This is a genomic window from Actinomadura verrucosospora (assembly GCF_039540335.1).
Classification (GTDB): Bacteria; Actinomycetota; Actinomycetes; order Streptosporangiales; family Streptosporangiaceae; genus Spirillospora; species Spirillospora verrucosospora.
The window spans coordinates 114,295-170,900 of sequence record NZ_BAABEV010000008.1 but is presented as its reverse complement, the minus strand read 5'-3'; the positions used below and the strand labels follow the sequence as shown (position 1 = coordinate 170,900).

Annotated in this window: 54 protein-coding genes (1 of these 54 running past the window's edge); 36 read left to right on the top strand and 18 right to left on the bottom strand. The window is 73.4% G+C overall.

Translation table 11 applies throughout. The annotated features are described in order from the left end of the window. Both ABD944_RS12340 and ileS read right to left on the bottom strand, forming a co-directional pair. Positions 1–792 (bottom strand): DUF1707 SHOCT-like domain-containing protein, encoded by a 792-nt coding sequence (locus tag ABD944_RS12340; protein WP_345175476.1) that lies wholly within the window; start codon positions 790–792, stop codon positions 1–3. 136 nt (positions 793–928) lie between these two features. Next, entirely contained in the window at positions 929–4,102 is a 3,174-nt protein-coding gene (gene ileS / locus ABD944_RS12335; protein WP_345175474.1) for an isoleucine--tRNA ligase, read from the bottom strand. An 851-nt stretch (positions 4,103–4,953) separates the two neighbouring features. Here ileS and ABD944_RS12330 point away from each other — a divergent pair. From ABD944_RS12330 to ABD944_RS12320, 3 genes are read left to right on the top strand one after another with little or no spacing between them, the layout of a single operon-like run. Further along, positions 4,954–5,367, top strand: coding sequence for a TraR/DksA family transcriptional regulator (locus tag ABD944_RS12330; protein ID WP_345175625.1), 414 nt, complete (start codon positions 4,954–4,956; stop codon positions 5,365–5,367). Next, positions 5,340–6,065, top strand: a complete 726-nt coding sequence (gene lspA, locus ABD944_RS12325; RefSeq protein WP_345175472.1) for a signal peptidase II — start codon at positions 5,340–5,342, stop codon at positions 6,063–6,065. The genes ABD944_RS12330 and lspA overlap by 28 nt, the downstream gene beginning before the upstream one ends. Further along, the gene (locus ABD944_RS12320; protein WP_345175469.1) at positions 6,065–6,997 is read left to right on the top strand and encodes an RluA family pseudouridine synthase; all 933 of its coding nucleotides are present in this window, start codon (positions 6,065–6,067) and stop codon (positions 6,995–6,997) included. The genes lspA and ABD944_RS12320 overlap by 1 nt, the downstream gene beginning before the upstream one ends. A 19-nt stretch (positions 6,998–7,016) precedes the next feature. Here ABD944_RS12320 and ABD944_RS12315 read toward each other — a convergent pair whose 3' ends face one another. The 3 genes from ABD944_RS12315 to ABD944_RS12305 all read right to left on the bottom strand — a co-directional run bounded on the left by ABD944_RS12315 (position 7,017) and on the right by ABD944_RS12305 (position 8,430). Beyond that, entirely contained in the window at positions 7,017–7,328 is a 312-nt protein-coding gene (locus ABD944_RS12315) for an AzlD domain-containing protein (RefSeq protein WP_345175467.1), read from the bottom strand. Next, positions 7,325–7,972, bottom strand: a complete 648-nt coding sequence (locus ABD944_RS12310) for an AzlC family ABC transporter permease (RefSeq protein WP_345175622.1) — start codon at positions 7,970–7,972, stop codon at positions 7,325–7,327. Before ABD944_RS12310 ends, ABD944_RS12315 begins: the two co-directional genes overlap by 4 nt. Positions 7,973–8,067: 95 nt before the next feature. Beyond that, positions 8,068–8,430 carry a chorismate mutase gene (locus tag ABD944_RS12305; protein ID WP_378189125.1) on the bottom strand — a complete coding sequence of 121 codons (363 nt, stop codon included), beginning with the start codon at positions 8,428–8,430 and terminating at the stop codon, positions 8,068–8,070. Positions 8,431–8,885: 455 nt separating this feature from the next. Between ABD944_RS12305 and dnaE the strand changes: the two genes are divergently transcribed. Beyond that, positions 8,886–12,416, top strand: a complete 3,531-nt coding sequence (dnaE, locus tag ABD944_RS12300; RefSeq protein ID WP_345175465.1) for a DNA polymerase III subunit alpha — start codon at positions 8,886–8,888, stop codon at positions 12,414–12,416. Positions 12,417–12,804: 388 nt separating this feature from the next. Here dnaE and ABD944_RS12295 read toward each other — a convergent pair whose 3' ends face one another. Next, entirely contained in the window at positions 12,805–13,500 is a 696-nt protein-coding gene (locus ABD944_RS12295) for a DUF6882 domain-containing protein (RefSeq protein WP_345175463.1), read from the bottom strand. 128 nt (positions 13,501–13,628) lie between these two features. Here ABD944_RS12295 and ABD944_RS12290 point away from each other — a divergent pair, with 128 nt between their 5' ends. Then, the gene (locus tag ABD944_RS12290) at positions 13,629–14,231 is read left to right on the top strand and encodes a hypothetical protein (RefSeq protein ID WP_345175462.1); all 603 of its coding nucleotides are present in this window, start codon (positions 13,629–13,631) and stop codon (positions 14,229–14,231) included. On the opposite strand, the gene ybaK is transcribed toward ABD944_RS12290, so the two are convergent. Further along, on the bottom strand, positions 14,115–14,612 hold the full coding sequence (gene ybaK / locus ABD944_RS12285) for a Cys-tRNA(Pro) deacylase (protein WP_345175460.1): 498 nt from the start codon (positions 14,610–14,612) through the stop codon (positions 14,115–14,117). The genes ABD944_RS12290 and ybaK overlap by 117 nt on opposite strands. Positions 14,613–14,634: 22 nt before the next feature. Beyond that, a complete protein-coding gene (locus tag ABD944_RS12280) occupies positions 14,635–15,297 on the bottom strand; it encodes an LON peptidase substrate-binding domain-containing protein (RefSeq protein ID WP_345175458.1) in 663 nt (220 codons plus the stop codon). A gap of 121 nt (positions 15,298–15,418) precedes the next feature. Here ABD944_RS12280 and ABD944_RS12275 point away from each other — a divergent pair, with 121 nt between their 5' ends. The 9 genes from ABD944_RS12275 (at position 15,419) to ABD944_RS12235 (ending at position 22,523) form a co-directional block, all read left to right on the top strand. Next, positions 15,419–16,231: a PhzF family phenazine biosynthesis protein gene (locus ABD944_RS12275; protein WP_345175456.1), complete on the top strand. Its 813-nt coding sequence runs from the start codon at positions 15,419–15,421 to the stop codon at positions 16,229–16,231. Between the two features lie 80 nt (positions 16,232–16,311). After that, positions 16,312–17,619 carry a histidinol dehydrogenase gene (hisD, locus tag ABD944_RS12270; RefSeq protein ID WP_345175455.1) on the top strand — a complete coding sequence of 436 codons (1,308 nt, stop codon included), beginning with the start codon at positions 16,312–16,314 and terminating at the stop codon, positions 17,617–17,619. After that, the gene (locus ABD944_RS12265; RefSeq protein ID WP_345175454.1) at positions 17,616–18,737 is read left to right on the top strand and encodes a histidinol-phosphate transaminase; all 1,122 of its coding nucleotides are present in this window, start codon (positions 17,616–17,618) and stop codon (positions 18,735–18,737) included. Before hisD ends, ABD944_RS12265 begins: the two co-directional genes overlap by 4 nt. Beyond that, a complete protein-coding gene (hisB, locus tag ABD944_RS12260; protein WP_345175452.1) occupies positions 18,734–19,327 on the top strand; it encodes an imidazoleglycerol-phosphate dehydratase HisB in 594 nt (197 codons plus the stop codon). Before ABD944_RS12265 ends, hisB begins: the two co-directional genes overlap by 4 nt. A 2-nt stretch (positions 19,328–19,329) precedes the next feature. Continuing rightward, complete coding sequence (locus ABD944_RS12255) at positions 19,330–19,500, top strand: hypothetical protein (protein ID WP_345175450.1); 171 nt, start codon at positions 19,330–19,332, stop codon at positions 19,498–19,500. Next, positions 19,497–20,132, top strand: a complete 636-nt coding sequence (gene hisH, locus ABD944_RS12250; protein ID WP_378189120.1) for an imidazole glycerol phosphate synthase subunit HisH — start codon at positions 19,497–19,499, stop codon at positions 20,130–20,132. Before ABD944_RS12255 ends, hisH begins: the two co-directional genes overlap by 4 nt. A gap of 34 nt (positions 20,133–20,166) precedes the next feature. After that, the gene (gene priA / locus ABD944_RS12245) at positions 20,167–20,886 is read left to right on the top strand and encodes a bifunctional 1-(5-phosphoribosyl)-5-((5-phosphoribosylamino)methylideneamino)imidazole-4-carboxamide isomerase/phosphoribosylanthranilate isomerase PriA (RefSeq protein WP_345175446.1); all 720 of its coding nucleotides are present in this window, start codon (positions 20,167–20,169) and stop codon (positions 20,884–20,886) included. Beyond that, complete coding sequence (gene hisF / locus ABD944_RS12240; RefSeq protein WP_345175444.1) at positions 20,883–21,644, top strand: imidazole glycerol phosphate synthase subunit HisF; 762 nt, start codon at positions 20,883–20,885, stop codon at positions 21,642–21,644. Before priA ends, hisF begins: the two co-directional genes overlap by 4 nt. Before the next feature lie 18 nt (positions 21,645–21,662). Further along, entirely contained in the window at positions 21,663–22,523 is an 861-nt protein-coding gene (locus ABD944_RS12235) for an ATP-grasp domain-containing protein (protein ID WP_345175442.1), read from the top strand. Positions 22,524–22,541: 18 nt separating this feature from the next. Here the strand turns inward: ABD944_RS12235 and ABD944_RS12230 are convergent, their stop codons facing one another. From ABD944_RS12230 to ABD944_RS12220, 3 genes are all read right to left on the bottom strand, one after another. Then, complete coding sequence (locus tag ABD944_RS12230; protein WP_345175440.1) at positions 22,542–24,287, bottom strand: CocE/NonD family hydrolase; 1,746 nt, start codon at positions 24,285–24,287, stop codon at positions 22,542–22,544. A gap of 64 nt (positions 24,288–24,351) precedes the next feature. Then, positions 24,352–25,305 carry an acyl-CoA dehydrogenase family protein gene (locus ABD944_RS12225; RefSeq protein ID WP_345175438.1) on the bottom strand — a complete coding sequence of 318 codons (954 nt, stop codon included), beginning with the start codon at positions 25,303–25,305 and terminating at the stop codon, positions 24,352–24,354. After that, complete coding sequence (locus tag ABD944_RS12220) at positions 25,305–26,438, bottom strand: acyl-CoA dehydrogenase family protein (RefSeq protein ID WP_345175436.1); 1,134 nt, start codon at positions 26,436–26,438, stop codon at positions 25,305–25,307. Before ABD944_RS12220 ends, ABD944_RS12225 begins: the two co-directional genes overlap by 1 nt. 181 nt (positions 26,439–26,619) lie before the next feature. Here ABD944_RS12220 and ABD944_RS12215 point away from each other — a divergent pair, with 181 nt between their 5' ends. Next, on the top strand, positions 26,620–27,213 hold the full coding sequence (locus ABD944_RS12215) for a hypothetical protein (RefSeq protein WP_345175433.1): 594 nt from the start codon (positions 26,620–26,622) through the stop codon (positions 27,211–27,213). A 53-nt stretch (positions 27,214–27,266) separates the two neighbouring features. Here the strand turns inward: ABD944_RS12215 and ABD944_RS12210 are convergent, their stop codons facing one another. Continuing rightward, a complete protein-coding gene (locus ABD944_RS12210; RefSeq protein WP_345175432.1) occupies positions 27,267–28,442 on the bottom strand; it encodes a winged helix DNA-binding domain-containing protein in 1,176 nt (391 codons plus the stop codon). A 19-nt stretch (positions 28,443–28,461) separates the two neighbouring features. Next, complete coding sequence (locus ABD944_RS12205; RefSeq protein ID WP_345175430.1) at positions 28,462–28,803, bottom strand: hypothetical protein; 342 nt, start codon at positions 28,801–28,803, stop codon at positions 28,462–28,464. Between the two features lie 172 nt (positions 28,804–28,975). On the opposite strand from ABD944_RS12205, the gene ABD944_RS12200 reads away from it, so the two are divergent. Beyond that, on the top strand, positions 28,976–29,653 hold the full coding sequence (locus ABD944_RS12200; RefSeq protein ID WP_345175428.1) for a phosphorylase family protein: 678 nt from the start codon (positions 28,976–28,978) through the stop codon (positions 29,651–29,653). A 7-nt stretch (positions 29,654–29,660) separates the two neighbouring features. Here ABD944_RS12200 and ABD944_RS12195 read toward each other — a convergent pair whose 3' ends face one another. From ABD944_RS12195 to ABD944_RS12180, 4 genes are all read right to left on the bottom strand, one after another. Then, positions 29,661–30,092, bottom strand: a complete 432-nt coding sequence (locus tag ABD944_RS12195; protein ID WP_345175426.1) for a hypothetical protein — start codon at positions 30,090–30,092, stop codon at positions 29,661–29,663. A 92-nt stretch (positions 30,093–30,184) separates the two neighbouring features. Further along, a complete protein-coding gene (locus tag ABD944_RS12190) occupies positions 30,185–31,441 on the bottom strand; it encodes a hypothetical protein (protein WP_345175424.1) in 1,257 nt (418 codons plus the stop codon). An 81-nt stretch (positions 31,442–31,522) separates the two neighbouring features. After that, a complete protein-coding gene (locus ABD944_RS12185; RefSeq protein ID WP_345175422.1) occupies positions 31,523–33,343 on the bottom strand; it encodes an ABC transporter ATP-binding protein in 1,821 nt (606 codons plus the stop codon). Next, the gene (locus ABD944_RS12180) at positions 33,340–35,136 is read right to left on the bottom strand and encodes an ABC transporter ATP-binding protein (RefSeq protein ID WP_345175619.1); all 1,797 of its coding nucleotides are present in this window, start codon (positions 35,134–35,136) and stop codon (positions 33,340–33,342) included. The genes ABD944_RS12185 and ABD944_RS12180 overlap by 4 nt, the downstream gene beginning before the upstream one ends. A 185-nt stretch (positions 35,137–35,321) precedes the next feature. Between ABD944_RS12180 and ABD944_RS12175 the strand changes: the two genes are divergently transcribed. The 20 genes from ABD944_RS12175 to ABD944_RS12080 all read left to right on the top strand — a co-directional run bounded on the left by ABD944_RS12175 (position 35,322) and on the right by ABD944_RS12080 (position 56,277). After that, complete coding sequence (locus ABD944_RS12175) at positions 35,322–36,020, top strand: TIGR03085 family metal-binding protein (RefSeq protein ID WP_345175421.1); 699 nt, start codon at positions 35,322–35,324, stop codon at positions 36,018–36,020. A gap of 249 nt (positions 36,021–36,269) precedes the next feature. Then, the gene (locus ABD944_RS12170) at positions 36,270–36,476 is read left to right on the top strand and encodes a cold-shock protein (protein ID WP_030144886.1); all 207 of its coding nucleotides are present in this window, start codon (positions 36,270–36,272) and stop codon (positions 36,474–36,476) included. A 777-nt stretch (positions 36,477–37,253) separates the two neighbouring features. Further along, the gene (locus ABD944_RS12165) at positions 37,254–37,793 is read left to right on the top strand and encodes a Trp biosynthesis-associated membrane protein (protein WP_345175419.1); all 540 of its coding nucleotides are present in this window, start codon (positions 37,254–37,256) and stop codon (positions 37,791–37,793) included. Further along, entirely contained in the window at positions 37,790–38,455 is a 666-nt protein-coding gene (locus tag ABD944_RS12160; protein WP_345175417.1) for a response regulator transcription factor, read from the top strand. The genes ABD944_RS12165 and ABD944_RS12160 overlap by 4 nt, the downstream gene beginning before the upstream one ends. A 10-nt stretch (positions 38,456–38,465) precedes the next feature. Beyond that, positions 38,466–38,876: a DUF2752 domain-containing protein gene (locus ABD944_RS12155; protein WP_345175415.1), complete on the top strand. Its 411-nt coding sequence runs from the start codon at positions 38,466–38,468 to the stop codon at positions 38,874–38,876. A 113-nt stretch (positions 38,877–38,989) separates the two neighbouring features. Further along, a complete protein-coding gene (gene trpC, locus ABD944_RS12150) occupies positions 38,990–39,796 on the top strand; it encodes an indole-3-glycerol phosphate synthase TrpC (protein ID WP_345175413.1) in 807 nt (268 codons plus the stop codon). Positions 39,797–39,925: 129 nt separating this feature from the next. Next, entirely contained in the window at positions 39,926–41,158 is a 1,233-nt protein-coding gene (gene trpB / locus ABD944_RS12145; RefSeq protein WP_345175409.1) for a tryptophan synthase subunit beta, read from the top strand. After that, positions 41,155–41,967 (top strand): tryptophan synthase subunit alpha, encoded by an 813-nt coding sequence (trpA, locus tag ABD944_RS12140; RefSeq protein WP_345175408.1) that lies wholly within the window; start codon positions 41,155–41,157, stop codon positions 41,965–41,967. Before trpB ends, trpA begins: the two co-directional genes overlap by 4 nt. Before the next feature lie 172 nt (positions 41,968–42,139). Continuing rightward, positions 42,140–42,631: a vitamin K epoxide reductase family protein gene (locus ABD944_RS12135; protein WP_345175406.1), complete on the top strand. Its 492-nt coding sequence runs from the start codon at positions 42,140–42,142 to the stop codon at positions 42,629–42,631. A 60-nt stretch (positions 42,632–42,691) separates the two neighbouring features. Further along, complete coding sequence (locus tag ABD944_RS12130; RefSeq protein WP_345175404.1) at positions 42,692–43,468, top strand: DsbA family protein; 777 nt, start codon at positions 42,692–42,694, stop codon at positions 43,466–43,468. A gap of 154 nt (positions 43,469–43,622) precedes the next feature. Beyond that, positions 43,623–44,471, top strand: a complete 849-nt coding sequence (locus ABD944_RS12125; RefSeq protein ID WP_345175402.1) for a DsbA family protein — start codon at positions 43,623–43,625, stop codon at positions 44,469–44,471. Positions 44,472–44,514: 43 nt separating this feature from the next. After that, complete coding sequence (gene lgt, locus ABD944_RS12120) at positions 44,515–45,897, top strand: prolipoprotein diacylglyceryl transferase (protein ID WP_345175400.1); 1,383 nt, start codon at positions 44,515–44,517, stop codon at positions 45,895–45,897. Positions 45,898–45,909: 12 nt separating this feature from the next. Further along, on the top strand, positions 45,910–46,635 hold the full coding sequence (locus ABD944_RS12115; RefSeq protein ID WP_345175399.1) for a VIT1/CCC1 transporter family protein: 726 nt from the start codon (positions 45,910–45,912) through the stop codon (positions 46,633–46,635). 70 nt (positions 46,636–46,705) lie between these two features. Then, on the top strand, positions 46,706–47,497 hold the full coding sequence (locus ABD944_RS12110; protein ID WP_345175398.1) for a hypothetical protein: 792 nt from the start codon (positions 46,706–46,708) through the stop codon (positions 47,495–47,497). Positions 47,498–47,549: 52 nt separating this feature from the next. Next, complete coding sequence (locus ABD944_RS12105; RefSeq protein ID WP_345175397.1) at positions 47,550–48,842, top strand: hypothetical protein; 1,293 nt, start codon at positions 47,550–47,552, stop codon at positions 48,840–48,842. A gap of 93 nt (positions 48,843–48,935) precedes the next feature. Next, complete coding sequence (locus tag ABD944_RS12100; RefSeq protein ID WP_345175395.1) at positions 48,936–49,079, top strand: hypothetical protein; 144 nt, start codon at positions 48,936–48,938, stop codon at positions 49,077–49,079. Positions 49,080–49,158: 79 nt separating this feature from the next. Next, positions 49,159–53,730 (top strand): glutamate synthase large subunit, encoded by a 4,572-nt coding sequence (gltB, locus tag ABD944_RS12095; RefSeq protein ID WP_345175393.1) that lies wholly within the window; start codon positions 49,159–49,161, stop codon positions 53,728–53,730. Positions 53,731–53,748: 18 nt separating this feature from the next. Further along, on the top strand, positions 53,749–55,212 hold the full coding sequence (locus ABD944_RS12090; protein ID WP_345175392.1) for a glutamate synthase subunit beta: 1,464 nt from the start codon (positions 53,749–53,751) through the stop codon (positions 55,210–55,212). A gap of 115 nt (positions 55,213–55,327) precedes the next feature. Further along, positions 55,328–55,762 carry a helix-turn-helix transcriptional regulator gene (locus ABD944_RS12085; protein WP_345175390.1) on the top strand — a complete coding sequence of 145 codons (435 nt, stop codon included), beginning with the start codon at positions 55,328–55,330 and terminating at the stop codon, positions 55,760–55,762. Between the two features lie 71 nt (positions 55,763–55,833). Next, positions 55,834–56,277, top strand: coding sequence for a VOC family protein (locus ABD944_RS12080; RefSeq protein ID WP_345175389.1), 444 nt, complete (start codon positions 55,834–55,836; stop codon positions 56,275–56,277). 18 nt (positions 56,278–56,295) lie between these two features. Here ABD944_RS12080 and ABD944_RS12075 read toward each other — a convergent pair whose 3' ends face one another. After that, positions 56,296–56,606, bottom strand: partial view of a pyridoxal phosphate-dependent decarboxylase family protein gene (locus ABD944_RS12075; protein ID WP_345175387.1) — the 3' end only. The gene runs 1,117 nt beyond the window's last position; the window shows 311 of its 1,428 coding nt (coding positions 1,118–1,428); its start codon lies beyond the right edge, outside the window — the gene reads right to left on this strand; the stop codon is at positions 56,296–56,298.

The following is a 56,606-nucleotide window of genomic DNA, read 5'->3' as shown; positions in this document are numbered from 1 at the left end:
TCAGCGGCCGTGGTGCCGTTCGTCGCGCAGTTCGCGGAGGCGGTCCCGGCGCGCGTCGCGCCGCTCGCGGTGCAGCCGCCGCATCTCCTCGTGGTGCTCGCGGCGGAGTTCCTGGTGCTCGCGGTGGAGCTGGTGCCGCTCCCGGTGGCGACCGCGCTTCTCGCCCACGGCCTTGCGCTCGACCGAGATGCCGCCGAACAGCAGCATCCCGGTCAGCCGGATGACGGGCGCGTCCGGGTCCACGGTGTCGTCCTCGGGGAGGTCGGTGCCGCCGAAGATCGTGAAGTGGGACCCGACGACCCGCACGCCCGGCGGCACCACGATGTTCACGCCGCCGAACACGCAGGTCACGGAGAGGGTGACCTCGCCCTTGCTGAGGACCGCCTGCCGGAAGTCCAGCTCCACGCCGCCGAAGACGCAGGTGACCGTGGTGGTCGGCTCGACCAGCCAGCGCCCCTTGCGCTCCGCCCCGCTGAACACCGCCACGAGGTGCGGCGACTGCGAGGGCGGCGGCGGGAGCCGGGGCGCCTGCTCCTTGCGCAGGTCGACCCGCGGCCGCGGCGCGTGCTGCGAGGGCAGGTCGCTGAGCACGGGCTCCAGCTCGGCGTAGGTCTTGGCGTTGTAGACGACGTCGATGCGCTCGGCGTGCTCCTCCGGCGTGATGCGCCCCTCGGCCAGGGCCTCGCGCAGGCGGTCGGCGACCTCGTCGCGGTCGGCGTCCGACGCGCGCATGCTCGCGGACGACGGACGCGCGGGCGGTTCGGAACCGGACGGCTGCTCGGGAAGATTCACGGATCCATCATCGCAAACGCGATGTGTCGCGAAGAACCCCATCCCGAAATTTCCCCAACCCCGCGAAGTCCCGCAGGGCCCTCCGCCGCGGCCGGGCCGTACAGCCCGACCGCGGCGGAGGGTCCGTTGAGCTAGGTCACGCCTTGCGGAGGTAGTACGTGAGGCCGAGCTCCTCGTCGCGGGTGGCGGTGAGGCTCTCGGGACGGCCCTCGGACACCGAGGCGGCGAGCACCTCGGCGGCGACCTCGTCGGCGTGGGCGCGCAGCGCCTCGGCGAGGTCGGTGCCGGTGGCCTCCCACCACAGGTCGATGCGGTCGGTCACCTCCAGGCCGGCGGCCTTGCGGCCCTCCTGGACGAGGCGGACGGCCTCCCGCACCAGGCCCGCGCGGCGCAGTTCGGGCGTGACGGTGAGGTCGAGCGCTACCGTCTCGCCGGCGGCGCTCTCCACCGCCCAGCCGCTGCGCGGGCGCTCGGTGACGATCACGTCGTCCGGGCCGAGCGGCACCGCGCCGACGCCGTCGGCCTCGACCTGCGCCGAGCCCGCGCGCAGCGCCTGGACGAGGGCGGCCGGATCGGCGGAGGTGATCGCCTTGGCGACCTTCGGGGTGTCCTTGGCGTACCGCTTGCCCAGCTCGCGGAAGTTGGGCTTGACCTCGTACTCGACCAGGTCGCCGCCGATCGAGGACAGCTCCTCGAAGCCGAGCACGTTCAGCTCCTCGGAGATCTGCGCGCGCAGCTGCCCGGGCAGCGCGGACCAGCCGGGGGCGCCGACGAGGGCGCGGCCGAGGGGCTGGCGGGTCCGGACGCCGCTGGCGGCACGCGCGGACCGGCCGAGCTCGACCAGCCGCCGGACGAGCGCCATCCGCTCGGTCAGCTCCTCGTCGAGGAGGCCCTCGTCGACGGCGGGCCACTCGGCGAGGTGCACCGACTCGGGGCCGTCCTCGGGGCGGATCACGTCCCAGACGTGGTCGGTGATGAACGGGACGATCGGCGCCATCAGCCGGGTGAGGGTCTCCAGGCACTGGTAGAGCGTCGCGAACGCGGCCGAGCCCTCCGGCGTCTCCGGGCCCTCCCAGAAGCGCCGCCGGGAGCGCCGCACGTACCAGTTGGACAGGTCGTCCACGAACTGCGAGAGCCGGCGTCCCGCGCGGGCGGTGTCGAACTCCTCCAGCGCGGCGTCGACCTCGCGGACGGTGCGGTGCAGCTCGGCGAGCGCCCACCGGTCCAGGAGCGGGCGGTCGGCGGGGGCGGGCGCCTCGGCCAGCCGGTCCGGCGTCCACGCGCGCCCCTGCGCCCGCGCCGCGTTGGCGTACAGGACGAAGAAGGACGCGGTGTTCCAGTAGGTGAGCAGGACCTTGCGGACGATCTCCTCGAGGGCGCCGTGCCCGACGCGGCGGGACGCCCACGGCAGCCCGCTCGCGGCCATGAACCAGCGGACCGCGTCGGCGCCGTGCTGGTCCATCAGCGGGATGGGCCGCAGCACGTTGCCGAGGTGCTTGCTCATCTTGCGGCCGTCCTCGGCGAGGATCAGGCCGAGGCACACGACGTTCTCGTAGGACGACCGGTCGAACACCAGCGTCCCGACGGCCATGAGCGAGTAGAACCATCCGCGGGTCTGGTCCTGGGCCTCGCAGATGTACTGGGCCGGGTAGGCGTCCTCGAAGACCTCGTTGTTGCGGTGGGGGGCGCCCCACTGCGCGAACGGCATGGACCCGGAGTCGTACCAGGCGTCGATGACGTCGGGGACGCGGCGCGCCTCCGCCCCGCACCTGGGGCAGGGGAGGGTGACGTCGTCCACGTACGGGCGGTGCGGGTCGAGCGCGGAAAGGTCACTGCCCGCGAGCTCGCCCAGTTCCTTGAGCGACCCGACGCAGGTGATGTGCTCCTCGTCCTCGCCGCAGACCCACAGGGGGAGCGGCGTGCCCCAGTAGCGGCTGCGGGACAGCGACCAGTCGACGTTGTTGCGCAGCCACTCCCCGTACCGGCCGTGCTTGACGGTCTCGGGGTACCAGTTGGTCTTCTCGTTCTCCTCCAGCAGCCGGTCCTTGATCTGCGTGGTGCGGATGTACCAGGCCGGGAGCGCGTAGTACAGCAGCGGCGTGTGGCAGCGCCAGCAGTGGGGGTAGCTGTGGTCGAAGTGCCCGCCGCGGAACAGCAGCCCGCGCGCGCGCAGGTCTTCGGTGAGCGGCTCGTCGGCGTCCTTGAAGAACTTGTTGCCGACCAGGGGCACCTCGCGCAGGAACCGCCCGTCCGGCCCGATCGGGTTCACGATCGGCATGCCGTAGCGCTTGCAGACGGTCATGTCGTCGCCGCCGAACGCGGGGGCCTGGTGGACGAGCCCCGTGCCGTCCTCCACGGTGACGTAGTCACCCAGGACGACGTAGTGCGCGTCGGGGATGTCGACAAGGTCGAACGGCCGCCGGTAGGGGGTCCGCTCGAGCTCGGTGCCCTGGAACGTGGCGAGCCGCTCGGCGCCCTCGCCGAGGACCTGGTCGACCAGGGGCTCGGCCACCACGAGGACCTCGTCGGACCCCTCCGGCCGGGCCGCCACGTACGTGACGTCGGGGTGGACGGCCACGGCGGTGTTCGACACCAGCGTCCAGGGGGTCGTCGTCCAGATCAGCAGCGCGGCGCCCATCTCGGCCAGGGGGCCGGACGTGACGGGCATCCGCACGAACACCGACGGGCTGGACACGGTCTCGTACCCGCCCGGCTGGCCCAGCTCGTGGTCGGACAGGCCCGTCCCGCAGCGCGGGCAGTACGGCGTGATGCGGAAGTCGCGGAACAGCAGGCCCTTGTCGAACACCTGCTTCAGGGACCACCAGACGGCCTCGACGTACTCGGGGTCCATCGTGCGGTAGGCCTGGTCGGTGTTGACCCAGTAGCCCATCCGCTCGGTCATCTCCTCGAAGGCGTCCACGTGGCGCAGGACCGATTCGCGGCAGCGGGCGTTGAACTCCGCGACGCCGTACTCCTCGATGTCCTTCTTGCCGGTGAGGCCGAGCTCCTTCTCCACGGCGACCTCGACGGGCAGGCCGTGGCAGTCCCAGCCGGCCTTGCGCGGGACGTGGTGGCCCTTCATGGTCTTGAAGCGCGGGAAGACGTCCTTGAAGACGCGGGCCTCGACGTGGTGGACCCCGGGCATGCCGTTGGCGGTCGGGGGGCCCTCGTAGAACACCCACGGGGTCCCGGACGCGGTCCGCTCCAGGGACCGCTCGAAGACCTTGTTCTCCTGCCAGCGGCGCAGCATGTCCCGCTCCAGGGCGGGTAGATCGACCTGCGCGGGCAGCGGCCGAAAAGCTCGGCTCACGATGGCGGACCTCCGGATCGACGCGAACACGGTGACCGGAGGGACGAGGCGGCTGCCCCGCGGTACCACCCTCCTTGACCGTGCCCGTGCGGCGCGGTCCGCTTCGTTCCAGTCTGGGCGGCCGGGTCTACTGGGCCCCTCGGCGGGGCGGTTCTTCCGGCGGCTCCGGGGTGATCAGACCGCCGGGCTCGCCCCCGGGCTCGCACCGTCCCCGGGTCGCTCATGGCTGCGTGCGGCGGCAGGTGTCCCCATCAGTGCCTGCCATGCGACTGCTCGTCCCGACTTTAACGCACGCCGGGCCCCGCCTCTTCCCCTTTTCCCTCCCCGGGGACACGGTTCCTTTGCGATCTCGTGCGCGGCGGGGGAGTTTCCATGCGTTCGGCGACCGGGCATAAGCGGTCGGTAACACGGCCCAGGTTGTTTACCGTGCCCGAGAGAGGGGACCAATGCTGCCCGCACTGCCCGTTGAGGCGACCAGCGCGAGGGAGGCCGACATGGCCGGCGCGATGAGGGGCGCGACGCCCGCCGCAAGCAAGAGCCGGGGCACGGCTCGGCCGTCCCAGACCCGGCCGCCCGCCGCGAGGACGGACGCGAGAACGGGTGCGGCGGAGAAAGGCGCAGCAGGAAAAGGCACGGCTGAGAAAGACGCCCCGGGAAAGGGCGCCGCCGGAAAGGGCGGGGCGGGAAAGGACGCGGTCGACGCGGTCGACGCGGTTGACGCGGTCGAGGCGGGCGCCGCCAAGAACCCGGCGAAGGGCACCGCCGTGAAGCCGGGCAAGGCGGCCGGGCGTCGGCCCGGGAAACCGGGCGGGGCCGGGACGGCCGCCAAGACCGGCGGGGCGCCGCCGGACGTGCGTGAGCCTGCCAGGACGGCCGCCGCGGAGCTGCCGGTCCGCGAGGGGGAGCACCAGTGGACGCCGGCGGAGCTGGCGGAGGTGCGGGCGGGCCTGGAGGAGCAGATCGAGGGGCTGCGCAGCGAGATCGCCGCGTCCGCCAGCCAGATCGCCGAGGGCGACGCCAGCGACGGGGCCGGCGACGACCAGGCCGACGCGGGCGCCAAGACCTACGAGCGCGAACACGAGCTCGCGCTGGCCTACAATTCACAGGACCTGCTCGCCCAGATCGAGCGGGCCGTCCAGCGGATGGACGCCGGCACGTACGGGATCTGCGAGTCCTGCGCCAGGCCGATCGGCAAGGCGCGCCTCCAGGCCTTCCCGCGTGCGACCCTGTGTGTGACATGCAAACAACGCGAGGAACGTCGCTGAGCGACTCAACGAACCCAGAGCGGCAGGCCGGGGAGACCGCGGAGTCTCCCCGGCCGCGCCGCGTCGGCGTGCTGGTCGCCGTGGCCCTGGCCGCGCTCGCCGCCGACATCGTGTCCAAGATCATCGTGGTGTCGACGCTGCAGGACCGCGCGCCGGTCCGGCTGCTCGGCGGCCTGCTGACGCTGCGCGAGACCCGCAACAGCGGCGCCGCGTTCTCGATCGGCACCGGCTACACCATCGTGTTCACGCTGATCGCCTGCGGGGTGGTCGTGGCGATCCTGCGGACCGCCCGGAACCTGCGCAGCGCGCCGTGGGCGGTCTGCCTCGGGCTGCTGCTGGGCGGCGCGATCGGCAACCTCATCGACCGGCTGCTGCGGGCCCCGGCCCCGCTGAAGGGCCACGTCGTCGACTGGATCCAGCTGCCGCACTGGCCGGTGTTCAACCTGGCCGACTCCGCGATCGTCTGCGGCGGCGTGCTGGCCGTCCTGCTGGCGGCGCGCGGCCTCCAGGTGGACGGGACGCGCCTCAAGGACGAGGGCTCCGGCGCCGGCGAGACCCCGGACTCGGACGAGGGCCCGGAAGCGGAGACGTCCTCCGGCAGGGGGGAGGCCGCCGCCGAGGGCCGTGCCACCGAGCGCGCGGCCGCAGGCGAGCCCGAGGGAGAGGCCGAGGTTCCGGCCCCCGAGGAGAAGTCGTGATGGGCGACGTGCGGAGCCTCCACGTCCCCGACGGCCTGGAGGGCGAGCGGATCGACGCCGCCCTGGCGCGCCTGTTCGGGCTGTCGCGCGGCAGCGCCGCCGACATCATCGCCGCGGGCGACGTGGCATTGGACGGCGCGCCGGTGGCCACCAAGTCCGAGCGGCTGCACGCCGGCGCGTGGCTGGAGGTCACGCTCCCGCCGCCTCCCGCGCCGCCCGCCCCGGTCGCCGAGCCCGTCCCCGGGATGGGCGTGCTGTTCGAGGACGACGACATCGTCGTGGTGAACAAGCCGGTCGGCGTCGCCGCCCACCCGACCACCGGATGGACGGGCCCGACCGTCCTCGGCGGGCTGCTCGGGGCCGGGCACACGATCGCCACCAGCGGCGCGTCCGAGCGGCAGGGGATCGTGCACCGGCTCGACGCCAACACCACCGGCGCCATGGTCGTGGCGAAGAGCGAGGTCGCCTACTCGCGGCTCAAGCGCGCGTTCAAGGAGCGCCGCATCGACAAGCGCTACCAGGCGCTCGTCCAGGGCCATCCCGACCCCTTCCGCGGGACGGTCGACGCCCCCATCGACCGGCACCCCTCCGGCGACGGCCGGTTCGCGGTCGTCGCGGGCGGGAAGCCGTCCGTCACCCACTACGACACCGTCGAGGCGTTCCGGGCGGCGTCGCTGCTCGACATCGACCTGGAGACGGGCCGCACGCACCAGATCCGCGTCCACATGTCGGCGATCCGGCATCCGTGCGTGGGCGACATGGCCTACGGAGCCGACCCGACCCTGGCGGAGCGCCTCGGCCTCAGGCGGCAGTGGCTGCACGCTGTGCGGCTCGGGTTCGAGCACCCCACCAAGGGCGAGTGGGTGGAGTTCGAGAGCCCCTACCCGGACGACCTGGCCCACGCCCTGGAGATCGTCGCTGCCGAGTCCTGAATGCAGGACAGAGCGCCCCTCAGAGACCGAGGAGGCGCAGCCCCGCCGCGACAGCGGCCGCGACGACCAGCACCACCAGGAACGGCGCGCGCAGCAGGAGCGCGGCGACGGCGGCGCCCAGGCCCGCCAGCCGCGCGGCGTCGAGATCGAGGGCCCGGCCGTCGGCGAGCGCCTGGACGGCGATCAGCGCGGTGAGCAGGGCCACGGGGACCAGTTCGGTGAACCGGCGCACCCGGGGGTCGTCCAGCATGCGGCGCGGGGTGAGGAGCCCGCCGAGCTTCAGCGCGTAGCAGCCGAGCCCGGTGGCGATCACCGCGATCCAGACGCTCACGGCGCGGTCCTCCGGCCGAGCAGGGCGGGCAGCGCGGCGACGGCGGCCAGCATGACCGGCACGCCCGGCGGCAGCACCGGCGTCGCCGCCACCGCGATCACCGCCGCCGCGACGGCGACGCGGACCGCGGTCCGCCCGCTCGTGAGCCGGGGCCAGAGCAGGGCGAGGAACGCCGCCGGACCGAGGACGTCCAGGCCCACGGCCTCGGGATCGCCCAGCCGCGCCGCGCCCACCGCGCCCAGCAGCGTGGTGAGGTTCCACGCCAGGTAGAGGGTGATCGCCGTCGTGTAGAACCCGGCGCGGGCCGCGGCCCGGCCGCGCTGGGCGGTCGCCACGGCGGCCGTCTCGTCGATGACGACGTGCGCGGCGGCGAGCCTGCGCCGGCCGCGCACGCCGAGCGTCGCCGCGAGCCGCATCCCGTACAGCGCGTTGCGGCCGCCGAGCAGCACCGCGCCGAGGGTCCCGGCGACGAGCCCGCCGCCCCCGCCGATCACCCCGGCCAGCGCGAACTGGGACGCGCCGGTGAACGCCAGGAGGCTCAGCGCGCACGCCTGCGCGACCGTGAGCCCCGCCGTGACCGCCGCGGCGCCGAACGCCAGGCCGGACACCCCGACGGCGATGCCCACGCTGAGCCCGTGGCGTATGGCTGCGGCCCGCGCGGCCTCGTCCGATTCGCCCGCCTCCGGAGCGGTCTCGTCCGGGACGTCCTCACCGGCCGCCCGCGCGGACCCGGGCGCGCTCATCGGCCGGACTCGGCCGCGTCCAGCCCCGCCTCGATGATCGCGTTCACGATGGGGGCGAGCCGTTCCGGGCCGAGGGAGGGGGCGCGCACCGCCATGGCCTCGACGATCCGCCGCTCGCGCTCGGGGTCGCGGCCGGCGAAGCCGCCGACCGGCTTGAGCCGCTGGACGACGGCGGCGACCGCGGTGCGGTGCTCCAGCAGCGTCGCGAGGGCGGCGTCGAGGCCGTCGATCGCCTCGCGGGCCTCGGCGAGCGTGGTGACGTCGGCGGCCGACGGCAGCGCGACCCGCATCTCGCCGGACGGCTCGCGGACCGGGCACGCCGCGTCCGCGCCGACGTGGTCGATCACCTGGTCGTTCATCTCGGATCCCCTCTCGCGCGGCCCTTCCGGGCGGGGGAGCGGGTGCCCCGGGCCGCGCCTGATCAGCGAAAAGGCTGCTCCAGAAGAAAGGCGGAGTCCACGGGGACTCCGCCTCGGCCGGCTCCGGGGTCGTCGCTAGGTCGCGCGGGCGACCGGCTCACCCGGAGCCGGCTGCGTAAACCTGAGATGGCGACGTTCCACGGGACGATCGTATGCCGTGCCGCCCGGCGGGCCAAACTCCGGACATCCCGTCCCGGGTTCCGAGACGACCGGAAGGGGGCCCCCGGGGATTGGGCGCGTCGGGGCGCGAGTGACCAGGGATGCGGGTTAGGCTCTCAGAGCCGCGTCGTTCCGGCGCCCGCCGGCCCGACGACGTTCCCCCGGTACCGAGCCGCGACCACGTGCCGACCCCGCACGTGGGCGGTCGCATGCGACGAGCAGGAGGCGCAGCACGCATGGCCGACTCTTTCGTTCACCTGCACGTTCACACCGAGTACTCCATGCTCGACGGAGCCGCGCGGTTGAAGCAGATGTTCGAGGAGGTCGGCCGGCAGAAGATGCCGGCGATCGCGATGACCGACCACGGCAACATGCACGGCGCCTACGACTTCCACAAGCAGGCGACCGCGGCCGGCGTGACCCCGATCATCGGCATCGAGGCCTACATGGCGCCGGAGTCCCGCTACCACAAGAAGAAGGTCCAGTGGGGTGAGCCGAGCCAGAAGCGCGACGACGTCTCCGGCGGCGGCCTGATCAACCACATGACGCTGTGGGCGCGGAACAGGGCGGGCCTGCACAACCTGTTCAAGCTCTCCAGCCGCGCCTACACCGAGGGCTTCGTCTTCAAGTACGCGCGCATGGACGAGGAGCTGCTCGCCGAGCACTCCGAGGGCCTCATGGCCACCACCGGCTGCCCGTCCGGCAAGGTCCAGACCCGGCTGCGGCTCGGCCAGTTCGACGAGGCGCTGAAGGCCGCCGCGAACTTCCAGGACATCCTCGGCAAGGAGAACTACTTCCTGGAGCTGATGGACCACGGCCTCGAGATCGAGCGCCGCGTCCGCGACGGCCTCATCGAGATCAGCAAGCGGCTGAACATCCCGCCGGTCGTCACCAACGACTCCCACTACACGCACGAGTCCGAGGCCACCGCCCACGACGCGCTGCTGTGCGTGCAGGTGGGCAAGCAGCTCGCCGACCCCGACCGGTTCCGGTTCGACGGCAGCGGCTACTACCTCAAGACCGCCGAGGAGATGCGCGCCATCGACTCCTCCGACATCTGGGCCGAGGGCTGCAGGAACACCCTGCTGATCGCCGAGCGCGTCGACCCCGCCGGGATGTTCGAGTACCGCGACCTCAGCCCCCGCTTCCCCGTCCCGGAGGGCGAGACCGAGGAGAGCTGGTTCCGCAAGGAGGTCTGGAAGGGCCTGGAGCGCCGCTTCCCCGACGGCCTCCCGGACGGCTACAAGGAGCAGGCCGAGTACGAGATGGGCGTCATCCTCGGCAAGGGGTACCCGTCCTACTTCCTCGTCGTCGCCGACTTCATCATGTGGGCCAAGGAGAACGGCATCCTGGTCGGCCCGGGGCGAGGCAGCGCCGCGGGCTCGCTGATCGCCTACGCGATGGGCATCACCGACCTCGACCCCATCCCGCACGGGCTGATCTTCGAGCGGTTCCTGAACCCCGAGCGCGCGTCCATGCCCGACATCGACATCGACTTCCCTGAAGACCGGCGGGCCGAGGTCATCAAGTACACGACCGAGAAGTGGGGCGCCGACAAGGTCTCCTTCATCGCCACGTTCGGCACCATCAAGGCGAAGGCCGCCATCAAGGACGCGGGCCGCGTCCTCGGCTTCCCGTACGCGCTCGGCGACCGGATCTCCAAGGCGTTCCCGCCCGCCGTCATGGGCAAGGACATCCCGCTGTCGGGCATCTTCGACGACAAGCACCCGCGCTACGGCGAGGCGGGCGAGCTGCGCAAGCTGTACGAGGAAGAGACCGACGTCAAGCAGATCATGGACCTGGCGCAGGGCCTGGAGGGGCTGATCCGCCAGACCGGCGTGCACGCCGCCGGGGTCATCATGTCCGGCGAGACGATCACCGACCACATCCCGATCATGCGCCGGGACGCCGACGGGGCGATCATCACGCAGTTCGACTACCCGACCTGCGAGTCGCTCGGCCTGCTGAAGATGGACTTCCTCGGCCTGCGCAACCTGACGATCATCGACGACGCGCTCCAGGGCATCCGCAAGAACAAGGGCGTCGAGGTCGACCTGCTCGCCCTCCCCCTGGACGACAAGAAGACCTACGAGCTGCTCGCCCGCGGCGACACCCTCGGCGTGTTCCAGTTCGACGGCGGCCCCATGCGCTCCCTGCTCCGGCTGATGAAGCCGGACAACTTCGAGGACATCTCCGCCGTCGGCGCCCTGTACCGGCCCGGCCCCATGGGCGCGAACTCCCACACCAACTACGCGCTGCGCAAGAACGGCGCGCAGGAGATCACCCCGATCCACCCGGAGCTGGAGGAGCCGCTCAGGGAGATCCTCGACACCACCTACGGCCTGATCGTCTACCAGGAGCAGGTCATGGCGATCGCGCAGAAGGTGGCGGGCTACACGCTCGGCAAGGCGGACCTGCTCCGCCGCGTCATGGGCAAGAAGAAGAAGGCCGAGCTGGACGCCCAGTTCGTCGGGTTCGAGCAGGGCATGATCGACAACGGCTTCTCCAAGGAGGCCGTGAAGACGCTGTGGGACATCCTCGTCCCGTTCTCCGACTACGCCTTCAACAAGGCCCACTCCGCCGCGTACGGCCTCGTCTCCTACTGGACGGCCTACCTCAAGGCGAACTACCCGGCCGAGTACATGGCGGGCGTGCTCACCTCCGTCGGCGACGACAAGGACAAGAGCGCCCTGTACCTGTCGGAGTGCCGCCGGATGGGCCTGAAGGTGCTGCCGCCCGACGTCAACACGTCCGAGGCCGACTTCACCCCGCTCGGCGACACCGAGATCCGTTTCGGCCTGTCGGCCGTCCGCAACGTCGGCACCAACGTCGTGGACGGGATCGTCGCGGCCCGCCGCGAGAAGGGCGCCTACACCGACTTCAACGACTTCCTCAACAAGGTCCCGCCGCCGGTGTGCAACAAGCGGGTCGTGGAGTCGCTGATCAAGGCGGGCGCGTTCGACGAGCTCGGCCACCAGCGCAAGGCGCTGCTGATGGTGCACGAGCAGGCCATCGACTCGGTCATCGACATCAAGCGCAAGGAGGCCGTCGGCCAGGACTCCCTCTTCGGCGCCCTGGAGGACGACGGCGGCGAGGACGCGTTCGCCGTCGCGATCCCCGAGGGCGAGGAGTGGGACAAGACGACCCTTCTCGCCTTCGAGCGGGAGATGCTCGGCCTCTACGTGTCGGACCACCCGCTCCTCGGCGTCGAGCACATCCTGGAGCGGGAGGCCGACTGCACGATCGCCGTCCTGAACGGCGGCGAGCGCCCCGACGGCCAGGTGGTCATCGTGGCCGGGCTGCTGTCCGGCCTCCAGCGCAAGGTCACCAAGCAGGGCAACTCCTGGGCCATGTTCCAGCTGGAGGACCTCGGCGGCTCCATCGAGGTGATGTGCTTCCCGTCGTCCTACCAGCTGTGCTCGACCCTCCTCGCCGAGGACGCCATCCTCGTCGTCAAGGGCCGCCTGGACCGCCGCGAGGACGTAGCGAAGATCATCGCGATGGAGGTCGTCCAGCCCGACCTCAGCGTCACCGACGCGACCGGCCCGCTCTCGGTCACGCTCCCGCTGGGCCGCTGCACGCCCCCCACGGTGTCCCGCCTCAAGGAGGTGCTGATCACCCACCCCGGCACCGCCGAGGTGCACCTCCACCTCCAGAACGGCCCCCGCACAACGGTGGTCCGCCTGGACGACCGACTCCGCGTGGCCCCGTCCCCCGCCCTGATGGGCGACCTGAAGCAACTCCTGGGCCCGTCCTGCCTAGGGTGACCCAGGCGTAGCCCCGCCGGCCCGGCGCGCCCCCGCCGGGGCGCGCCGGAGGCGAGCCCGCGCCCGACCTAGCCGATAGCGGATGACGGCGCACCCAGCGCCACCTAACGGGTCACCCTGGCCGCTCTGGTTGTGGCTGGCGAGGAGCCGCAGACCGCAGCCAACACCCGCAGCAACCGCAACCACCACCCGCAGCAACCACAACCACCACCCCCGACAACCGCAACCGGCACCTCAGCCACCGGAGACCTCAGGGTTCGCGATCGCGTCCGAAGGCAGGTTCGAGCTTGCGAGAACCTGATCGCGCAGCGAGCCGCCAGGCGAGTCGAAGCGATGCCAGCGATCGCCCGCGGTTTCTTAGTTTTTCGGGCCCCCAAGGCCCGAAAAACTAAGAAACCGCAATAAGCTCAGCTCTCCAGTCGACGAAGCGGCCGAGGCCGTCGAAGTGGGCGCGGGCGGTGCCGCCGCCGGGGAGGGCGACTTCGGTGAGGACGTCGCTCTGCCGGTAGGGGACGCGGTGGTGCGACAGGAACCCGGCGAGGGTGAGGCGCGGCTCGTGGGGGAAGAGGCTGGCTGCGTTGGCCAGCAGGCGGGGGAGGGGGACGGGGTCCCACTGGGCGGGCGGTGCCTGGGGGTCGTCGACGTGCAGGTAGGCGGAGCCGCCGTCGTAGCCGGCGCCGATGTATCCGGCGCCGCCGAGGACGCCGCCGGCGGCCATCGCGATCAGTTCGCCGCCGTGGCCGGCGGGGCCCTCGTACCAGGACAGGTCGACCTCGGGGGTGGTGAACTCGGTGATGCCGAGCCGTTCGCCGAGGGTCCGGATGACCAGCGTGGGGGCGACGGCGGGGTGCGCGTCGCCGAACTGGGGGTTGGCCCAGCCCCACAGCCAGGTGCGCTCGCGGGCGGCGTAGCTGCCGAGCAGCGAGACGCGGACCGTGACGCCGCCGCTGGTGTAGGTGCGGGCGGTCAGGTCGGCGCTCCAGTCCTCGCGCGGCAGGAACTCGGCGAGCGTCTCCTGCTGCTGCAGGACGACGGCCGCCAGCGCGGCGCCGAGGCGTTCGAACGCGGGGCTGAATCCGGACATGTCGGGCACATTATCCCAGTAATCGGGGCCGTCGTGGGCGAGAATCGGACACCCTTCGAGAGTCGATCGGTTGACCTGGGCAGGCTAGGCTTTCGCTGTCGGACGACTTGCAACTAGGAGCGTACGAGGTGCGGCGACCCACCGGGAGGCTCTTGGCGATCTGGGCGGTCACCAGCGCCGTCGTCACGCTGCTGGGGCCGCTCGCCGGCCTGCTGTGGGCGGCGGTGGTCCCGAAGGTGACGTACGTGGTCGTGCAGGGTGAGGCCCTTCTGGCCGACCCGGAAGGCCAGGGCCCGATCGGTATCGACGTCCGCTTCGCTCTGATCGCGCTCGTCGCCGGAGCCGTGTGCGGCGCCGGCGCCTACCTGGCGGGCGGGCGCGGCAACGACTCCGCGCTGCTGCTCGGGCTGGCCGTGGGCGGCGCCGCGGCGGCCGTCCTCGCCTGGCAGACCGGCCACCTGGTCGGGCTCGGGCACTTCGAGGACGTGGTCCGGCACGGCCGCGACGGCACCACCGTCACCGGCGTCGCCGACCTGCGCGCCAAGGGCGTGCTGGTGTTCTGGGCGCTGCCGGCGGTCGCCGCCTACGGGCTGCTGGAGCTGGTCGTGCGGCGGCTACCCGCGGGCGATGGCGTCGACGAGGGCGCCGGTGAGGCGGACGAGGTCGGCGGGGACGAGCTCGATCTGGAGTCCGCGCCGGCCGGCCGAGACGTAGACGGTCGCGAGCCCTGACACCGACGCGTCGATCACGGTCGGCAGCCGCCTGCGCTGCCCGAGCGGGCTGATCCCGCCGACGACGTACCCGGTGGCGCGCTCGGCGTCGCGGGGGTCGGCCATCCGCGCCTTCTTGCCGCCGGCCGCCGCCGCGAGCGCCTTCAGGTCGAGGGTGGACGACACCGGGACGACGCCGACGGTGAGGTTCCCGTCGACCTCGGCCAGCAGCGTCTTGAAGAGCCGGTCGTGCGGGACGCCGAGGGCGTCCGCGGCGGCCTCCCCGTAGGACTCGGCGTTCGGGTCCGCCTCGTAGGCGTGCAGCGTGAAGTCGACGCCGGCCTTCGCCGCGGCGATCGTCGCGGGGGTGCCCTTGCCGCCCTTGGCCTTGGCAGTGCTCATGGGAGAAGTCTGCCGCGCCCGCTCAGTTCGGCGTGAACGACCCGTCAAGGAACTGCCCGGCGGGGATCATCGGGAGCACGTCCAGGATGCGGTTCTCCCTGGCCAGCAGCTCGGCCTCCGCCGCCAGGCGCAGCGTCGCGTCCTCGTGCTCCAGCAGCCGCTGCTTCTCGTGCCCGTCCAGGACGAGCGCCGCCGCGACCGCGTACGACAGCGCGACGGGGTCGTCCGCCTGCTCGATCTCCTCTGGCGGTCCGGCGCCGGCCGCGCCGAGGCGCCGACGGTAGAGCCGGAACAGCCGCCGGACGCGCGCCGCGGCGGGACCCGGATCGGCGCCGGGCTCCTCGGGCAGGAACTCGACCTCGCCCCGCAGGTAGGGCCTGGACCGATCCAGCTCCTTCAGCCGGAACCGCCGGGCGCCGACGGCGACGATGTCGTACCGCCCGTCGGGGTGCGGCGTCACCTCGCGCAGCTCGGCGACGCAGCCGACCTCGGCGAGGCGGTGCGCCGCGCCCTCGCCGACCTCGTGGCCGAGCTCGATGCCGACGACGCCGAACGCGCGCGGCTCGGGCTGTTCGAGGAGGTCGCCGACCAGCCGGCGGTAGCGGTCCTCGAACAGGTGCAGGGGGAGCACCAGGCCGGGGAACAGCACGGTGCCCAGGGGGAACAGGGCGAGCCGTTCGGTCACATCTTCTCTCCCGCGTTCCTGGGCGCAACCGGAAACGCCCGTGCCGCCAGGGTACGTCGCAAATGATGATCTTGGTAAGGGGAGATTTTTCACGGCGTGAAGCGGGTGTAGCGTCGGCGCCATGAGGATGCTCGTCGTCGACGCCTTCACCGGCCGCGCGTTCGCCGGCAACCCCGCCGGAGTGTGCCTGCTCACGGGCGCCGCCGACGCCGGGTGGATGCAGCGCGTCGCCGCGGAGATGAGGCATTCCGAGACGGCGTTCGTCCGGCCGGTTCAGGACGGGGACGCCGACTTCGAGCTGAGGTGGTTCACCCCGAAGACGGAGGTCGCCCTCTGCGGGCACGCCACCCTCGGTTCCGCCCACGCCCTCTACGAGACGGGCACGGCCGCGGCGGGCGAACCGATCAGGTTCCGTACGCTGAAAAGCGGCGTCCTCACCGTCACCCCAGAGGAGGACGGCGCGCTGGCGATGGACTTCCCGGTGATGCGCGCCGACCCCGTCGAGGCGCCCGAAGGGCTCGCGGAGGCGCTCGGCGCCAAGGTGCTGCACACCGGCCGCAACGCCCAGAACGACCTGCTCGCCGAGGTCCCGGACGAGGACTGCGTGCGGGGCCTCGCCCCGGACGTCCGGGCGCTCGCCGGGATCGACGCCCGCGGTGTGATCGTCACGGCGGCCGCCGGCCCCGGCCGGGAGCACGACTTCGTGTCCCGCTTCTTCGCTCCGCGAGTCCTGCCCGGCGACGCCGAGGACCCGGTGACCGGCTCCGCCCACTGCGCCCTCGCGCCCTACTGGGCCGAGCGCCTCGGCCGCGACGCCCTGACCGGCTACCAGGCGTCGCCGCGCGGCGGGCACGTCCGCGTGGCCCTGCACGGCGACCGGGTGACCCTGGCCGGCCGGGCCGTCACCGTCCTGGACGGCGCCCTCCGGGTCTGACCCGCCGGGCCGCGGCGACACGACGTCTCGGGACGTGAGACGGTGCGCGAGGGACGGAGGGCACTCCGTAGACTGGACGGGTGATTTCCCGTATCGACCTGCGCGGCTCGCTTCCGGGCGACCTGCGCACCGTGCTGCCCCGCGCCGAACTCGACGTCGAGGCCGCCCTGGACAAGGTGCGGCCCATCTGCGAGGACGTGCGCCATCGGGGCTCGGCGGCGGTACGGGAGCACACCAGCCGGTTCGACGGGGTCGAGCTGGAGCGCGTCCGGGTCCCGGTCGAGGCCGTGCACCGGGCGCTCACCGGCCTCGACCCGGCCGTCCGGGACGCGCTGGAGGAGAGCATCCGCCGCGCCCGGGCCGTGCACCGCGCGCAGCGCCGCACCGACGTGACCACGCAGGTCGTGCCCGGCGGCACCGTCACCGAGCGGTGGGTCCCGGTCGGGCGCGTGGGCCTGTACGTGCCGGGCGGCCGCGCCGTCTACCCGTCCAGCGTGGTCATGAACGTCGTCCCCGCGCAGGAGGCGGGCGTCGGCTCCCTCGCCGTCACCTCGCCCGCGCAGAAGGACTTCGGCGGGCTGCCGCACCCCTCGATCCTGGCCGCGTGCGCGATGCTCGGGGTCGACGAGGTGTACGCCGCGGGCGGCGCCCAGGCGATCGCGATGTTCGCCTACGGCACCGAGGAGTGCCCCCGCGCCGACCTGGTCACCGGGCCCGGCAACGTCTACGTCGCCGCGGCCAAGCGGCTGCTCAAGGGCGTGATCGGCATCGACGCCGAGGCCGGCCCGACGGAGATCGCGATCCTCGCCGACGACACCGCCGACCCGGTGGAGGTCGCCGCCGACCTGATCAGCCAGGCCGAGCACGACACGCTCGCCGCCGCCGTCCTGGTCACCGACTCGGTGCGGCTCGCCGACGAGGTCGAGGCCGAGCTGAAGGCGCAGGTCGCCCGCACCCGCCACGTCGAGCGGATCACCGAGGCGCTGGCCGGGCGGCAGTCCGGCATCGTCCTGGTCGACGGCGTCGAGGACGGACTGAAGGTCGTGGACGCCTACGCCGCCGAGCACCTGGAGATCCAGACCGCCGACGCCGCCGCGGTCGCCGCGCGCGTCCGCAACGCCGGCGCCGTCTTCGTGGGCCGGTACGCGCCGGTGTCGCTCGGCGACTACCTGGCGGGCTCGAACCACGTCCTGCCCACCGGCGGGTGCGCCTGCCACTCCTCCGGGCTGTCGGTCCAGTCGTTCCTGCGCGGCGTGCACGTCGTCGAGTACGACCGCGACGCCCTCGCCGACGCCACCGCGCGCGTCGTCGCGCTCGCCGAGGCGGAGGACCTTCCCGCCCACGGCGCCGCGCTCCAGGCCCGCTTCGACTGGGAGACCCCTTCGTGACCTCGCTCAACGACCTGCCGCTGCGGGACGACCTGCGCGGCCGCGAGCCCTACGGTGCGCCCCAGCTGGACGTCCCGTACGCGCTGAACACCAACGAGAACCCCTACCCGCCGTCCGAGCGGCTCGTGAAGGCCCTCGGCGAGGCCGTCATGGACGTCGCCGGGTCGCTGAACCGCTACCCCGACCGGGACGCGGTCGCGCTCCGCGAGGACCTCGCCGCGTTCCTGAACACCGACACGCCCGGCGCGGGCCTCACCGCGGCCCGGGTGTGGGCCGCGAACGGCTCCAACGAGATCATCCAGCAGATCCTGCAGGCGTTCGGCGGGACGGGCCGCACCGCGCTCGGCTTCGAGCCGTCCTACTCGATGCACCCGATCATCACGGGGGTGTCCGGGACCCGCTGGGTGAACGCCTTCCGCGACGAGGACTTCGGCCTCGAACCCGAGCGCGCCGTCGCGGCCGTCGAGGAGCACCGGCCCGACGTCGTGTTCCTGACCTCGCCCAACAACCCGACCGGCACGGCGCTGCCCCTCGACGCGATCGAGGCCGTCCTGGCGGCCGCGCCCGGGATGGTCGTCGTCGACGAGGCCTACGCCGAGTTCCGCCGCGCGGGCACCCCGTCCGCGCTGACGCTGCTGGACGGCCACCCGCGGCTGATCGTCACCCGGACGATGTCCAAGGCGTTCGCGATGGCCGGGGCCCGGCTCGGCTACCTGGCCGCCGGCCAGGCCGTGATCGACGCGCTGCTGCTCGTCCGGCTGCCCTACCACCTGTCGGCCGTCACCCAGGCCGTGGCGCGCACCGCCCTCGCCCACGGCGAGGAGCTGCTCGGCGGCGTCGACGCCCTGCGCCGCGAGCGCGACGACCTCGTGGCGTGGCTGCGCGGCGAAGGGCTCCGGGTCGCCGACTCCGACGCCAACTTCGTCCTGTTCGGGACGTTCCCCGACCGCCGCCGCGTCTGGGAGGACCTGCTGGAGAGCGGCGTGCTGATCCGGGAGGTGGGCCCGCCCGAGTGGCTGCGGGTCAGCGTCGGCGCCCCGGAGGAGATGGCCGCCTTCCGCACCGCGCTCCGCCGGGCGCGGGGAGCCGGCACCGAGAACAACGAGGAGAGTCTGTGACGCGCAAGGGACGAGTCGAGCGCGGGACCGGGGAGACCCAGGTCCTCGTCGAGATCGACCTCGACGGCACCGGGCAGGTCGACGTCGCGACCGGCGTGGGGTTCTTCGACCACATGCTGGCGCAGCTCGGCAAGCACGGGTCGTTCGACCTGACCGTCAAGACCACCGGCGACCTGCACATCGACAGCCACCACACCATCGAGGACACCGCGATCGCGCTCGGCGCGGCGTTCCGCGAGGCCCTCGGCGACAAGGCCGGCATCCGCCGCTTCGCCGACGCCTCCATCCCGCTCGACGAGGCGCTCGCCCAGGTCACCGTGGACGTCTCCGGGCGCCCCTACCTGGTGCACGTGGAGCCGGACGGCATGGCGCCGATGATCGGCCCCGAGTACGACACCACGATGACCCGGCACATCTTCGAGTCGTTCGTGTCGAACGCGCGGGTCGCGCTGCACGTCCACGTCCCCTACGGACGCAACGCCCACCACATCGTCGAGGCGCAGTTCAAGGCCCTCGCCCGGGCGCTGCGCGACGCCGTGGCGTTCGACCCGAAGGTGCACGGCATCCCCTCCACCAAGGGGGCCCTGTAGCCGTGGAGATCGGTGGCCTGCACCTCACCTACGGCACGGTGGCGATCTTCGCGGTCGCGGTGTTCCTGCTGGCGGGCGTGTACAGCTTCGTCAAGCAGGGCCTCAAGATCGCCGCGGTGCTCCTGCTGGTGCTCGCCGGGATGGCGGTCGCCGGGGGAGTGATGTGGTCGTGAAGAAGATCGTCATCCTCGACTACGGCTCGGGGAACCTGCGCTCGGCCGAGCGCGCCGTGGCGCGCGCCGGCGCGGAGGTAACCGTGACCGCCGACCGGGACGCCGCGCTCGCCGCCGACGGCCTGGTCGTTCCCGGCGTCGGCGCGTTCGCCGCCTGCATGGCGGGCCTGCGCTCGGTGCAGGGCGACCAGATCATCGGCCGCCGGCTGGCGGGCGGGCGCCCCGTCCTCGGCATCTGCGTCGGCATGCAGATCCTGTTCTCCAAGGGCATCGAGCACGGCGTCACCACCCAGGGCTGCGACGAGTGGCCGGGCACGGTCGACCGCCTGAACGCCCCGGTCGTCCCCCACATGGGCTGGAACACCGTGGAGGCCCCCGAGGGCTCCGCGCTCTTCGAGGGCCTGCGCGGCGAGCGCTTCTACTTCGTCCACTCCTACGCCGCGCGCAGCTGGGACCTGGAGTCCGACCCGACCGGCACCATCCCGGCGCCGCTGGTCACCTGGTCCGAGCACGGCGACCGCTTCGTCGCCGCGGTGGAGAACGGCCCCCTGTGCGCCACCCAGTTCCACCCGGAGAAGTCCGGCGACGCCGGCGCCCAGCTCCTGCGCAACTGGCTCGCCACCCTGGCCTAGGCACTCGTTCCATCTGCATCGATAGGGTTTCCGCATGACTCTGACGCTCCTTCCCGCCGTCGACGTCGCCGACGGCCGGGCCGTCCGGCTGGTGCAGGGCGAGGCCGGCACCGAGACCTCCTACGGCGCGCCCCTGGAGGCGGCGCTCGCCTGGCAGGGGGCGGGGGCGGAGTGGATCCATCTGGTGGACCTCGACGCGGCGTTCGGGCGCGGCTCCAACCGGGAGCTGCTGGCCGAGGTGACCGGGAAGCTGGACGTGAAGGTCGAGCTGTCGGGCGGCATCCGCGACGACGCGTCGCTGGAGGCGGCCCTGGCCACCGGGTGCGCCCGGGTCAACATCGGCACCGCCGCGCTGGAGGACCCCGCCTGGTGCCGCAAGATCATCGCCTCGCACGGCGACCGGATCGCGGTGGGGCTGGACGTGCGGGGCACGACCCTGGCCGCGCGCGGCTGGACGCGGGAGGGCGGCGACCTGTGGGAGGTCCTCGCGCGGCTGGAGGACGACGGCTGCCCCCGGTACGTGGTCACCGACGTCACCAAGGACGGGACGCTGCGCGGCCCCAACACCGAGCTGCTGCGCGAGGTGTGCTCCCGGACGGACAGGCCCGTCGTCGCCTCCGGCGGCGTCTCGTCGCTGGACGACCTGCGGGCGCTGGCGGGGCTCGTCCCCGACGGCGTCGAGGGCGCGATCGTCGGCAAGGCCCTCTACGCGGGGGCGTTCACGCTGGAAGAGGCCCTGGAGGCCGTGAAGTGACCGTCGCCGTGCGGGTGATCCCGTGCCTGGACGTCGACGCCGGGCGCGTGGTCAAGGGCGTCAACTTCCAGAACCTGCGGGACGCGGGCGACCCCGTGGAGCTGGCCCGCCGCTACGACGCCGAGGGCGCCGACGAGCTGACGTTCCTGGACATCACCGCCTCCAGCGCCGACCGCTCCACGACCTACGACGTGGTGCGGCGCACCGCCGAGCAGGTGTTCATCCCGCTGACGGTCGGCGGCGGCATCCGCACGGTCGAGGACGTCGACCGGCTGCTGCGCGCGGGCGCCGACAAGGTCTCGATCAACACCGCGGCGATCGCGCGGCCGGAGTTCCTGCGGGAGGCCGCGCACCGGTTCGGGTCGCAGTGCGTCGTGCTGTCGGTGGACGCGCGGCGCGCCGAGGGGACGCCGTCCGGCTTCGAGGTCACCACGCACGGCGGCCGCAAGGGCACCGGCATCGACGCGATCGGGTGGGCCCGCCGCGGCGCGGAGCTCGGCGTCGGGGAGATCCTGCTGAACTCGATGGACGCCGACGGCACCAAGGCCGGGTTCGACCTGGAGATGCTGCGCCTCGTCCGGGAGGCCGTCACCGTCCCGGTGATCGCCAGCGGGGGCGCGGGCGCGGTCGAGCACTTCCCCCCGGCCGTGGAGGCGGGCGCGGACGCCGTCCTCGCCGCCAGCGTCTTCCACTTCGGGGAGCTGAAGATCTCCGACGTCAAGGCCGCGCTGAGCGCCGCCGGCAGTCCCGTTCGCTGAAGAGGAAATCCCCCCCGTATGAACCCCCGTGTGAACATCGCGCTCGCGACCTGCTCCCTGCTGCCCGACGGAAGCGACGACGTCCAGGACCTGATCGGCGCCCTGGCGGCCGAGGGCGTCGGCGCCGAGCCCGTCGCCTGGGACGCCGACGTCGACTGGTCCCGCCACGACCTGGTCGTCATCCGCTCCACCTGGGACTACACCGCCCGGCGGGACGAGTTCGTGGCCTGGGCGGAGAGCCTGCCCCGCGTCCTCAACCCCGCCGCGATCGTGCGGTGGAACACCGACAAGCGCTACCTGCGCGACCTCGCCGCCGCGGGCGTCCCCGTCGTCCCGACCCTCTGGGATCCGGACGACATCCCGTCCGAGTGGCCGGAGTTCGTCGTCAAGCCCGCCGTCTCGATCGGCGCGGGCGACACCGCACGCTGGGGCCCCGGCGAGGAGGACGCGGCCCGCGCCCACCTGCGCTCGCTGCGCGAGGCGGGCCGGACGGCGATGGTCCAGCCGTACCTGTCCGCGGTCGACACGGCCGGCGAGACGGCGCTGGTCTTCCTCGACGGCGAGTACAGCCACGCCGGGCGCAAGGCGCAGATCCTCGCCGCAGGGGCGGGCGTCCAGGGCTCGGTCCGGGACGACCCGGCGCGCGGGCAGGTCACCGCGTCCACGGCGACCGAGGCCGAGCTGGAGCTGGCCGCCCGCGCCCTGGCCGCCGTCCCGCACGGCGACGATCTCCTCTACGCCCGCGTCGACATGATCCCCGGCCCGGACGGCGCCCCGATGCTGATCGAGCTCGAACTGGCCGAACCCGCCCTCTACCTCCACCACGCCCCCGGAAGCGCGAAGAAACTGGCGAAGGCGATCATTTCCCGGGTGCGCTGAGCCGTCTCCTGGACGCGGTCACGTGGGGTCCTCCTCAGGGGCCGGTGCCGCGGCCTCGGGGGAGCGTTCGGCGACGGGGAGGATGATCGCGGACGGGTGGTCGGGGTCGTGCAGGACCTCCTGCCGGGCGGTGACCATCCTCGTCGCGGTGGTGGCGAGGGGCTCGCCGGTGCCGGGGTTGACGGCGACCTTGGGGTGGGCGCCGCTGGTGACGTGGACCCGGACGCTGTGGCCGCGCTGGAACCGGTGGCCGGTGGGCCACAGGTCGACGGCGAGGCGGAGCACCCCGCCGGTCCCGACGGGCGCGGCCGCGGCGGAGGGCAGGCGCAGGCCGCCCTCGCAGACGTTGCGGGACGTCCCGTCCGGGGAGACGTCGCAGAGCCGGACGACGAAGTCGGTGTGCTCGCGGTCGGAGCGGACGAACAGGTCGGCGCCGACCGGGCCGATGACGTCCAGGTCGGCGTCGAGGGGCGCGGAGGTGAAGACCAGCACGTCCGGCCGCCGCTCCAGAGGGCGGTTGTCGACGGGGCGGGAGCTGCCCAGCAGGGTGGGGCCGCCGAGCGCGGGCGTCGGGCGGGCCGGGTCGAAGCGGTAGGGGCTGGGCGGGGCGTCGCGCGGACCGTCCTCGCCGAGGCCGCCGCCGGCGTGCAGGTGCCAGCGCGTCCGCCGCGTGCCGGGCGGGGGCCAGTCGCGGTAGTGCCGCCACTCGCGGGCGCCGGTGACGTAGACGCGGACGGGGTCGCGCCGCAGCCCGGACGGGTCGCCCTGCAGGTGGGCGCGGAACCAGGCGAGCGACTCGCGGATCGCCGGCAGGCCGTGCCGGGCGTCGGTGTGCCACCAGGGGCCGATCGTCAGGTACGGGACGTGCCCGGCGGCGCGCAGCGCCAGGTAATCCTTGATCATCCAGGGCAGGAACACGTCGTACCAGCCGCCGAGGAGGGTGGCGGGCGCGGAGACCTCGCCGACCGTGGCGCTGAAGTCGCGGGTGTCCCAGTAGCCGCTGGCGGCCCCGTGGCCCGCGAGCAGGTCCTGGTAGAAGCGCATGGGCTCGCCGCCGGCCACCACGTCCATCTCGGCGAGCGGGCGGCCGGAGCGGGCGGCGCGCAGGGCGCGGCGCCGCGACGTCAGCGGCGCGGTCAGCATGCCGAGGCGCCGCTGCTGGCGGTGCGTGAGGTCGGTCCAGGTGAGCGTGGACTCCAGGGCGAACGACCCGCCCACGTAGGCGGCGTCCCGGAAGGTGGACGCGGTGATCTGCAGGGACATCGCCTTCAGCTCGGGCCCGGCCTCGGCGGCGATCGCCCAGGCCGCGTAGCCGAGGTAGCTCGGCCCGAAGGCGGCGAACGAGCCGTGGAACCAGGGCTGCCGCTTCAGCCACTCGACGGTGGCGAGCCCGTCGGTGCGCTCGCTGCCGAGGGGGTCGAACTCGCCGCCGGACCCGGACGTCCCGCGGGCGCTCTGCACGACGAGCTGGAAGCCGAACGGGACGAAGAGCAGGCCGTTGGCGAGGGCGGCGGGGCCGCGGCGCCCGTAGGGGGTGCGGACGAGGATGGTGGGGGGCCGCTCGACCCCGGCCGGGACGTACCGGTCGGCGAGGAGGACGACGCCGTCCGGCATGGTCACCGGCAGGTCGCGCTCGACGGTGTAGGGGGCGAGGCCCCACGGCCACGGCAGGCCCGCCGGCCAGGACAGCCCCGCCGGCCACGGCAGGCCCTTCGGCCGGGGCAGCCTGATCGGCGGAACGGGCAGTCGGTCCCAGGGCGCCATGCTGTCTCCGAACGCGGTCCGCTACTCCTAGCGAGATTACCGACCCGTTCCGCCGACCGGGCGATCAGGTGCCGGTCACGAGCGCCCAGGGGTCGGCCGCGGCGGCGAGCGCGGCTCCGAGTTCGTCGGCCCAGGCGGCCTCGCCGCCGTACTCGTCCCGCCACGACCACAGCCGCAGGGTGACCCGGCGCAGGGGGTGCTCCTCGGTGGCGCCGAGCGCGCCGTGCACCTGGTGGGCGAGGGCGGCGACCGCGCCCGCGGCCCGCGACGCGTTCGCCTTGGCGGCCGCCACCGCGACCGGGTCGCCGGGCGCGCGGACGGCGGCGCGCACCGCGACGTCCGCGACCGTCGCCTCCCCGGCCAGTTCCGCCAGCATCTGCTGGACGGCCTGGAACCGCCCGATCGGCCTCCCGAACTGCTCCCGCTCGCCCGCGTACCGGACGGACAGGTCCAGCGCCCGCGCCATCGCCCCCGTCAGCTGGACGGCCCGCGCCAGCGCTCCCCGCCGCCGCAGCTCGGCCGCGTCCACCGCGCACGGCGCCGCCTCCTCCGCCGGGACGCCGGCCAGGACGACGTCGTCGCGCGGCTCGCCCGCCACGTTCGCGCCCTCGGTGATCCGCGCCCGCGCCGGGTCGACGACGGCGACGAGACCACCGCCGAGGACGACGAGGAGCCGCGCCGACCGTGCCCAGGGGACCCGGCGGAACGTCCCGCTCAGGACGGGACCGTCACGGCCCTCGACCACCTCGACCTCGCCGGACACTGCGGTGAGGGCGCCAGGGGCCGCCCGCAGGCCGGCGTCGGCGAGCAGCCGCCCGGCCAGCAGCGTCTCGGCCAGGGGCACGGCCGCGGCGTGATATCCGGCCGCACGCAGGACGGCCGCGGCGTCGGCGAGGTCGCCGCCGCTGCCGCCCGCCTCCTCCGGCACCCCGGCCAGCGTCAGGCCGGACTCCTCAAGCGCCCGCCACGGGTCGCCGCCTGCCAGGATCTCGTGCGCGGTCTCGTCCAGAAGCCCCATCAGCGCACTCCCAGGCCGCGGGCCACGATGCCCCGCAGGATCTCGTTGGTGCCGCCCCGCAGCGTGAACCCGGGCGCCTGGACGACCGACTCCGCCAGCGCGCGGGCCAGCGGGTCGGGGGAGCCGGGATCGGGCTCCACGCCCGCGTGCTCGCGCGCCGCCTCGACGACCTCGCGCTCGAACCGCGTCCCGAGGTCCTTGACGAGGGCCGCGGGCAGCTCGGGCGTCTCGCCCCGGGCGAGGGCCCCCGCCACCCCCAGCGACGCCTGCCGCAGCGCCCACAGGCGCGCGGTGAGCGCGCCGAGCGTCCGCCGCTCGGCCGGACCGGCGGCGCGGCCGTGCAGGAGCCGGATGAGCATGAACGTGCTGAGCAGCCGCTCGGGGCCGCTGCGCTCGTGGGCCAGCTCGGCGGTGACCTGCCGCCACCCGTCCCCGGCGCGGCCGAGGACCAGCGCGTCCGGCACGAACACGCCGTCGAGGACGACCTCGTTGAAGTGGTGCTCGCCGGACAGCCCCCGGATGGGCCTGATCGTCACGCGGTCGTCCGGCAGGGGCACGATGAACTGGCTGAGGCCCGCGTGCCGGTCCTGCGAGCGGGGCGCGCTCCGGGCCAGGACGAGGATCGCGTGCGCGAGGTGGGCGCCGCTCGTCCACACCTTGGTGCCGTGCAGCCGCCACCCGCCGCCGTCGCGCTCGGCGCGGGTCCGGACCGACGCCAGGTCGGAGCCCGAGTCGGGCTCGCTCATCCCGATCGCGAAGAAGCACTCGCCGCGCGCGATCGGCGGCAGGAACCGCCGCTTCTGCTCCTCGGTGCCGTGGGCCAGGATGGACGGGCCGGTCTGCCGGTCGGCGATCCAGTGCGCGCCCACCGGGGCCCCGGCGGCCAGCAGCTCCTCGACCACCACGAACCGCTCCAGCGGTGAGCGCCCGTGCCCGCCGTAGCGCTCGGGGAGCGTCATGCCCAGCCAGCCGCGCTCGCCCAGCAGCCGGCTGAAGGCGGGGTCGGCGCCGGTGAGCCAGCTGTCGCAGCGGGCGGTGAAGGGGGTCTCGGCCAGGAACTCGCGCACCCGGGCCCGCAGCGCGGCGGCCTCGGGCGGGAGCGTGCCGGGGGTCAGGCCGGGCAGTGCCGCCACATGCACCTCCTCTGTCCAGGGGGACGTTACAGACAATCCCCAACCCTTCCGTCAGCGGCCCCTTACAGGAGGCCGTCTGGCGGGGCGGACGGTTCTCTGGGATCGTGGTCGTCCGGCACAGGCGTTCCGCAGGGGAGAAGACATGTGGCCCGGGTCCAACCCACCGATGGGACCGCCGCCCATGGGACCGGGCCGGCCGGCACCGGGCCCGCCCGGGGAGGGCTGGACGCCGCAGCGGCGGCGCGTCGGCCCGAGCGCCGGGTGGTACGCGCTGCCGATCGTCCTCGTCCTGGCCGCCGTGATCGGGTTCGCCACGGTGCTGGCGTTCCTGTGGGACGACTCGGAGGTCGCCGAAGGCCCGACGGCCGCGGGCGACCCGGCGTCCGGGGTGACCGTCCGGCTCAGGGAGGGCTACGGCTACTTCGTCTACGTCCGTGAGGGCGGCCCCTCCCCGTACGCGTGCCGGGTCGAGGCGGGGGAGCGGTCCGGGCCCGTCCAGCTCACGCGCAAGAACTCCTGGAGCGCCTCCGACCACGCGTCCTACCGCTACACCGCCACGTTCAGAGCGCCGGTGACGGGCGACGCCCGGCTGACGTGCCGCGGCGCCGACGGGCCGATCCTCGTGACGCCGGACGACACCGCCAACGGCTACCTCGGCCTCAGCCTGCTGGCCGCGCTCGGCCTCGGCGGTCTCGCCGCCCTCGCGTTCGTCGTGACCTTCCTCCGGCGCAGCGGGGCCGATCGCCGCGCCGCGACCACCGCGGGCCCCTACTGAGGGTTCGACCCCCGCCCGGAGGCCGCAGGAGGCCGCAGGAGGCAGGGCCCGGCTCAGGCCGTCAGCTCGCGCTCCAGCGGGGTGCGGAAGCGGGGGATCGCGCGGACGTCGCCGTACCACTCCGCCATCCGCGCCGCCTCCCGCTCGACGGCGGCCTCCGCGTCGGCGCCGACGTCCTCGAGGAGGCGGAAGACGATCTCACCGTCCCTGCGCTGCGCCCACCCGCCGACGATGCGGCCGTCCCACCAGACCGACGGCCCGACGTTGCCGCTGCGGTCGAACAGCAGCGGGCCGTGGGGGCCGAGGAACCAGCCGCGCTCCTGCCAGCCCATCGGGGTCGGGTCGAGCGCGGGCAGCAGCGCCGCCGACGGCTCCGGCGCGGGCACGGGCTCCAGGTCGTCGGACAGGACGAGACCGGCCGCCCCGTCGAGGTCGACCTCGGTGACGTCCAGGAGCGCGAGGGCCTTCTTGACGTCGCCGGCGCTCCAGCCCGTCCACCACTTCAGGTCGGACACCGGCGCGGGCCCGAACGTGCGCAGCCAGCGGCGGACGAGGTCGGCGCGGGCCTCGGCGGCCGGGAGCGGCTCGATGCCGCCGGGCAGCCACGTCTCCACGGGCGACCACACGTACTGGCTGCTCGTCCACGACCCGTTAGGCCGCCCCCGCACGATGCGGCCCTCGCAGCCGAGCGTGACCAGGACCCAGGTGGTGATGCCCGTGAGCCGCGAGTAGGACTTGCCGGGCGCCATCTCCACCTGGGTCCGCAGCAGCGGCACGTCGGCGCTGATCTGGGTGCCCGTCGCCTGGCCGCGGGCCAGCAGAGCCTCGTGGGCGGCCTCCTCGGCCCGGGCGAACAGGGCCGGCGCGTCGGCGACGTCGCTGCCGCGCTCGATCATCTTCGTGTACCTCGCGCGCTGCCTGGCCGCCAGCCCGTTCGCCGTGGACGCCTGCAGCACCGGGACCAGGTCGGTCGGCGCGACGAACATCGTCCGTCGCATCGCGAGCATCCGCAGCAGCGTGCGGTCGTCGTACAGGGCCTTCTCCACCGCCGCCGGGACGGCGTGGACGCTGCGGGCCGCCACCGACAGGTGGACGGTGGCCGGGTCGGTGGCGTGCAGCACCACCATGGACCGGACGATGTCGAGGACGTCGTCGGTCCTGGCCGGGACGGTGAGCCGGTGGCGGAGCGCGAGCCGGGCCCGCCGCTCCGCTGTGCTGATCGAACGCATGAGCGAATCCTAGGCCGGATCAGCCGTTGTTGGAGATCTTCACCACCACCTGGTCCTGGGTGACGGACTGCACCGAGACGTCGAAGCCCTCGGCCTGCTGCCCGTCGCCGACCGGCACCGTCACCGTCTGCCCGCCGATCTTCAGGGTGACCATCTCGCCCTGCACCCTCACCAGCTCGGCCTTCACGCCGAGGATGGACGCGCTCGCCTCGACGCCGCGGTCGAAGGTCACCGTGCAGGAGTTGACGCCGCAGGAGGTCTTGCTGTTCTCGCCGCCGCACGCGGCCGCGGCGCCGAGGGGCAGCAGGACGAACGGGAGAACGGCCAGCTTCCGCCGAAGGGGAAAGGAGGTCGAGGTCATGCCGGGGAGTCTAGGCGGGCGGGGCGGCGGTGCGCGCCCTCCGTGAGGCGGATCTCCGCGGCGCGGATCCGGCACCCGGCGGTGAGCGGATGTCGCCCTGCGCGGTGAGCGGATCTCGCACTGCGCGGTGAGCGCGCTGGATCTCGGGATGACCTCGTGTTTCGCTGGACGGGTGAACTTCACCGAAGGGGCGGGCGCCGCCGGAGGAGAGGGCTGGGACGACGCCGTGGACGCGCCGATGCTCGGCCCCGTGGTGTGCGCCGCGCTCGGCATGGAGGCGCGCGCGGTCCGGCGCGGGCTCACCCGGACCCCGGTCGTGGTCGTCGGCTACCGGGCGCGGCGGGCCGACCGGCTCCCGGCCGCCTGCGCCGCCGTCGTCGTCGCCGGGTTCGGCGGGGCGCTCGACGAGCGGCTGCGGCCGGGCGACGTCCTCGTCGCCGACGAGATCCGCGGCGCCGGCGCGGGCGGGAAGGCGGTGCCGTGCGCCGCGCCGCGCCTGCTCGCCGAGGAGCTCATCCGGGACGGGCTGAGCGCGCAGGTCGGCCCGCTGGTCACGACCGACCGCGTCGTCCGGGGCACCGAGCGCGCCCTGCTGGCGGCGCAGGGCGCGCGGCTGGCGGACATGGAGTCGGCGCTCGTCGCCGAGCGCGCCGGGCCGCTGCCGGTCGCGGCCGTCCGCGTCGTCGTCGACGGCCCGCGGCATCCGCTGTGGCACCCGGGCATCGTCCGGCGCGGGCTGGCGGGACGGCGCGTCCTGGCCCGCCTGGGCCCCGCCCTGGAGCGGTGGAGCGTCCTGCTCGTGCGGGGCGAGGAGGGCACCAGCGAGGGGAGCGCGGCCGGCCGCGCCTGACCCGCGCTCAGCCGTGCCCTGAGCCGTGCTCGGGACCGTGCCCGTCGCCCTGGACGATCCTGCCGCCGAGGTCCCCGCGCAGCGACTCCAGGGTCTGCTGCTGGCTGACCGCCACCCAGCGCGCCCCGACCAGGTACGTCCCGCCCCAGGGCTTGGCCTCCTCCAGCCAGGCGTTCATGCCGTTGTCGGAGGTGAAGCTGAGCAGCACGTAGCGTCCTCGCGCGGTCTTGCAGTTCCCCTGCTCCAGATCCTTGACCTTGCGCTTCCCGGTCAGGGAGCAGTCCGTCCGCTGCGCCAGCTCGGCCAGGCTCGCCGGCTCGGCGGCCTTGCCGCCGGAGGCGTCCGACCCGGCGGAGCAGCCGGCCGCCACCGGCATCGCCAGCAGGGCCGCGCAGAGCGGCAGCGTCTTCAACAAGCCGAGATGGTGTCGGGAACCCATCGCTGTTCCTCTCCGGGGTGAGACGCGCGATTCGAGGAAGGAATACGCGCCCCGCCCCGGAGGGGTTCATCCGGGCTCACAGCACCAGGGTGTCAGGGCATCATGCGGGCGCCGGCGGCGGCGCGGACGCCGGGTTCCTCGGCGCCGTCGTGGTGGAGCCGCTGGAGCCGCAGCGACGTCTCGCCGGTCAGCGGCGCGGTCCGGGCGGCCTCGGCCCGGACGCCCTCCTCGCAGTCCCACAGCCCTTCGACGGCGTAGGACTCGGCGGTGTGCGGGGCGGTTCTCGTGAGCGCGGTCAAGATGCGGGGTCTCAGATAGGCATAGGTGGATTCGGTCCAAGCGGTCTTCAACAGCGGGACGGCCTCGCCCGCGCGCAGCCGTCCCAGTCCTTCGATCGGGCTCGCGGCGTCGGCCCAGTCGCGCCGGGCGACCGCGGCGTTCAGCTCGTCCATCAGCAGGGGGATGTCCTGGCGGGTGCCGTAGCGGGCGAGGATGCGCAGCCCCATGTCCGCGCAGCCGCCGCGCTGCGCCGCCCACATCCGCGCCCGCGGAAGGGTCTCCGGCCCGTACTCCCGCAACGCCCGGCACACCGCGCCGCCGAACCTGCTCGGCCGCTGGGGCAGCAGTTCCTCCGCGAGGTCCAGCAGGGCGAGCGTCCGGCGGCGGCCCAGCTCGAATATCGCCGCTATGGAGCCCTCGCCGCGCCGCCGCGCCAGGTCCAGCAACTCGGCCTCGCTCTGCGCGTCCTTCCCGGGGGCGGGGACCATCGCGCGCCGCGCCGCCCGTCCCGCCTCCCGCTGCCGCGCCAGCGCGTCGGCCACCCGCGGCTGCCTCGCCGCCCACGCCTCGATCACCGGGTTGTGGCGGCCCGGGACCAGCAGCGCCAGGTCGGCGTCGTCGCACCGCGCGGCGACCAGGGAGTCCAGCCCCACCGCCAGCGAGGGATCCTCAAGATCGATGAGCTCGGCCACCGCGTCGAACCACTGCGCGCCCTCCTCGGCGTACCGGCGCAGCGGCCCGGCGGCCTCCCGCCGGCTCAGCCGCACCAGGTCGGCCAGCACGCCCAGCGCCAGGTCCACCCGCCACTCGTCGGGGTCGGTGTGGTCGGACGGGGCGAAGAGATGCTCCGCCACCGGCCCCACCGGCAGCTCCAGATCCACCATCAACCGGGCGTAGTACAGCCGCCGGGACTCGCACTGCCGATCCCAGCGCGGATCGCTCCGGACGCAGGCGTACACGTACTCGCCCGCGCCGGGCTTGTCGGCCGCGCGCCGCGCGGCCCTCCCGAGTCCACGCTGCAGCTGACCGTGCAGCGTGCTCGCCGATTCCAACATGACGTCGTTGCTCACCCCAGCAGAATGCGCACTGGACCAGATATCGGGCAAGTGCTTTAGCGTGCGTTTACCCAGGGAGCGGCCCTGTGGAACCCGTCACAGGCTCCGCTGGGCGACCCAGGAGGCGTGCAGATCGGCGTACACCCCCGGCTCGGCGACGAGCTCGGCGTGCGGGCCGCGCTGCACGATCCGCCCCGCCTCGAAGACGATCACCTCGTCCGCCGCCTCGGCCGTGGAGAGCCGGTGCGCGATCGCGATCGCCGTGCGGCCCCGCGTCACGCCGTCCAGCGCCCGCTGGATCCGCACCTCGGTGGCCGGGTCCACGGCCGAGGTCGCCTCGTCCAGGACGAGCAGGTCCGGATCGGCGATGTAGGCGCGGGCCAGCGCGACGAGCTGGCGCTCGCCCGCCGACAGCGACTCCCCCCGCTGCCCCACGGGCGTGGCGAGGCCCTCGGGGAGGCCGTCCAGCCAGTCGGCGAGGCCCAGCTCGGTCAGCGCGAGGACGAGGTCCTCGTCGGAGGCGTCCGGACGCCCGTACCGGATGTTGTCGGCGAGCGTGGCGTCGAACAGGAACCCGTCCTGCGGCACCATGACGATCCGCTCCCGCAGCGACGAGAACCGGACGCGGTCCAGCGGCACCCCGTCCACGAGGACGCGGCCCGACACCGGGTCCATGAGCCGCGTGAGGAGCTTGGCGAACGTCGTCTTGCCCGACCCGGTCTGCCCGACGACCGCGACGCGGCTGCGCGGCGCGATGGCGGTGCTCACCTCGTGCAGGACGGGCGGGCCGCCCGGGTAGGCGAACCCCACCGACTCGAACCGCACCTCGATGGGACCGCGCGGCAGCGACTCGCCGGCCTCGCCCGGGTCGGCGACGTCCGGGACGGTGTCCAGCACGCCGAGCACCCGCCGCCAGCCCGCGATCGCGTTCTGCGCCTCGTTCAGGACCTCGGTGGCCGTCTGCATCGGGCTGACGAACAGCGTCACCAGGAACAGGAACGCCACGAGCCGCCCGGCCGACAGCTCCCCGGCGACGCCGAGCAGCGTCCCGGCGATGACGACGGCGGCGGTGGCGAGCGCCGCCACCAGCTCGCTGACCGGGAACGTCAGCGCGACCATCGCCTGCGCCCGCGTCTGCGCCGAACGGTAGGACTCCACGGTCTCGTCCACCCGCCGTCCGGTCCGCTCCTCCGAGGCGTAGGCGCGGATCACTGGGGCGCCCACCACCGACTCGCTGACCGCCGCCAGCAGGTCGCCCATCCGCTCCCGGACCCGCATGTAGGCCCTCGACAGGATCCGCTGGAAGCGGCGCAGCGCGAACGCCAGCGGCACGAAAGCCGCCCACACCAGCAGCGCCAGCGGCCACGAGTAGACGACCATCAGCACGCTCGCCACGACCAGCTGCCCGATCGAGACGATGAACATCAGCCCGCCGGACTGCATGAACTGGCTGATCTGGTCGACGTCGCCCGTCACCCGCGAGACCAGCGAGCCCCGCCGCTCGCCGCTCTGGGTCAGCATCGACAGGTCGTGGACGTGCCGGAACGCCCGGACCCGCAGCGTCGCCAGGCCGCCCTCGGACGTCCTGTAGAGCCGCACGTTCATCAGGTACGCGCACACGGCCGTCACCAGGACGGCCGCCGCGCACAGCAGCACCGCCGTCCGGATGAAGGCCAGGTCGGGGCCGTCCGGGCGGCCGAGTCCCTTGTCGATCGTCTGCTGGACGGCGACGGGCACCACCACCCGCCCGGCCGTCGACACCAGCGCGAGCGCCAGCGTCCCGGCCAGCCCGGCCCGGAACTCCGGGCTCAGCCGCAGCCCGCGCCGCAGCGTGCTGATCGCGCCCTCCGCCGCGGTGTCGCTCAGACCCGCCGCGCTCTTCGGCTTCGAGGCCGCCGTGTCGGTCACCGTCGTCATGCCATGGCCTCCTCGCCGCCCTCGACCGCTTCCTGCTCCGCCTCGGCCCGCTCGTAGGCGTTGACGAGGTTGCGGTAGCCCTCCGAGCCGTCCAGCAGCTCGGCGTGGGTGCCGCGCGCGATGACGCGGCCGTGCTCCATGTAGACGACCTCGTCCGCGAGCGCGATCGTGGCCTTGCGGTAGGCGACGACCACGACGGTCGCGCCGCCGGACTCCTCCGCCTGCGACTCCCGCAGGCTCTGCAGGATGCGCGCCTCGACCTGCGGGTCCACGCTGGACGTCGCGTCGTCGAGGACCAGCAGCCGGGGCCGCCGCACCAGCGCCCGCGCGAGCGCGAGCCGCTGGCGCTGGCCGCCCGACAGCGTCGCCCCGCGCTCGCCCACCCTCGTGTCGAGCCCGTCGGCGAGCGCCGCGACGAACCCCTCGGCCTGGGCGAGCCGCAGCGCCTCCCAGACCCGCTCGTCCGGGACGTCCAGGCCGAGCGTCACGTTGCCGCGGACGGTGTCGTCGAACAGGAACGTCTGCTGGGGGACCAGGGCCGCCGTCGCCGCGACCCCTCCGCGCTCCACGTCGCGCAGGTCGACGCCGTCCAGCAGGACCGACCCGTCCTCCGGGTCGACCAGCCGGACGAGCAGCGACGTGAGCGTGGACTTGCCCGATCCCGTCGGCCCGACGACCGCGATCGTCCTGCCCGGCGCGGCCGCGAACGACACGTCGTGCAGGACGCGGCGCCGCGCGCCCTCACCGGCCGCCTCGTAGGCGAACCTGACCTCCCGGACCTGGAGCTCGGTCGCCGCGCCTGAACCGTCCAGCGAGCCGTCCCCGAACGGCAGCGAACCCGTCGCGTCCAGGACGCCGCGGACCCGCTTCCACCCGACGACGCTGCGCGGGACCTCGCCCAGCACCCAGCCCAGCGCCCGGATCGGCCACGACAGCAGCGTGAACAGGTAGGCCACGTTCACCAGGTCGCCCGGCGACATCGCGCCCGAGTCCAGCCGCACCGACCCGATCAGCAGGACGGCCAGCACCCCGAGGTTCGGCAGCGCCTCCAGCACCGGGTCGAACAGCCCGCGGATGCGGCCGACGGCGATGTTGGCGTCCCGCAGCTCCCGCGCCCGCTCGGCGAACCGCTCGGTCTCCGCCGCCTCCCGGCCGAGGGTCTTGACCACCAGGCCGCCCTCGAAGCTCTCGTGCGCGACCTCGCTGACCTCCGCGCGCAGCTGCTGCGCGCGGGTCGCCACCGGGGACAGCCGCCGCTGGTACACCACGTTGATGAGGGCCACGGCGGGGAACACCAGGAACCCGACCCCGGCCACGACCACGTCGGTGACCAGGATCGACACCGCGGCGATCAGCAGCATGAACACGACGCCGACCGCCATCGGCAGCGGCGCGATCGGCGCCCACACCGCCTCGACGTCGGCGTTGGCGTTCGACAGCAGCTGCCCGGTCGGGTGCCGGTGGTGCCACGCCAGCGGGAGCCGCAGGTACTGCCGGGTCACCGCGCGGCGGTAGGACGCCTGGAGCCGGTACTGCATGAGGCCCGCGTAGAACCGGCGCCCCGCGACGCCGAGCGCCTTCAGCAGCGCCACCGCCAGGATCAGGGCCGCGGCCCCCGCCAGCGCCCCCGCGGTCGTGTGCCCGGCCTCGAACGCCGGCAGCACGACATGGCCGGTCGCCCAGCCGAGCACCTGAGCGGTCCCCACGGTCATCGCCGCGTACAGGGCGCTCGCCAGCACCGAGAGGGCGAACACCCGCGGCTCCGCCTTCACCGCCACCCACAGGACGCCCATGCCCTCTCTCAGGACAGGCGGGCTGACGCGTCTGGACGCAGGTGGCACGGCGACTCCTCGATCACGGCGGACCCCAGGAAATGTCCCGTTGCGACTGCGGCGGGGGGTTTGTGGGGCTGGATATTCCCTACCATCCAGCCGGGGCGCTTATTCCCGGCCACCCCGCCGCGGCCTACCATCGGTCGATGAGCACGCCCGACGACGGCCCCGTGCCGTCCGCCCCGAAGCAGGACGGCCCCGGCCCGGCGGACCCGGGTCCGGTCCGCCGGGAACGGCTGCTGCTGGCCGCGGCGCTGGAGGAGGCGGGCCCGGAGGCGACCACCAGGTGCGCGGGCTGGGACGCCCGCGACCTGGCCGCCCATCTGGTCGTCCGGGAGGGGCGCCCCGACGCGGCCCCCGGGATCCTGCTGCCCCCGCTTGCCTTCTACACCGAGCGTGTACGGCGGCGTACCGCCCGCGCCGTTCCGTTCGAACGGCTGGTGGAACGGTTCGCGCAGGGCCCGCCGAAGTTCTCCCCCTACGCCCTTCCCGGAGTCGACAGAAACGCGAACGCCGTCGAGTTCTTTGTTCACCATGAGGACATCCGGCGTGCGCGTCCCGACTGGGAGCCCCGTGCCCTCTCGCCGGAACTAGAGGAACTACTCTGGCGAAGGATAAAAATTGCCCGCTTTGTCCTAAGAAAAGTTCAGGTCGAGGTAACCTTCGTCCGCCCCGACGGCCGCGCCGCGCGCGTGTCCGGCGGCGCTCGCGGAGCCGTGCGCGTGCACGGCCCGGTAGGCGAACTCCTCCTGTGGGCACTGGGCCGCCGGGACGTCGCGAACGTGCGCCTCACCGGCGCCACGGACGCTGTCAAGACCCTGACGGAGACCGGTTGGAGTCTTTAACGGGCAGGTAACGGCACGGTTCGCCGAGAGGAGAAACGCAAGTCTTGCGGCTCCTCCGCTTTACGCGGAACCGGTGATACGGTGGGGCGGTCGGTTGCAGTCGTGGTTCTCGATCGTTCTAGACGCCCGCGAACTGATGGCAGCGGGCGTTTTGGCTTTTCCGGGACCGTACCGGGAGGCGAGAGCGTTCCGCAGCGACCGCGGGGGCCCGCGAGGTGTGGGCCCAGGTTTTGCCGCAAGGAGAAAGACATGCCCCAGCAGGGCACCGTGAAGTGGTTCAACGCCGAGAAGGGCTTCGGCTTCATCGCCGTGGACGGCGGCGGGCCGGACGTCTTCGTGCACTACTCGGCCATCCAGAGTTCCGGCTACCGCAGCCTGGACGAGAACCAGCGCGTCCAGTTCGAGGTGACGCAGGGCAACCGTGGCCCGCAGGCCGACCAGGTCGTCCCCCTGTAACGCCCGCCAGCCGTACGTGGCAGAGCCCGCCCCCCACCGCCAGGGGGAGGCGGGCTCTGTTTAATTGCGTTTTTCTCCTTCTTCGGGCCTGGCGGCCCTCCATCGTCGATAAACGCGGGCGATCGCTGGCATCGCTCCGTCTCGCCTAGCGGCTCGCTGCGCGATCAGGTTCTCGCTTCGCTCGAACCTGCCTTCGGACGCGATCGCCACTTCTCCGCTTGTTGCGTGGTTGCTCCGCCGGCTGAGGTTGGCGCGCCCGTTGTGCTGCGGGTCGCCCTTCGGGCCTGGCGGCCCTGGGGCTCACGTCCGGTGAGTGGTGCCGTCTTGCTCGCCTTGCGGCTTGCTACGTGAACGGTTCTCGCAAGCTCGAACCGCCTCTGGGCGCCCACCGCCACCCTCGGCTCGCGGCAAGGGCGCCCTTTGGGCCTGGCGGCCCTGGGGCCGGCGTTCGGTGGGTGGTGCTGGCTGGCTTGCCTGGCGGCTTGCTTCGGTCACGGGCTTTTGGTGGCTCAGATCCGGCTCTGGATGCTCCGTGCCCTGCCTCCGCCTGCCTCGTTGTGCGCTTGGTGCGCTGGTGTGTTGCGGGTCGGCCTTTGGGGCTTGCGGACCTTGGGCTTGCGGTCGGTGTGGGTGGGGTGGGGGCGGGGGTTCGGGTGGCTGCCATAAACTCGGGGGCATGTCCGTGGGAACGTCTGGTTTGGTCGCATTGATCACTTTGGTGGTCGTTGAGCGGCGCGGCTCATGACGCCTGGGCGTGAACGTGGGTTGACGGCGGTGGTGTGCGCTGCGGGGGCCGGGCTCGCGCTGCTCGCCGCCGGGCGCACCTGGGCCACCGTTCGGGCGCAGGACGCCATCACGCCGTTCACCCAGCAACTGACCGGTGGCGACCTCGGGGGCGCGGCCGGGGCGCTCGGGTGGGCCGGGCTGGCCGGGCTCGCCGCGCTTCTGGCGACCCGGGGGCGGGTTCGCGCGGGTGTCGGGGTCCTCATCGCCTTGTTCGGTGTGGGGATCGCGTACGCGTCCACCGTGAGTGTGCAGCGGTCCAGCGTGCTGGCGGCCGCGGGGGACAAGAGCGCTCTGCTGAGGCTCGGGGCGCATCCCGTGCTGGATGTGAATCTTTGGTGGCTGGTCTCGGTCACCGGTGGGGTCGTCCTTGCGGTGGGTGGGATCCTCACCGCCGTGCGGGGGGCGCGGTGGCCCGGCATGTCGGCCCGCTACGAGCGCAGCGCGCCGCGCAAGGCGGCGGATGACGATCCGTCCGCACTGTGGAAGTCGCTCGACCGCGGCGAGGACCCGACCGCGCACGAGCGGTCGTGAGCGGCGACGGTGGCGGGGTCGTGCTCGTGATCGAGCACGACCCCGCCGTCGCCGAGCTGGAACGCCGCTACCTCGCCCGGGAGGGCTTCGACGTCGAGATCGAGGCCGACCCCGCGCGGGCGCCCGCCGCCGCCCGGCGCCGGCGCCCCGACGTCGTCGTCCTCGACCTGTCCACCACCGCGCTGCCCGTCGACCTGTACCGGCGCGTCGCCGACACCGTCCGGCCCGCGCCCGTCGTCGCCGTCACCGGGCCCCTCGACCCGATGATCGAACGCGCCCTCGGCGACCACCGCGTCGAGCGGCCCTTCGGGCCCCGCGTCCTCATCGCCGCCGTCGCCGAGGCCCTCCGCGCCGGCGCGCCCGCCCAGGCGCCCGGCCCCCTGCGCGCCGGCCGCGTCGCCCTCGAACCCCGCGACCGGGCCGCCCTCGTCGGCGAACGCCGCGTCGCCCTCACCGTCACCGAGTTCGACCTCCTCGAATTCCTCATGGCCAACCCCGGCCGCGTCTTCACCCGCGAGCAGCTGCTCGACGCCGCATGGGGGCCCGGCGCCGGTGCCGGAAGCCGCACCGTCGACGTCCACGTCGCCCAGCTGCGGGCCAAGCTCGGCGAAGGCAACCCCATCAGGACGGTGCGCGGCGTCGGCTACGTCCTGGACGCCTAGGGTGGACGGCGTGACTCGCGCGCGCCCACAAGCGTTCCTGCCGCACGCGGCCGTGCTCGCCGGGGTCGCCGGCGGGGTCCTGGTGATCGCGCTGCGGGCGGACCCCAACGAGCCGGGGCACTACCCGGGCTGCCCCTTCCTGACGCTGACCGGCTACTACTGCCCCGGGTGCGGGATGACGCGGCTCGTCTACGCGCTGGCGCACGGGCACGCGGGCACCGCGTTCGGCCTCAACCCGCTCCTCTTCGTCCTGCTGCCGGTCTTCGGCTACCTGTACGCGCGGTGGACGGTCAGGACCGCGCAGGGGCTGCCCATGCGGTCCGCGCTGTTCAAGCCGGCCGTCGCGTATTCGTTCGTCGGCCTTCTCATCGTCTACTGGATCGCGCGCAACCTGCCGTTCGCGCACGTGCTCGCGCCCTGACGCGCGCGGCCCGGCCGGCGGGGAGACCGCACGGCCCTCCCGGGTGCGGGACGCGTCGGAGGGGGCGGCTACGATCGGTGCACGGAACGACCTGAAATAGGGGGCCTGCGACCTTGAGCGTTTTGGACGAGATCATCGAAGGCGTCCGGGCCGATCTCGCCGACAGGCAGCGCGAGGTCCCGCTCGACGCCCTCAAGGAGCGGGCGGCGAAGGCCCCGGCCCCGAGGGACGCGCTCGGCGCGCTGCGGGGGCAGGGCGTCTCGGTCATCGCCGAGGTCAAGCGCAGCAGCCCGTCCAAGGGCGCGCTCGCCGCGATCGCCGACCCCGCCGCGCTCGCCCGCGACTACGAGGCCGGCGGCGCCAAGGTGATCAGCGTGCTGACCGAGCGGCGCCGGTTCGGCGGCAGCCTGGCCGACCTCGCCGAGGTCCGCGCCAACGTCGACGTCGCCCTCCTGCGCAAGGACTTCATCGTCACCTCCTACCAGCTGTGGGAGGCGCGGGCCGCGGGCGCCGACATGGCGCTGCTGATCGTCGCCGCGCTGGAGCAGGACGCGCTGGTCTCGCTGGTCGAGCGCGCCGAGTCGATCGGGCTCGTCCCGCTCGTCGAGGTGCACACCGAGGAGGAGGCGGCCCGCGCGGTCGACGCCGGCGCCAAGGTCATCGGCGTGAACGCCCGAGACCTGCGCACGCTGCAGGTCGACCGCGGCGTGTTCGCCCGGGTCGCGCCCCTCATCCCCAAGGACGTCGTGAAGGTCGCCGAGTCCGGGGTGCGGGGCCCGCACGACCTGCTCGCCTACGCCTCCAGCGGCGCCGACGCGGTGCTGGTCGGGGAGAGCCTCGTGATCGGCAAGGACCCGCGCGCCGCGGTCGCCGACCTCGTCGCCGCCGGCGCCCACCCGGCGCTGCGCCAGAGCGGCTGAGAAACCCCCGCGACGAGTGGATAGGGTTACGGGCATGCAGGTCGAACCGCTCCGGGAGCGATGGCGGGGCTAGTCCAGGACCCCAGTGACCGGATCAGCCGCTTCTCCCACGACAGGACGCGTTTTCTCATGACCATGGACACCGCCGCGCGCGGTGCTGAAGCCCTGCCCGACGCCACGGGCCACTTCGGCCCCTTCGGCGGGCGCTTCGCCCCCGAGGCCCTCATGGCGGCCCTGGACGAGCTCGCTCACGAGTTCGAGACCGCCAAGAACGACCCGGCCTTCGTCGCCGAGCTGGAGGACCTGCTCGCCGGCTATGCGGGCCGTCCCAGCCTGCTGACGGAGGCCCGGCGCTTCTCCGAGCACGCGGGGGCCCGGGTGCTGCTCAAGCGCGAGGACCTCAACCACACCGGCTCCCACAAGATCAACAATGTGCTCGGCCAGGCGCTGCTCACGCGGCGGATGGGCAAGTCCCGCGTGATCGCCGAGACCGGCGCCGGCCAGCACGGCGTCGCCACCGCCACCGCCGCGGCCCTGCTCGGCCTGAGCTGCACCGTCTACATGGGCGAGGTCGACACCGAGCGGCAGGCCCTCAACGTCGCCCGGATGCGGATGCTCGGCGCCGAGGTGGTCCCCGTCCGGACCGGCAGCCGCACCCTCAAGGACGCCTGCAACGAGGCGTTCCGCGACTGGGTCGCCAGCGTCGAGGACACCCACTACTGCATCGGCTCGGTGATGGGCCCGCACCCGTTCCCGGTGATGGTCCGCGACTTCCAGCGCGTCATCGGCGTCGAGGCCAGGCGGCAGTGCGTGGAGATGACCGGCGCCCTCCCGGACGCCGTCGTCGCCTGCGTGGGCGGCGGCTCCAACGCGATCGGCACCTTCCACGCGTTCGTCGGCGACGAGTCCGTCCGGCTGATCGGGTTCGAGGCGGGCGGCGAGGGCGTCGCCACCGGCAAGCACGCCGCGACCCTCGTCGGCGGCTCCCTCGGCGTCATCCACGGCATGCGGACCTACCTGCTGCAGGACGAGGACGGCCAGACCCTGGAGACCCACTCGATCTCGGCCGGGCTCGACTACCCCGGCGTCGGTCCCGAGCACTCGTGGCTGCACGAGACCGGCCGCGCCGAGTACCGCGAGATCACCGACGCCGAGGCGATGGAGGCGTTCGCGCTGCTGTGCCGCACCGAGGGCATCATCCCGGCGATCGAGTCCGCGCACGCGCTCGCCGGCGCGCTCAAGGTCGGCAAGGAGCTCGGCCCGGACGCCACGATCGTCGTCTGCCTGTCCGGACGGGGCGACAAGGACATGCACACGGCCGCCGCCTTCTTCGGCCTGATGCCCGAGGGAGAGAACGCGTGAGCGCCCGGATCGCCTACGACAAGGCCAGGGCCGACGGGCGCGCCGCCCTCGTCGGATACCTGCCCGCGGGGTTCCCCAGCTACGAGGGCGCCGTGCAGGCGGCCAGGACGATGGTGGACGCGGGCTGCGACGTCATCGAGATCGGCCTGCCCTACACCGACCCGATGATGGACGGCCCCACCATCCAGGACGCCGTCCACCGGGCGCTCGTCGGCGGCGTCCGCGTCGCGGACGTGTTCCGCACGGTCGAGGCCGTCGCGGCCACCGGCGTCCCGGTCCTCGTGATGACGTACTGGAACCCGGTCGACCACTACGGCGTCGACCGGTTCGCCCGCGACCTCGCCTCCGCCGGCGGATCCGGCCTGATCACGCCCGACCTCTCGCCCGAGGAGGCCGGGCCGTGGCTGGAGGCGTCCGACGCCCACGGCCTCGACCGCGTGTTCCTCGTCGCGCTCAGCTCCACCGACGAGCGCATCGGGACGATCACCCGGGCGTGCCGCGGCTTCGTCTACGCGGCCTCGCTGATGGGCGTCACCGGCGCCCGCTCCGCCCTCGACACCGGCGCCCAGCGGCTGGTCGAGCGGACCCGCGCCGTCGTGGACGAGGACGGCACGGGCCTGCCGGTCGGCCTCGGCCTCGGCGTCGGCACAGGCGCCCAGGCCGCGGAGGTCGCCGGGTTCGCCGACGGCGTGATCGTCGGATCGGCGTTCATCCGCCGCCTGCTGGACGCCCCCGACCTCGCCTCCGGTCTCGCCGGGGTCCGGGAGCTCACCGAGGAGCTCGCCGCGGGCGTGCGGCACGTCCGCTGATCATTCCGGACAGCCCGGGGCGTCCGCGCGGGACCGGCGAAACCCGGCTCCGCCCGGACGTCCCGCCAGGTCGCGGGAACTCGCCGCGCCCTCACCCGAGTTGAAGGCTTGTGGGACCGCCGGCAGCCAATAGGGTGTGGTCGCCGGCACAGGCGGTCCCGGGAGGAACACGATGACGCAAGAGATGACGGTGAAGAGCCGGGCCGGGGCCGTGCGGCAACCGCTGCCCCCCGCGTGGCTCCAGATCACGGCGTGGGTGCTGACCCTCGCCGGGTTCGGCATCTCCGTGTACCTCACGATCTCGCACTACGACGAGGGCGCCCTGGTGTGCTCGGCGTCCAGGACCGTCGACTGCCACGCCGTCACCACCAGCGAGTACTCCACCCTGGCGGGCCTCCCGATGCCGCTGTACGGCCTGGCGTTCTTCCTGGCGTTCGGCGCGCTGATGACGCCGTGGGCGCTGCGGTCGACCTGGCCGCCGCTGCGCTGGGGACGGATCGCGTCCGTCGCGGTGGGCGTGCTGTTCGTGGTCTACCTGGTGACCGTGGAGCTGGCGCTCCTGCACAAGATCTGCCTGTGGTGCACCGGCGTCCACGTCATCACCGTCCTGCTGTTCCTCCTCGTCCTGGCCGACGAATTCCGGCGGGTCGGCCAGGTCGACTAGTCTCGCCGTCGTAGCGCGCCGCACTCTGCCGGCGCGGGTCCGCACGCTATAGGAGAACCAATGAGCAAGGCCGCACGAGAGCGGTCCGCGAGGGAGCGCCTGGCCGCCGAGCGCAAGCGGCAGGCGGCGCGGGAGAAGCAGCGGCGGCTGCTCGCCATCGTCCTCGGGTCGGTGGTGGTCGTGGCGGTGGTCGTGGTCGCGACCGTCCTCATCATCGACCAGAAGAACAAGAACGGCCGGGCCGAGGTGCACCAGGGCGCGCTCGCCCCCGTCAGCCGCCAGGCCGACGGCTCCATCCTCATGGCGCAGTCCGGGGTGAGCAAGCCGGAACTGGAGATCTTCGAGGACTTCCAGTGCCCGATCTGCAAGCAGTTCGAGGCCGCCACCGGCAAGACCGTCCAGCAGCTCGCCCAGCAGGGCAAGGTCAAGGTCGTCTACCGGCCGTTCCACCTGTTCGGGCAGCAGAAGGACCCCGTCCGGATCAACTCGCTGCGCTCGGCCGAGGCGGCGCTGTGCGTGCCCGCCGGCCAGTGGGTCTCCTACCACGACGCGCTCTTCAAGTTCCAGCCCCCCGAGGGCGAGAAGGGCTTCTCGCCCGACGACCTCGTCAAGTGGGGCAAGGACGTCGGCGTCACCGACCCGAACTTCGAGAAGTGCGTGCGGGACGAGCAGAAGAAGTCGACGGTCGACGCGATGACCAAGTACGCCCTCCAGGACCGCGGCGTCCAGGGCACCCCGAGCGTCTTCCTGAACGGCAAGCAGCTCGACCAGACGCAGTTCATGAACCCCGCCGGGCTGCGGGCGGCGATCGACGCCGCGGCCGCCGCCAGCAAGTGACCGGCCGCGTCCAGGACGCCTGAACGCCGAAGCGCCACGCCGCGCCGTCCCCTCCGGGGACGGCGCGGCGTGGCGCTTTTCCGCCGTCCGGCGGGGCCGTGCCCGCTACTCTCGTAGACGCTCACCAACACGCAGAGTAGCGATCGGGGGATCGATGAGCGAGCAGGGCAGGGAACCGTCCGCGCGCAAGCGGCTCGCGGACGAACGGACGCGGGCCGCGGTCCGGCGCCGGCGCCGGCGGGCGCTGCTCGTCGCCCTCGGCGCCCTCACCGTGGCGGCGGTCGCGGTCGTGGTGGTCGTCGTCGCGCTGTCCCGGACCGGCGAGAAGCCCCTCCAGAACTCCTACAAGGGCGCGCTGGCGCCCGCCGCCCGCCAGCAGGACGGGTCGGTCGCCATGGCGCAGCCGGGGGTCTCCTCCCCGGTCCTGGACGTCTGGGAGGACTTCCAGTGCCCCGCGTGCAAGGCCATGGAGGAGCGGGTCGGCGCGACGATGAAGGAGCTCGCCGCGCAGGGCAAGGTCAGGGTCGTCTACCGGCCGTTCCAGCTCTTCCAGCAGGACCCGCTGATGTCGAACTCCCGGCGGGCCGCGAACGCCGCCGCCTGCATGCCCGCCGACCACTGGGTCGCCTACCACGACAAGCTCTACGCCGAGCAGCCGCCCGAGGGCGACACGGGCTTCTCCACCGGCGACCTCGTCAGGTGGGGCGAGCAGCTGGGGGTCACCGACCCCTCCTTCGGCGCCTGCGTCCGCGGCGACCAGAAGATCAAAACGGTGGACCAGGCGAGCGCCCAGGCCGGGCGGGCGGGCGTCGACGCGACCCCGTACCTCGCGCTGAACGGCAAGAAGGTCGGCAACGACGCCCTGGCCTCGCCGGACGACCTCAGGAAGGCCGTCGCGGAGGCCGGCGGCGGCACGCCCCAGCCGGGGAGCACGCAGTCCGGCGGCACGGCGGGGCGCTCCGGCGAGGGGGCCGCGATGATGACGATCTCGTCGCGGTCCTAGAGGAGGCGCGCGCTGTGCCCCGGAGGCGGTAACGTCAACGGTCATGCACCCGGTCGCCTACATACCGAGTCCCTCGCAGGGCGTCTGGCACCTCGGCCCCGTGCCGCTGCGCGCCTACGCCATCATGATCATCCTTGGCATCGTCGCCGCGGTCTGGCTGGGCGAGCGCCGCTGGGCCGCCAAGGGCGGCACCCCCGGCGTGATCATCGACGTGGCCGTGTGGGCGGTGCCGTTCGGCCTGGTCGGCGGGCGGCTCTACCACGTGGTCACCGACTACCAGCGCTACTTCGGGGAGGGCGGCGACCCGATCCGGGCCCTGGAGGTCTGGAAGGGCGGCCTCGGCATCTGGGGCGCCGTCGCGCTCGGCGCGGTCGGCGCGATCATCGGCTGCCGGCGGCGGGGGATCTCGGTGCTGGCGCTCGGCGACGCGGTGGCCCCGGGCATCGCGCTCGCGCAGGCGATCGGCCGCTGGGGCAACTACTGGAACCAGGAGCTGTACGGCCGCCCGCTGGACACCTTCTGGGCACTGAAGATCGACGAGAACCACCGGCCGATGCTGGACGGCGGGCCCGGCCTCGACCCCAAGTACGCCGACGTCGCCACCTACCATCCGACGTTCCTGTACGAGTCGCTGTGGTGCATCGGCGTCGCGATCCTGGTGATCTGGGCCGACCGCCGCTACAAGCTCACGCACGGGCGCGCCTTCGCCCTCTACGTCGCCGCCTACACCGTCGGGCGCGGCTGGATCGAGGCGCTGCGCATCGACGACGCCCACCACGTCCTCGGGCTGAGGCTCAACGACTGGACGTCCATCGTCGTCTTCGCCGGCGCGGTCGCCTACCTGTACCTGGCCCGCGGGCGCACCGGCCCGGAGAACGTCGGCGCCCCGGCGTCGGCCGCGCCGTCCGCCGCCCCCGCCGCGGCGGAACCCGAGGCGACGGCCGAAGAGCCGGACGGCACCACCGCCGTGGCCGCCGCGGGGCATGCGGACGAGGAACCGGCCGAGGAGCCGGCGGCGCAGGACGAGGTGGCCGAGGCCGCGGCCCCGGAGACCGAGGAGCCCGTCCCGGCGGCCGGGGAGCCGGAGGCGGCGCCCGAGGCGGACGGCGGGGAGCCGGAGGCGACGTCCTCCGAGGAGCCCGAGCCCGCCCCCGAGGCCCCTGAGGAGGGTTCCGCACCGGAGGCGAAGGCCGACGAACCGGCCGAGCCCGAGGCCGAGCCCGAGAGCGAGCCCGAGCCCGAGGCCGAGACCGAGAGCGAGAGCGAGCCCGAGAGCGAGCCCGAGCCCGAGGCCGAGCCCGAGGCCGGGGCCCGCACCGAGACCCCCGCCGCCGAGGCGGAGGACGAAGCCGGGGAGAATGAGGCTGACGGTGCCACCGCCCACGACCGGGTGGAGAAGGGGGAGCCCGTCAAGGACGGGAAGTAGGAAACGGCGACTGTGTCCGACACAGATGAGAAGCACGGCGTGCGGCCGGAACAGCACCACCAGCACCGGGACGTCACCGGCGGCTGGCTGCGGCCCGCGGTGTTCGGCGCGATGGACGGGCTGGTCTCCAACTTCGCCCTGATCGCCGGGGTCGCGGGCGGCCAGGCGACCCAGAAGGTCGTGCTGCTGGCGGGCCTGGCGGGGCTGGCGGCGGGTGCGTTCTCGATGGCGGCGGGGGAGTACATCTCGGTCGCCTCCCAGTCGGAGCTGGCGCAGGCGGAGATCGAGGTGGAGCGGCTGGAGCTGGCCCGCCACCCGGTGGCCGAGCAGCGGGAGCTGGCTGAGGTCTTCGAGGCGCGCGGCGTCGACCCCGAGACGGCCGCCGAGGTCGCGCGGCAGCTGTCGCGCGACCCCGAGGAGGCCCTGGAGGTGCACACCCGGGAGGAACTCGGGGTGACGCTCGGCGACCTGCCCTCGCCGGTCCTGGCGGCGGGCTCGTCGTTCCTGTCGTTCGCGGTCGGCGCGCTGCTGCCGGTGCTGCCGTACCTGCTGGGCGCGACCAGCCTGTGGCCCGCGGCGGGCATCGCGGCGCTCGGGCTCTTCTGCGCCGGGGCACTGGTGTCGCGGATCACAGCCCGGGCGTGGTGGTTCGGCGGGTCGCGGCAGCTGCTGTTCGGCGCCGCCGCGGCGTTGATCACCTACGGGTTCGGCGCACTGATCGGCAGTAACGGGCTGTAGCCCCAAGGAATCTGGGCGAAACACCCTTTTGGCCGCGCGAGGGGGATCCGGACCGCTAAGCTCCGGGGCTGTGATCGAGGCTTCTGACACCGGTTCCGCCGAGGCCGCCGAGGGCCGCCGGCGGGACTTCTGGCCGGAGGACAAGTCCGGCCGCAAGCTCCCCAGTCCGAAGCTGCTGCTGGGCGCGGCCGCCGCGCTGGTCGCTGTGATCGTCGCGGTGGTCGCGGTGGTCCTGCTGACCGGCGGCGGCGACGAGGCGAAGCCGCAGCAGCGCGCGGTGCCGACCGCGTACGCGCCGGACTACCTCGGCGAGGGCTTCGCCAAGCTCGCCTCCCGCTCGAACGACCCCCGTCCGATCACCGAGGGCGAGGCGTTCTCCACCAAGACGCTGAAGTCGGGCAAGTACACGTTCACGCTGGCCGAGTCCCAGCTGAGCGCCGACTGCAAGACCGCCACCTGGGGCGGCCGGCTGCAGGGCGACCTCGCCAAGTACCAGTGCACCCAGATCGCCCGCGCGGCCTACGTCAGCGCCGACAAGAGGCACGTCGGCCAGTTCGCCGTGATCAACCTCGTGAGCGAGGAGGGCGTCAAGCAGATCCTCCGCGACCTGGAGCCGGCGACCGCCGCCGGCTGGGTGTCCCCGCTGCAGCCGAAGGGCGTCCCCGCGTTCGGGCCCGGCTTCACCGCCGCCTACACCAAGACCTACGGCCACTACGCCGTGGTCACGTGGGTGGAGCGGGCCGGCGGCGCGCAGCCCGCCTCGCTGAACGAGATGATCGATGTGAGCCTGGCCATCGAGAACGCCGCCGACTTCCTGTACGGGCGCCTCGACCTGGTCTCCGGCGGGAAGACCGGGCAGTGATCCGGCCGGGTGCGGGCGCGCCGCCCGCCGGCGGCGAGTAGTCTGCGCGGTCGTGGATCCCGATGAGCACCGCCGCGGCGGCTCGGGGCGGCCTCCGGTGAGCCGTCCGGGCCGCCGGCAGCCTCCCGCGCGCCGGACCGCGCAGTCCCGGTCGGGCGGCCCGCGCCGGAGGCCGCCGCCCCGCCGCACCGCGGCGCGCCGGGAACGCCCCGCCCCGCCGCCACCGCGGACGCCCTACGACGACGCCCCCTACGAGGACGCCCAGTACAGCGGCGCCCAGTACGGCGACGCGCAGTACGGCGACCCCCAATACGGGGACGCTCCGTATGAGGACGCCGTCCAGGACGACGCGTACGCGTCGGAGGACGCCCGCGCCGCCCTCCCGCCGGAGGGTCGTTCCGGCGGCCAGGCCCGTTCCAGGCGGCCGGAGAAACGCGGCAAGACCGGCCGTAAGGCCGATGGCAAGACCGGCCGCAAGGCCGACGGCGAGGCCGGCCGCAAGGCCGGTGGCAAGGCCAAGCGCGGGCAGGCGAAGAACGCGGGCAGGCCCCCGGGGCGTCCCGCCGCGCCTGACCGCCGGCAGGCCGCGCCACGGGGCGCGGGCAAGCCGAACCCGAAGCTGTACTTCGGCGCGGCGGCCGTGCTGGGCGTGTTGATGCTGCTGGGCGTCGGCGCCGTCGTCCTGAGCGGCGGTGGCGACTCCGGCGCCAAGACCCGGGACGCGGGCGGCGCGCCGATCGGGCGGCCCGCCGGGACGGGCCCGTCGCCGACCTCCTACTCCAATTCGCCGTCCAGCTCCGCCTATGCCGGGATCGCGAACCGCAGTGCCGATCCCCAGCCCCTCACCGAGGGCGAGGCGTTCCCGTCCTCGGCGGCGAAGCTGCCCCTTCCGGACGGGAAGGTCTCGGTGAAGCTGCGCGCCAAGCGGCTCGACGGCGACTGCGCCGCCGCCGTGTGGGGCGGGTCCGTCGGCGAGGAGCTCGCCAAGGGCGGCTGCACGCAGGCGGCGCGCGGGATCTACTCCGACACCGAGCACGGCTACGCGCTGGCCGTCGTCGTGTTCAACCTCGCCGGGTCGGCGGACGCCGACCGGTTCGTGGCCAGGCTGGAGACCACGATCGGCGCGGGTTTCGTCCGGCCGCTGGAGGCGCCCGCGCCGCTGGACCGGTTCGGACGGGGCTTCGGGATGGCGCGGGGCCTCGCGATGGGGCACTTCGCGGTGGTGTCGTGGGCGCAGCGCCTGGACGGCAAGGGCGATGAGAAGGACGAGACCCTGCTGTCGCTGCTGATCGAGGGCGGCAAGGCCCCGGCGGTGCTCGTCCGCGCGGCCCGCGGGACCGGCTGAGCCCGTCCCGCGGCCCGAGGTCCGCCCGGGGTTTGGGGAAGGGCGCTTTTCGGTAGGTCTTCGGCGGAGCGCCGTAAACATCGCGTACCGGTGATGAGCCTCACCGAGGTCACGGCGTTCGGCTTCCGGGCCCAGCCGGTAGCCTGGTCTAAACCAATCCGAGATGACGCGCGCCCGATCGCCACGAAGAAGTTTCGCGATCTGGTGCAGTCGGGCATGATCCCGGCAGTGATGTAATGTCATCTCACCGCAGCAGGGCCAACGTCGTCCCGTGCCGCACTGACATCGAAGCAGTGACACGACGACGGGAGGGTTGATGGCTGCTGCTGCCCTCACACCTGATGGCCGTGCACCGGGCCGCCCCCAGCCGCAAGGCCTGTACGACCCGGCCAACGAGCATGACGCCTGCGGCGTCGGCATGGTCGCCGACCTGCACGGACGCAAGAGCCACGACATCGTCCAGAACGCCCTGGACGTCCTGAAGAACCTGGACCACCGAGGGGCCGTCGGCGCGGAGCCGGACGACGGCGACGGCGTCGGCATCCTCGTCCAGATCCCGGACGCGTTCTTCCGCGAGGTCTGCGACTTCCCGCTCCCCGCGGCCGGCGGCTACGCGGCCGGCATCGCGTTCCTCCCCGCGGACGGCGACGAGCGCGCCGCCGCGGTCGCCCACGTCGAGACGCTGTGCGTGGAGGAGGGCCTGACGGTCCTCGGCTGGCGCGAGCTCCCGCACGACCCGCGCTTCACGGGCCCGGCCGCCCGCCGGGTGATGCCGCACTTCGCGCAGCTGTTCGTCGCCCCCGCGGACGGCGGCCCGCACGAGGGCAGGACCGGCCTGGAGCTGGACCGCGCCGTGTTCTGCATGCGCGAGCGCGCCGAGCAGGACGTGCGGGTCTACTTCCCGAGCCTGTCCAGCCGCACGATCGTCTACAAGGGGATGCTGACGACCCCGCAGCTGGAGCCGTTCTTCCCCGACCTGTCGGACCGCCGCTTCACCAGCGCGATCGCGCTGGTCCACTCGCGGTTCTCGACGAACACCTTCCCGGCCTGGGAGCTGGCGCACCCGTACCGGTTCATCGCCCACAACGGCGAGATCAACACCGTGAAGGGCAACCGGAACTGGATGCGGGCCCGCGAGGCGCTGCTGAAGTCCGACCTGCTGCCCGGCGACATCTCCCGGATCTTCCCGGTGATCGACATCGAGGCGTCCGACACCGCGTCGTTCGACGAGTGCCTGGAGCTGCTGCACCTGGGCGGCCGGTCGCTGCCGCACGCGGTGCTGATGATGATCCCGGAGGCGTGGGAGAACCACACCGAGATGGACGCCGAGCGGCGGGCGTTCTACGAGTTCCACTCCACGCTGATGGAGGCGTGGGACGGCCCCGCCAGCGTCAGCTTCACCGACGGCACCGTCGTCGGCGCCGTCCTGGACCGCAACGGGCTGCGCCCGGGCCGGTACTGGGTGACCGACGACGGCCTGGTCGTGCTGGCCAGCGAGGCCGGCGTGCTCGACATCCCCGCCGCCAAGGTCGTCCGCAAGGGCCGCCTGCAGCCCGGCAAGATCTTCCTCGTCGACACCGCCGCCGGGCGGATCGTCGAGGACGACGAGGTCAAGGCCGAGCTGGCCGCCGAGCACCCGTACGGGGAGTGGCTGCACGAGGGCCTGGTCCGGTTCGAGGAGCTGCCGCAGCGCGAGCGGGAGATCCCGACCCACGAGACGCTGGTCCGGCGGCAGCAGACGTTCGGCTACACGCTCGAAGAGCAGCGGATCATCCTGACGCCGATGGCGCGGACGGGCGCGGAGCCGATCGGGTCGATGGGCACCGACACCCCGATCGCGGTGCTCTCCGAGCGCCCGCGGCTGCTGTTCGACTACTTCAAGCAGCTGTTCGCGCAGGTCACGAACCCGCCGCTGGACGCGATCCGCGAGGAGCTCGTCACCTCGCTGCAGTCCACGCTCGGCCCGGAGGGCAACCTGCTGGACCCCGGCCCGGACTCGTGCCGGCGCCTGGTGCTGCCCACCCCGATCCTGGACAACGACGAACTTTCCAAGATCATCCACATCGACGACGAGGGGTCGCTGCCGCACCTGGCCGCGCACGTCGTGCAGGGCCTGTACGACGTCGCCGGCGGGGGAGAGGCCCTGCAGGCGCGCCTGGAGGAGATCAACTCCGAGGTCAGCCGGGCCATCGAGGCCGGCGCGCGGATCATCGTGCTGTCGGACCGCGGCGCCGACTCGGCCCGCGCCGCGATCCCGTCGCTGCTGCTGACCGGCGCCGTGCACCACCACCTGATCCGGGAGAAGACCCGCACCCAGGTCGGCCTGGTGATCGAGACGGGCGAGGCCCGCGAGTGCCACCACATGGCGCTGCTCATCGGGTACGGCGCGTCCGCGATCAACCCGTACCTGGCGATCGAGACCGTCGAGGACCTCGTGCGCGGCGGCGTGATCGAGGGGACGGACCCGGCCAGGGCCGGCCGGAACCTGGTGAAGGCCTACGGCAAGGGCGTCCTGAAGATCATGTCGAAGATGGGCGTGTCCACGGTCGCGTCCTACACCGGCGCGCAGATCTTCGAGGCGATCGGGCTCGGCGCGGACGTGGTGGCGCGGTGCTTCACCGGCACCACCTCGCGGCTCGGCGGCGTCGGCTTCGACGTGCTGGCCCGCGAGGTCGCCGAGCGGCACGCGCGCGCGTACCCGCCGCGCGGCAACGACCTGGCGCACCGCACCCTGGAGGTCGGCGGCGAGTACCAGTGGCGCCGCGAGGGCGAGCCGCACCTGTTCAACCCGGACACGGTGTTCAAGCTCCAGCACGCCACCCGCACCCGCCGCTACGAGATCTTCAAGGAGTACACCTCCAAGGTCGACTCGCAGGCCGAGAAGCTGATGACGCTCCGCGGGCTGTTCCGGCTCCGCGAGGGCGAGCGCGAGCCGGTGCCGATCGAGGAGGTCGAGCCGGTATCGGAGATCGTCAAGCGGTTCTCCACCGGCGCGATGTCCTACGGCTCCATCTCGGCTGAGGCGCACGAGACCCTCGCGATCGCGATGAACCGCCTCGGCGGCAAGTCCAACACCGGCGAGGGCGGCGAGGACCCGGCGCGCTTCGTCCCGGACGAGAACGGCGACCTGCGGCGCAGCGCGATCAAGCAGGTGGCCTCCGGCCGGTTCGGCGTGACTTCGGAGTACCTCACCAACGCCGACGACATCCAGATCAAGATGGCGCAGGGCGCCAAGCCCGGCGAGGGCGGCCAGCTGCCCGGCCACAAGGTCTACCCGTGGATCGCCAAGACGCGGCACTCCACCCCGGGCGTCGGCCTCATCTCGCCGCCGCCGCACCACGACATCTACTCGATCGAGGACCTGGCGCAGCTCATCCACGACCTGAAGAACGCCAACCCGGCGGCGCGCGTGCACGTCAAGCTCGTCTCCGAGGTCGGCGTCGGCACGGTCGCGGCCGGGGTGTCCAAGGCCCACGCCGATGTGGTGCTCATCTCGGGGCACGACGGCGGGACGGGCGCGTCCCCGCTGACGTCGCTGAAGCACGCGGGCGCGCCGTGGGAGCTCGGCCTCGCCGAGACCCAGCAGACGCTGCTGTTGAACGGGCTGCGCGACCGCATCGTCGTGCAGACCGACGGGCAGATGAAGACCGGCCGCGACGTGGTCGTCGCGGCGCTGCTCGGCGCGGAGGAGTACGGTTTCGCGACCGCGCCGCTGGTGGTGTCGGGCTGCATCATGATGCGGGTCTGCCACCTGGACACCTGCCCGGTCGGCGTCGCCACCCAGAACCCCGTGCTGCGGCAGCGGTTCTCCGGCAAGCCCGAGTTCGTGGTGAACTTCTTCGAGTTCGTCGCCGAGGAGGTCCGCGAGTACCTCGCGGCCCTCGGGTTCCGGTCGCTGGACGAGGCGATCGGCCGCGTCGAGATGATCGACACCCGCGAGGCGGTCGAGCACTGGAAGGCCGCCGGCCTCGACCTGGCGCCGATCCTGCACGTCCCGGCGCTGGCGGAGGGCACGGCCCTGCACCGGACGGTCGAGCAGGACCACGGGCTGGAGAAGGCCCTGGACAACACGCTGATCCAGCTCGCCGAGGGCGCGATCTCCTTCGGCGACCCGGTGCGGCTGGAACTGCCGATCCGCAACGTCAACCGGACGGTCGGGACCATGCTCGGCCACGAGGTGACCAAGAAGTGGGGCGGCGGCGGGCTGCCCGACGACACCATCGACGTCACCTTCACCGGTTCGGCGGGCAACTCCTTCGGCGCGTTCATGCCGCGCGGCGTCACCCTGCGGCTCGTCGGCGACGCCAACGACTACGTCGGCAAGGGCCTGTCCGGCGGGCGGGTGACGCTGCGTCCTGCGCGGGACGCGGCCTTCGCCGCCGAGGAGCAGATCATCGGCGGCAACGTGATCCTGTACGGGGCCACGTCCGGCGAGCTGTTCGCCCGCGGGGTCGTCGGCGAGCGGTTCTGCGTCCGCAACTCCGGCGCCACCGCCGTCGTCGAGGGCGTCGGCGACCACGCCTGCGAGTACATGACCGGGGGCCGCGCGGTGATCCTCGGCCGGACGGGGCGCAACCTCGCGGCCGGCATGTCCGGCGGCATCGCCTACGTCCTGGACCTGGTGCCCGAGCGGGTCAACGGCGAGATGGTCGACCTGGTGCCGCTGGACGCCGCGGACGTCGAGGCCGTCCGGGCGCTGACCGAGCGGCACCTGGCCGAGACCGGCTCGGCGGTGGCGCGGCGGCTGCTGGAGGACTGGGACGCCGCCGCCTCCCGCTTCACCAAGATCATGCCGCGCGACTACCGGCGGGTCCTGGACGCGATGGCCCAGGCCGAGGCAGAGGGACGCGACGTCGACGAGGCCGTCATGGCCGCGGCGCAGAGCTGAGAGAGGGGGACTTCCAACATGGCTGACCCGAAGGGTTTCCTCACCGTCCGGCGGGAGCTCCCGAAGCGCCGCCCGGTCGACGTGCGGATCAGGAGCTGGTCGGAGGTCTACGAGGACTTCGGCAAGGACCGTCTGGAGAAGCAGGCGAGCCGCTGCATGGACTGCGGCATCCCGTTCTGCCACCAGGGCTGCCCGCTCGGCAACCTCATCCCCGAGTGGAACGACCTCGTCTACCGCAAGGACTGGCAGGAGGCCGTCGAGCGGCTGCACGCCACCAACAACTTCCCGGAGTTCACCGGGAGGCTGTGCCCGGCCCCGTGCGAGAGCGCCTGCGTCCTCGGCATCAACCAGGACCCGGTGACGATCAAGCGGGTCGAGGTCGAGATCATCGACCGGGCGTTCGCGGAGGGCTGGGTGCGCCCGCAGCCGCCGGCCGTCCAGACCGGCCGGAAGGTCGCGGTGGTCGGCTCGGGGCCCGCGGGCCTCGCCGCCGCCCAGCAGCTCACCCGCGCCGGCCACGACGTCACGGTGTACGAACGCGCCGACCGGATCGGCGGCCTGCTGCGCTACGGCATCCCCGAGTTCAAGATGGAGAAGCGGCACCTCGACCGGCGCCTCGCCCAGATGAGCGCCGAGGGCACCGACTTCCGGACCTCGGTGAACGTGGGCGTCGACATCACCGCGGACGACCTGCGCGCGTCCCACGACGCCGTGGTCCTGGCGGGCGGCGCCACCGCGTGGCGCGACCTGCCCGTCCCGGGACGGGAGCTCAAGGGCGTCTACCAGGCGATGGAGTACCTGCCGCCCTCGAACAAGGCGCAGGAGGGCGACTACGACGAGTCGCCCATCTCGGCCGAGGGCAAGCACGTCGTCGTCATCGGCGGCGGCGACACCGGCGCCGACTGCATCGGCACCGCGATCCGGCAGGGCGCCGCGTCGGTCACCCAGCTGGAGATCATGCCGCGGCCGCCGCAGGAGCGCCCCGACGGCCAGCCGTGGCCGACGTACCCGATGCTGTTCAAGGTGGAGAGCGCCCACGAGGAGCTCGCCGACATGGGCGGCGACCGCGTGTACGCCGTGTCCACCACCGAGTTCCTCGGCGACGCCGACGGCAACGTCCGCGCGCTGAGGCTGGTGGAGGTCGGCGGCCCGCAGACGGGGTTCGCGCCCGTCGAGGGCACCGAGCGGGAGATCCCCGCCGAGCTGGTGACGCTGGCCATGGGCTTCCTCGGCCCGCAGCGCGAGGGGCTGCTGGAGCAGCTCGGCGTCGAGCTGGACCAGCGCGGCAACGTGGTCCGCGACCGCGACTACCGCACGTCCGTGGACGGCGTGTTCGCCGCGGGCGACATGGGCCGCGGCCAGTCCCTGATCGTCTGGGCCATCGCCGAGGGCCGCGCCGCCGCGCACGGCGTCGACGCCTACCTCGGCGGCCGGACGGACCTGCCGTACCCGATCCCGCCGACGGCGCGCCCGATCGCCTGACCCGGCAAGCGCGGAGCAGGGCCCTGGAGGATCTTCTCCGGGGTCCTGTCCCGCGCGCAGTCTTCACCGGCCGGCGGCCGGGTTTCCTGTCGGTGCGGTGTGCCAGCATCGGGCCATGGGAACCGTTCGGACGGGCACGCCGCCCACCCTGGACACCGGCGTGCTGCGCCGGATGAGGCTCGCCCGCGACGCCATGGACCGCGAGTGGGCCGAGCCGCTGGACGTCTCCGCCGTCGCCGCCCGCGCCGGGTACTCGCGCTACCACTTCGTCCGGCTGTTCCGCGAGGTCTACGGCGAGACGCCCGGCGCCTACCTCACCCGCCGCCGCATCGAACGCGCGCAGGACCTGCTCCGCACCGCCAACCTGACCGTCACCGAGATCTGCGTGCAGGTCGGCTTCACCAGCCTCGGCACGTTCTGCACCCGTTTCAAGCAGCAGACGGGGACGACGCCCACCGAGTTCCGCAGGCGCGCCCGCGCCGGCGCCACCTCCGCCATCCCCGGATGCTTCGTGATGTTCTGGGCGGGCGGCTTCCGCAAGCAGCAATAACGGAGAAGCCCGGGCCGCCCGCCGCGCCCTAGCGTGAACGCATCGACCCCGTTCACCGAAGGAGACACGGCATGATCACCAACCTCGGGCTGGCCACCGTCTGGGTGCTCGACCAGGACTCGGCCAAGGAGTTCTTCACCGACAAGCTCGGCCTGGAGGTCCGCGACGACATGACCCTCGGCGAGGGCGGCATGCGGTGGATCACCGTCGGCGCCAAGGACCAGCCCGAACTGAGCCTCGCCCTCATGATCCCCGGCCCGCCCACCATGGACCCCGACTCCGCCGCCCAGATGCGGGCCCTCATCGCCAAGGGCGTCCTCGGCGCCGGAGCCTTCAACACCGACGACTGCCAGGCCGAGTACGAGCGCCTGTCGGCCCGGGGCGTCGAGTTCGTCCACCCGCCCCAGAAGCGCCCGTACGGGATCGAGGCGATCTTCCGGGACGACTCCGGCTGCTGGTACAGCCTCACCCAGACCTTCGACGAGCTCGACGAGAGCATGCCGTGGAACGGCTGAGCGGACCGGGGGAGCCGATCACCCGGCGACGCGGGCGCCGAGCTCCCGGAGCACGTCCACCAGCCGCTCCACGTCGGCCTTCGTCGTCCGCCAGTTGAGCGGAGCCGGGCGGAACACCGTCATGCCCCGGTAGGTGCTGGTACCCGCGTAGACGCGGCCGTCCGCCAGCAGCGCCTCGCCCAGGCGCGCGTTCAACCCGTCCAGGTCCTCCTCAGGGACACCGTCCGGGCGGTACCGGAAGCACACGACGCACAGCCGCACCGGGGCGAGCAGCTCCAGGTCGGGCGCCGCCTCGACGAGCCCGCCCAGATGGGCGGCCACGTCGAGGT

What these genes read in the sequence shown, in the direction of transcription:
- lspA (WP_345175472.1), top strand. Translation starts at nt 5,340, where the DNA reads ATGCAAACAACGCGAGGAACGTCGCTGAGCGACTCAACGAACCCAGAG.
- ABD944_RS12320 (WP_345175469.1), top strand. Translation starts at nt 6,065, where the DNA reads ATGGGCGACGTGCGGAGCCTCCACGTCCCCGACGGCCTGGAGGGCGAG.
- ABD944_RS12305 (WP_378189125.1), bottom strand. Translation starts at nt 8,430, where the DNA reads ATGAACGACCAGGTGATCGACCACGTCGGCGCGGACGCGGCGTGCCCG.
- dnaE (WP_345175465.1), top strand. Translation starts at nt 8,886, where the DNA reads ATGGCCGACTCTTTCGTTCACCTGCACGTTCACACCGAGTACTCCATG.
- ABD944_RS12295 (WP_345175463.1), bottom strand. Translation starts at nt 13,500, where the DNA reads ATGTCCGGATTCAGCCCCGCGTTCGAACGCCTCGGCGCCGCGCTGGCG.
- ybaK (WP_345175460.1), bottom strand. Translation starts at nt 14,612, where the DNA reads ATGAGCACTGCCAAGGCCAAGGGCGGCAAGGGCACCCCCGCGACGATC.
- ABD944_RS12275 (WP_345175456.1), top strand. Translation starts at nt 15,419, where the DNA reads ATGAGGATGCTCGTCGTCGACGCCTTCACCGGCCGCGCGTTCGCCGGC.
- priA (WP_345175446.1), top strand. Translation starts at nt 20,167, where the DNA reads ATGACTCTGACGCTCCTTCCCGCCGTCGACGTCGCCGACGGCCGGGCC.
- ABD944_RS12235 (WP_345175442.1), top strand. Translation starts at nt 21,663, where the DNA reads ATGAACCCCCGTGTGAACATCGCGCTCGCGACCTGCTCCCTGCTGCCC.
- ABD944_RS12230 (WP_345175440.1), bottom strand. Translation starts at nt 24,287, where the DNA reads ATGGCGCCCTGGGACCGACTGCCCGTTCCGCCGATCAGGCTGCCCCGG.
- ABD944_RS12225 (WP_345175438.1), bottom strand. Translation starts at nt 25,305, where the DNA reads ATGGGGCTTCTGGACGAGACCGCGCACGAGATCCTGGCAGGCGGCGAC.
- ABD944_RS12215 (WP_345175433.1), top strand. Translation starts at nt 26,620, where the DNA reads ATGGGACCGGGCCGGCCGGCACCGGGCCCGCCCGGGGAGGGCTGGACG.
- ABD944_RS12210 (WP_345175432.1), bottom strand. Translation starts at nt 28,442, where the DNA reads ATGCGTTCGATCAGCACAGCGGAGCGGCGGGCCCGGCTCGCGCTCCGC.
- ABD944_RS12205 (WP_345175430.1), bottom strand. Translation starts at nt 28,803, where the DNA reads ATGACCTCGACCTCCTTTCCCCTTCGGCGGAAGCTGGCCGTTCTCCCG.
- ABD944_RS12195 (WP_345175426.1), bottom strand. Translation starts at nt 30,092, where the DNA reads ATGGGTTCCCGACACCATCTCGGCTTGTTGAAGACGCTGCCGCTCTGC.
- ABD944_RS12185 (WP_345175422.1), bottom strand. Translation starts at nt 33,343, where the DNA reads ATGACGACGGTGACCGACACGGCGGCCTCGAAGCCGAAGAGCGCGGCG.
- ABD944_RS12180 (WP_345175619.1), bottom strand. Translation starts at nt 35,136, where the DNA reads ATGGGCGTCCTGTGGGTGGCGGTGAAGGCGGAGCCGCGGGTGTTCGCC.
- ABD944_RS12175 (WP_345175421.1), top strand. Translation starts at nt 35,322, where the DNA reads ATGAGCACGCCCGACGACGGCCCCGTGCCGTCCGCCCCGAAGCAGGAC.
- ABD944_RS12170 (WP_030144886.1), top strand. Translation starts at nt 36,270, where the DNA reads ATGCCCCAGCAGGGCACCGTGAAGTGGTTCAACGCCGAGAAGGGCTTC.
- trpB (WP_345175409.1), top strand. Translation starts at nt 39,926, where the DNA reads ATGACCATGGACACCGCCGCGCGCGGTGCTGAAGCCCTGCCCGACGCC.
- ABD944_RS12135 (WP_345175406.1), top strand. Translation starts at nt 42,140, where the DNA reads ATGACGCAAGAGATGACGGTGAAGAGCCGGGCCGGGGCCGTGCGGCAA.
- ABD944_RS12130 (WP_345175404.1), top strand. Translation starts at nt 42,692, where the DNA reads ATGAGCAAGGCCGCACGAGAGCGGTCCGCGAGGGAGCGCCTGGCCGCC.
- ABD944_RS12125 (WP_345175402.1), top strand. Translation starts at nt 43,623, where the DNA reads ATGAGCGAGCAGGGCAGGGAACCGTCCGCGCGCAAGCGGCTCGCGGAC.
- lgt (WP_345175400.1), top strand. Translation starts at nt 44,515, where the DNA reads ATGCACCCGGTCGCCTACATACCGAGTCCCTCGCAGGGCGTCTGGCAC.
- ABD944_RS12100 (WP_345175395.1), top strand. Translation starts at nt 48,936, where the DNA reads ATGAGCCTCACCGAGGTCACGGCGTTCGGCTTCCGGGCCCAGCCGGTA.
- gltB (WP_345175393.1), top strand. Translation starts at nt 49,159, where the DNA reads ATGGCTGCTGCTGCCCTCACACCTGATGGCCGTGCACCGGGCCGCCCC.
- ABD944_RS12090 (WP_345175392.1), top strand. Translation starts at nt 53,749, where the DNA reads ATGGCTGACCCGAAGGGTTTCCTCACCGTCCGGCGGGAGCTCCCGAAG.
- ABD944_RS12085 (WP_345175390.1), top strand. Translation starts at nt 55,328, where the DNA reads ATGGGAACCGTTCGGACGGGCACGCCGCCCACCCTGGACACCGGCGTG.
- ABD944_RS12080 (WP_345175389.1), top strand. Translation starts at nt 55,834, where the DNA reads ATGATCACCAACCTCGGGCTGGCCACCGTCTGGGTGCTCGACCAGGAC.